This window comes from Lysinibacillus sp. SGAir0095 (assembly GCF_005491425.1).
In the GTDB taxonomy this organism is placed as follows: Bacteria; Bacillota; Bacilli; order Bacillales_A; family Planococcaceae; genus Ureibacillus.
The window spans coordinates 2,544,801-2,602,471 of sequence record NZ_CP028083.1; the positions used below are offsets into that span (position 1 = coordinate 2,544,801).

At 36.5% G+C, this 57,671-nt stretch carries 55 protein-coding genes, 1 other RNA gene and 1 other annotated feature (1 of these 57 only partly in view); of the genes, 7 read left to right on the forward strand and 49 right to left on the reverse strand.

Going from position 1 to position 57,671, the window contains the following annotated elements; genetic code table 11:
* Positions 1-19: 19 nt before the first annotated feature.
* The 9 genes from C1N55_RS12535 to C1N55_RS12575 all read right to left on the reverse strand — a co-directional run bounded on the left by C1N55_RS12535 (position 20) and on the right by C1N55_RS12575 (position 5,956).
* Positions 20-760 carry a class I SAM-dependent DNA methyltransferase gene (locus tag C1N55_RS12535; RefSeq protein WP_137729144.1) on the reverse strand — a complete coding sequence of 247 codons (741 nt, stop codon included), beginning with the start codon at positions 758-760 and terminating at the stop codon, positions 20-22.
* A complete protein-coding gene (gene rsfS, locus C1N55_RS12540; RefSeq protein WP_137729145.1) occupies positions 760-1,107 on the reverse strand; it encodes a ribosome silencing factor in 348 nt (115 codons plus the stop codon). Before rsfS ends, C1N55_RS12535 begins: the two co-directional genes overlap by 1 nt.
* A 27-nt stretch (positions 1,108-1,134) precedes the next feature.
* Entirely contained in the window at positions 1,135-1,698 is a 564-nt protein-coding gene (gene yqeK, locus C1N55_RS12545; protein ID WP_137729146.1) for a bis(5'-nucleosyl)-tetraphosphatase (symmetrical) YqeK, read from the reverse strand.
* Positions 1,685-2,257, reverse strand: a complete 573-nt coding sequence (locus C1N55_RS12550; RefSeq protein ID WP_137729147.1) for a nicotinate-nucleotide adenylyltransferase — start codon at positions 2,255-2,257, stop codon at positions 1,685-1,687. Before C1N55_RS12550 ends, yqeK begins: the two co-directional genes overlap by 14 nt.
* A 12-nt stretch (positions 2,258-2,269) precedes the next feature.
* On the reverse strand, positions 2,270-2,575 hold the full coding sequence (yhbY, locus tag C1N55_RS12555) for a ribosome assembly RNA-binding protein YhbY (RefSeq protein WP_137729148.1): 306 nt from the start codon (positions 2,573-2,575) through the stop codon (positions 2,270-2,272).
* A gap of 16 nt (positions 2,576-2,591) precedes the next feature.
* Complete coding sequence (gene aroE / locus C1N55_RS12560; protein ID WP_137729149.1) at positions 2,592-3,425, reverse strand: shikimate dehydrogenase; 834 nt, start codon at positions 3,423-3,425, stop codon at positions 2,592-2,594.
* Between the two features lie 38 nt (positions 3,426-3,463).
* The gene (gene yqeH / locus C1N55_RS12565) at positions 3,464-4,567 is read right to left on the reverse strand and encodes a ribosome biogenesis GTPase YqeH (protein WP_137729150.1); all 1,104 of its coding nucleotides are present in this window, start codon (positions 4,565-4,567) and stop codon (positions 3,464-3,466) included.
* The gene (locus tag C1N55_RS12570; RefSeq protein ID WP_137729151.1) at positions 4,564-5,085 is read right to left on the reverse strand and encodes a YqeG family HAD IIIA-type phosphatase; all 522 of its coding nucleotides are present in this window, start codon (positions 5,083-5,085) and stop codon (positions 4,564-4,566) included. The genes yqeH and C1N55_RS12570 overlap by 4 nt, the downstream gene beginning before the upstream one ends.
* An 88-nt stretch (positions 5,086-5,173) precedes the next feature.
* Complete coding sequence (locus C1N55_RS12575; RefSeq protein ID WP_137729152.1) at positions 5,174-5,956, reverse strand: phosphatidylserine decarboxylase; 783 nt, start codon at positions 5,954-5,956, stop codon at positions 5,174-5,176.
* Between the two features lie 117 nt (positions 5,957-6,073).
* Between C1N55_RS12575 and pssA the strand changes: the two genes are divergently transcribed.
* The gene (pssA, locus tag C1N55_RS12580) at positions 6,074-6,613 is read left to right on the forward strand and encodes a CDP-diacylglycerol--serine O-phosphatidyltransferase (RefSeq protein ID WP_137729153.1); all 540 of its coding nucleotides are present in this window, start codon (positions 6,074-6,076) and stop codon (positions 6,611-6,613) included.
* 171 nt (positions 6,614-6,784) lie between these two features.
* Positions 6,785-7,531: an RNA polymerase sporulation sigma factor SigK gene (gene sigK / locus C1N55_RS12585; RefSeq protein WP_137729154.1), complete on the forward strand. Its 747-nt coding sequence runs from the start codon at positions 6,785-6,787 to the stop codon at positions 7,529-7,531.
* Positions 7,532-7,750: 219 nt separating this feature from the next.
* Here sigK and mtnN read toward each other — a convergent pair whose 3' ends face one another.
* From mtnN to C1N55_RS12655, 14 genes are all read right to left on the reverse strand, one after another.
* Complete coding sequence (gene mtnN, locus C1N55_RS12590; RefSeq protein ID WP_137729155.1) at positions 7,751-8,443, reverse strand: 5'-methylthioadenosine/S-adenosylhomocysteine nucleosidase; 693 nt, start codon at positions 8,441-8,443, stop codon at positions 7,751-7,753.
* Between the two features lie 68 nt (positions 8,444-8,511).
* On the reverse strand, positions 8,512-9,189 hold the full coding sequence (locus C1N55_RS12595; protein WP_137729156.1) for a YrrS family protein: 678 nt from the start codon (positions 9,187-9,189) through the stop codon (positions 8,512-8,514).
* A 272-nt stretch (positions 9,190-9,461) separates the two neighbouring features.
* Positions 9,462-9,944 carry a transcription elongation factor GreA gene (gene greA, locus C1N55_RS12600; protein ID WP_137729157.1) on the reverse strand — a complete coding sequence of 161 codons (483 nt, stop codon included), beginning with the start codon at positions 9,942-9,944 and terminating at the stop codon, positions 9,462-9,464.
* A 239-nt stretch (positions 9,945-10,183) separates the two neighbouring features.
* Entirely contained in the window at positions 10,184-10,822 is a 639-nt protein-coding gene (udk, locus tag C1N55_RS12605; RefSeq protein WP_107934555.1) for a uridine kinase, read from the reverse strand.
* On the reverse strand, positions 10,823-12,100 hold the full coding sequence (locus C1N55_RS12610) for a peptidase U32 family protein (RefSeq protein ID WP_137729158.1): 1,278 nt from the start codon (positions 12,098-12,100) through the stop codon (positions 10,823-10,825). It abuts the gene before it with no gap.
* A gap of 17 nt (positions 12,101-12,117) precedes the next feature.
* The gene (locus C1N55_RS12615; protein WP_137729159.1) at positions 12,118-13,050 is read right to left on the reverse strand and encodes a peptidase U32 family protein; all 933 of its coding nucleotides are present in this window, start codon (positions 13,048-13,050) and stop codon (positions 12,118-12,120) included.
* Between the two features lie 6 nt (positions 13,051-13,056).
* The gene (locus C1N55_RS12620; protein ID WP_137729160.1) at positions 13,057-13,689 is read right to left on the reverse strand and encodes an O-methyltransferase; all 633 of its coding nucleotides are present in this window, start codon (positions 13,687-13,689) and stop codon (positions 13,057-13,059) included.
* Between the two features lie 222 nt (positions 13,690-13,911).
* Positions 13,912-15,006 carry an endolytic transglycosylase MltG gene (gene mltG / locus C1N55_RS12625; RefSeq protein ID WP_205758549.1) on the reverse strand — a complete coding sequence of 365 codons (1,095 nt, stop codon included), beginning with the start codon at positions 15,004-15,006 and terminating at the stop codon, positions 13,912-13,914.
* Between the two features lie 722 nt (positions 15,007-15,728).
* Entirely contained in the window at positions 15,729-16,250 is a 522-nt protein-coding gene (locus C1N55_RS12630) for a DUF1292 domain-containing protein (RefSeq protein WP_137729162.1), read from the reverse strand.
* A 103-nt stretch (positions 16,251-16,353) separates the two neighbouring features.
* Positions 16,354-16,665 carry a DUF1292 domain-containing protein gene (locus C1N55_RS12635; protein WP_137729163.1) on the reverse strand — a complete coding sequence of 104 codons (312 nt, stop codon included), beginning with the start codon at positions 16,663-16,665 and terminating at the stop codon, positions 16,354-16,356.
* A 259-nt stretch (positions 16,666-16,924) separates the two neighbouring features.
* Positions 16,925-17,341: a Holliday junction resolvase RuvX gene (ruvX, locus tag C1N55_RS12640; RefSeq protein WP_137729164.1), complete on the reverse strand. Its 417-nt coding sequence runs from the start codon at positions 17,339-17,341 to the stop codon at positions 16,925-16,927.
* Positions 17,342-17,349: 8 nt separating this feature from the next.
* Positions 17,350-17,613 carry an IreB family regulatory phosphoprotein gene (locus C1N55_RS12645; RefSeq protein ID WP_137729165.1) on the reverse strand — a complete coding sequence of 88 codons (264 nt, stop codon included), beginning with the start codon at positions 17,611-17,613 and terminating at the stop codon, positions 17,350-17,352.
* A 170-nt stretch (positions 17,614-17,783) separates the two neighbouring features.
* Positions 17,784-20,444 carry an alanine--tRNA ligase gene (alaS, locus tag C1N55_RS12650; protein WP_137729166.1) on the reverse strand — a complete coding sequence of 887 codons (2,661 nt, stop codon included), beginning with the start codon at positions 20,442-20,444 and terminating at the stop codon, positions 17,784-17,786.
* A 548-nt stretch (positions 20,445-20,992) separates the two neighbouring features.
* Positions 20,993-21,787, reverse strand: coding sequence for a GNAT family N-acetyltransferase (locus tag C1N55_RS12655; protein WP_137729167.1), 795 nt, complete (start codon positions 21,785-21,787; stop codon positions 20,993-20,995).
* Positions 21,788-21,951: 164 nt separating this feature from the next.
* Between C1N55_RS12655 and C1N55_RS12660 the strand changes: the two genes are divergently transcribed.
* Complete coding sequence (locus C1N55_RS12660; protein WP_137730642.1) at positions 21,952-22,635, forward strand: TerC family protein; 684 nt, start codon at positions 21,952-21,954, stop codon at positions 22,633-22,635.
* A gap of 98 nt (positions 22,636-22,733) precedes the next feature.
* Here C1N55_RS12660 and C1N55_RS12665 read toward each other — a convergent pair whose 3' ends face one another.
* From C1N55_RS12665 to C1N55_RS12685, 5 genes are all read right to left on the reverse strand, one after another.
* On the reverse strand, positions 22,734-23,897 hold the full coding sequence (locus C1N55_RS12665; protein ID WP_370452525.1) for an MFS transporter: 1,164 nt from the start codon (positions 23,895-23,897) through the stop codon (positions 22,734-22,736).
* A gap of 135 nt (positions 23,898-24,032) precedes the next feature.
* Positions 24,033-24,803, reverse strand: coding sequence for a sporulation protein (locus tag C1N55_RS12670; RefSeq protein ID WP_137729168.1), 771 nt, complete (start codon positions 24,801-24,803; stop codon positions 24,033-24,035).
* Between the two features lie 70 nt (positions 24,804-24,873).
* Complete coding sequence (locus C1N55_RS12675; protein ID WP_137729169.1) at positions 24,874-25,296, reverse strand: DUF1801 domain-containing protein; 423 nt, start codon at positions 25,294-25,296, stop codon at positions 24,874-24,876.
* 124 nt (positions 25,297-25,420) lie between these two features.
* A complete protein-coding gene (locus tag C1N55_RS12680; RefSeq protein WP_168193852.1) occupies positions 25,421-26,077 on the reverse strand; it encodes an SIMPL domain-containing protein in 657 nt (218 codons plus the stop codon).
* 124 nt (positions 26,078-26,201) lie between these two features.
* A complete protein-coding gene (locus C1N55_RS12685) occupies positions 26,202-28,691 on the reverse strand; it encodes an SF1B family DNA helicase RecD2 (RefSeq protein ID WP_137729171.1) in 2,490 nt (829 codons plus the stop codon).
* Positions 28,692-28,866: 175 nt separating this feature from the next.
* On the opposite strand from C1N55_RS12685, the gene hisA reads away from it, so the two are divergent.
* Positions 28,867-29,625, forward strand: coding sequence for a phosphoribosylformimino-5-aminoimidazole carboxamide ribotide isomerase (hisA, locus tag C1N55_RS12690; protein ID WP_137729172.1), 759 nt, complete (start codon positions 28,867-28,869; stop codon positions 29,623-29,625).
* A 205-nt stretch (positions 29,626-29,830) separates the two neighbouring features.
* Here hisA and C1N55_RS12695 read toward each other — a convergent pair whose 3' ends face one another.
* The 5 genes from C1N55_RS12695 to cymR all read right to left on the reverse strand — a co-directional run bounded on the left by C1N55_RS12695 (position 29,831) and on the right by cymR (position 34,860).
* Positions 29,831-31,045, reverse strand: coding sequence for a NupC/NupG family nucleoside CNT transporter (locus C1N55_RS12695; protein ID WP_137729173.1), 1,215 nt, complete (start codon positions 31,043-31,045; stop codon positions 29,831-29,833).
* A gap of 250 nt (positions 31,046-31,295) precedes the next feature.
* Complete coding sequence (locus C1N55_RS12700) at positions 31,296-31,955, reverse strand: tetratricopeptide repeat protein (protein ID WP_137729174.1); 660 nt, start codon at positions 31,953-31,955, stop codon at positions 31,296-31,298.
* A 119-nt stretch (positions 31,956-32,074) separates the two neighbouring features.
* Positions 32,075-33,196, reverse strand: coding sequence for a tRNA 2-thiouridine(34) synthase MnmA (mnmA, locus tag C1N55_RS12705; RefSeq protein ID WP_137729175.1), 1,122 nt, complete (start codon positions 33,194-33,196; stop codon positions 32,075-32,077).
* A gap of 21 nt (positions 33,197-33,217) precedes the next feature.
* On the reverse strand, positions 33,218-34,360 hold the full coding sequence (locus tag C1N55_RS12710; RefSeq protein WP_137729176.1) for a cysteine desulfurase family protein: 1,143 nt from the start codon (positions 34,358-34,360) through the stop codon (positions 33,218-33,220).
* An 80-nt stretch (positions 34,361-34,440) separates the two neighbouring features.
* Positions 34,441-34,860 carry a cysteine metabolism transcriptional regulator CymR gene (cymR, locus tag C1N55_RS12715; RefSeq protein ID WP_137729177.1) on the reverse strand — a complete coding sequence of 140 codons (420 nt, stop codon included), beginning with the start codon at positions 34,858-34,860 and terminating at the stop codon, positions 34,441-34,443.
* A 117-nt stretch (positions 34,861-34,977) separates the two neighbouring features.
* On the opposite strand from cymR, the gene C1N55_RS12720 reads away from it, so the two are divergent.
* Positions 34,978-36,264: a replication-associated recombination protein A gene (locus C1N55_RS12720; protein WP_137729178.1), complete on the forward strand. Its 1,287-nt coding sequence runs from the start codon at positions 34,978-34,980 to the stop codon at positions 36,262-36,264.
* A gap of 155 nt (positions 36,265-36,419) precedes the next feature.
* On the opposite strand, the gene C1N55_RS12725 is transcribed toward C1N55_RS12720, so the two are convergent.
* From C1N55_RS12725 to C1N55_RS12745, 5 genes are all read right to left on the reverse strand, one after another.
* A complete protein-coding gene (locus tag C1N55_RS12725; protein ID WP_137729179.1) occupies positions 36,420-36,632 on the reverse strand; it encodes a hypothetical protein in 213 nt (70 codons plus the stop codon).
* Positions 36,619-36,786, reverse strand: a complete 168-nt coding sequence (locus tag C1N55_RS12730; RefSeq protein WP_137729180.1) for a YvrJ family protein — start codon at positions 36,784-36,786, stop codon at positions 36,619-36,621. Before C1N55_RS12730 ends, C1N55_RS12725 begins: the two co-directional genes overlap by 14 nt.
* Positions 36,779-37,339 (reverse strand): sigma-70 family RNA polymerase sigma factor, encoded by a 561-nt coding sequence (locus tag C1N55_RS12735; RefSeq protein ID WP_168193853.1) that lies wholly within the window; start codon positions 37,337-37,339, stop codon positions 36,779-36,781. Before C1N55_RS12735 ends, C1N55_RS12730 begins: the two co-directional genes overlap by 8 nt.
* Positions 37,340-37,691: 352 nt before the next feature.
* Complete coding sequence (locus C1N55_RS12740) at positions 37,692-38,210, reverse strand: hypothetical protein (protein WP_137729182.1); 519 nt, start codon at positions 38,208-38,210, stop codon at positions 37,692-37,694.
* Between the two features lie 206 nt (positions 38,211-38,416).
* Positions 38,417-38,818 carry a hypothetical protein gene (locus C1N55_RS12745; RefSeq protein ID WP_137729183.1) on the reverse strand — a complete coding sequence of 134 codons (402 nt, stop codon included), beginning with the start codon at positions 38,816-38,818 and terminating at the stop codon, positions 38,417-38,419.
* Between the two features lie 161 nt (positions 38,819-38,979).
* On the opposite strand from C1N55_RS12745, the gene C1N55_RS12750 reads away from it, so the two are divergent.
* The gene (locus tag C1N55_RS12750) at positions 38,980-40,440 is read left to right on the forward strand and encodes a methyl-accepting chemotaxis protein (protein ID WP_168193854.1); all 1,461 of its coding nucleotides are present in this window, start codon (positions 38,980-38,982) and stop codon (positions 40,438-40,440) included.
* A gap of 41 nt (positions 40,441-40,481) precedes the next feature.
* Here C1N55_RS12750 and C1N55_RS12755 read toward each other — a convergent pair whose 3' ends face one another.
* The 5 genes from C1N55_RS12755 to hisS all read right to left on the reverse strand — a co-directional run bounded on the left by C1N55_RS12755 (position 40,482) and on the right by hisS (position 47,419).
* Positions 40,482-41,243, reverse strand: coding sequence for a tRNA threonylcarbamoyladenosine dehydratase (locus tag C1N55_RS12755; RefSeq protein WP_137729185.1), 762 nt, complete (start codon positions 41,241-41,243; stop codon positions 40,482-40,484).
* A gap of 145 nt (positions 41,244-41,388) precedes the next feature.
* A non-coding RNA gene (gene ssrS, locus C1N55_RS12760) (6S RNA) lies at positions 41,389-41,583 on the reverse strand.
* 1,137 nt (positions 41,584-42,720) lie between these two features.
* Positions 42,721-43,887, reverse strand: a complete 1,167-nt coding sequence (locus C1N55_RS12765) for an IS256 family transposase (protein ID WP_137729186.1) — start codon at positions 43,885-43,887, stop codon at positions 42,721-42,723.
* Positions 43,888-44,348: 461 nt separating this feature from the next.
* On the reverse strand, positions 44,349-46,121 hold the full coding sequence (aspS, locus tag C1N55_RS12770) for an aspartate--tRNA ligase (protein ID WP_137729187.1): 1,773 nt from the start codon (positions 46,119-46,121) through the stop codon (positions 44,349-44,351).
* 29 nt (positions 46,122-46,150) lie between these two features.
* Positions 46,151-47,419, reverse strand: coding sequence for a histidine--tRNA ligase (gene hisS, locus C1N55_RS12775; protein ID WP_137729188.1), 1,269 nt, complete (start codon positions 47,417-47,419; stop codon positions 46,151-46,153).
* A 77-nt stretch (positions 47,420-47,496) separates the two neighbouring features.
* Positions 47,497-47,738 (reverse strand) — a binding site (T-box leader).
* A 159-nt stretch (positions 47,739-47,897) separates the two neighbouring features.
* Here hisS and C1N55_RS12780 point away from each other — a divergent pair.
* Positions 47,898-49,544, forward strand: coding sequence for an N-acetylmuramoyl-L-alanine amidase family protein (locus C1N55_RS12780; RefSeq protein WP_137729189.1), 1,647 nt, complete (start codon positions 47,898-47,900; stop codon positions 49,542-49,544).
* Between the two features lie 113 nt (positions 49,545-49,657).
* On the opposite strand, the gene dtd is transcribed toward C1N55_RS12780, so the two are convergent.
* The 6 genes from dtd to secDF form a co-directional block, all read right to left on the reverse strand.
* A complete protein-coding gene (gene dtd / locus C1N55_RS12785; RefSeq protein WP_137729190.1) occupies positions 49,658-50,110 on the reverse strand; it encodes a D-aminoacyl-tRNA deacylase in 453 nt (150 codons plus the stop codon).
* 19 nt (positions 50,111-50,129) lie between these two features.
* Positions 50,130-52,328: a RelA/SpoT family protein gene (locus C1N55_RS12790; RefSeq protein ID WP_137729191.1), complete on the reverse strand. Its 2,199-nt coding sequence runs from the start codon at positions 52,326-52,328 to the stop codon at positions 50,130-50,132.
* 242 nt (positions 52,329-52,570) lie between these two features.
* Positions 52,571-53,725 carry a glycosyltransferase family 2 protein gene (locus C1N55_RS12795; protein WP_240758290.1) on the reverse strand — a complete coding sequence of 385 codons (1,155 nt, stop codon included), beginning with the start codon at positions 53,723-53,725 and terminating at the stop codon, positions 52,571-52,573.
* Between the two features lie 330 nt (positions 53,726-54,055).
* Entirely contained in the window at positions 54,056-54,568 is a 513-nt protein-coding gene (locus tag C1N55_RS12800; protein WP_137729192.1) for an adenine phosphoribosyltransferase, read from the reverse strand.
* A 16-nt stretch (positions 54,569-54,584) separates the two neighbouring features.
* The gene (recJ, locus tag C1N55_RS12805; protein ID WP_137729193.1) at positions 54,585-56,918 is read right to left on the reverse strand and encodes a single-stranded-DNA-specific exonuclease RecJ; all 2,334 of its coding nucleotides are present in this window, start codon (positions 56,916-56,918) and stop codon (positions 54,585-54,587) included.
* 207 nt (positions 56,919-57,125) lie between these two features.
* A protein-coding gene (gene secDF / locus C1N55_RS12810; protein WP_137729194.1) for a protein translocase subunit SecDF crosses the window boundary here: on the reverse strand, positions 57,126-57,671 show its 3' end. It continues 1,722 nt past the right edge of the window; only the last 546 of its 2,268 coding nucleotides appear in the window; its start codon lies off the right edge, out of view; the stop codon is at positions 57,126-57,128.

A 57,671-nucleotide genomic window follows, 5' to 3' on the forward strand; every position in this document is an offset into this window, starting at 1 on the left:
GAAAAGTGTCTAAATTGTATTATTTTATGGCACGGAAAAAAATTCGCTCACTTTCTTCTGCTGGACTGTCTTCTGACCAATCTGCTGTAACTTCAACATGTGTAAAACCGATTTCTTTTAACCAATTTACGTACATGTCAACAGCAAATGTTCTTTGATAGTGCTCTTCATCAAATCGTTCGAAAAGACCACTCTCTTCTTTTAAAAAGAAAGTCATTTGGTGATAAATCGAGTGTTCGAATTCACCAGGCTCTGTATACCATAGGTAAGTAATCTCACCATCATCATAAGTAAAAGGACTTTCCATAAATATATGGTCCATTTTAAACAGAGAGTGCACATCAAAAAATAATTGACCGCCCTGACGTAAGGAACTATATATTCTTTTTAGAGTTTCAATCACCGCATCCTGGTTTACAACGTAATTAATAGAATCGATTGGAATGGTAACCACATCTAAATTGGAGAAACCTTCTAATTCGTCCATTGACATAGTAAACAAAGGGATTGTTGCACCCTGTGTTTGTAATCGCTCATAGGCAACGGCTAACATATCTTCTGATAAGTCAATTCCACTTACCTCATAGCCCTCTTGATGAAAGAAAAGAGAAAGAGTACCAGTACCACAACCAATATCCAACAATCTAGGGTACTGTTCATTTGGAGCATTTGTTTTCACCCAGTTTACATATTGGTCATATGGAATATCCTGCATTAATTGATCGTACACAATTGCAAATCTTTCATAGCTTGAATTCATCATTCTACTGTTGGTAAATCAAGCTGAGGAGCATCTCCCCAAAGACGTTCTAAGTTATAAAATGCACGTTCATCTTTATGGAAGATGTGTACGACTACATCTCCAAGGTCAACTAAAATCCAGCGTGCAGAGTCAAACCCCTCAATCCGTTTAACTTCATAGCCGTTTTCTTGTGCCTTTTCTTGAACTTCTCTTGCAATTGCTTGAGCTTGACGATCGGAATTACCGTTACAAATTAGAAAATAATCTGCTAGTAAAGAGATATTCTCCATATTTAATACAACGATATCTTCTGCTCTTTTATCATCCAATGCTTTATAAACAATTTCTAGTAAGGTTTGCGTCATTCTTCACTTTTCCTCTCTGTTTAACGCCTAAGCGTTTTTTGAAATAACATCATTAAAACATTCAATCGATACAGGATAAATTTGTTGTTCTGTTTGAACTAAATATCCAATTGAATGGCTAATACATGCTTTCATTGCAAGATCCAAATCCTGATCTGCTACTTTTCGTAGTTTTTCAACCCCGTCAAATTTCCGATTTGGTTCAATCATATCTGCTATATAAATAATTTTCTCTAATTTTGTCATTCCCGCTCTACCGGTTGTATGAAAACGAATAGCATTTAAAATTTCTTCGTTTGTTATATTAAATTCAGTTTCTGCGATCCAAGCACCTACCGGACCATGTAAAATTTCAGAACCCCAATGAACAAGTCTCATGTCAAGGCCGTTTTCTTTTACAATTTGACACATCCACTCTTCATCAGCATACTTTGCAATATCATGTAGGATTGCTGCAGTTTCAGCAGACTCAGTTTCTTCACCATACTTCCTTGCCAATCGAAGTGCCGTTTCCATTACACCAATAGTATGAATATATCTTTTTTCAGGCATACGTGGTTTTATTGCGGCTAAATACTTATCGCGTTCCATATAGACCTTCCTTTCGAATATAACTTTCCACACCGACGGGCAACAAAAACTCTAAAGTGCTCCCTGTTTTCAGCCTACTTCTGATTAGAGTTGAAGATAAATCAATTTCAGGAGCTTCCACCATTTTCACATCATATGTAGTAGCCGAGTTAGTTCCAGGTCTTTTAAGTCCAACGAACTGAACCAATTTGATTAATTCGTCTATCTTATACCATGAATGAAGGGAATCAATCATATCGCCTCCGATGATAAAATAAAATTGTACGCCCGGTTCACGCTTTAATAGTTCAACTATCGTATTATACGTGTAAGATACCCCACCAAGCGCTAATTCGATCGATTCAATTGTGAAGTGCTCATATGGTTGGGTAGCGATTTCTACCATACGGAGACGATTTTCCATGGATGCATCATCGACCAATTGTTTATGTGGAGCAATTGCATTTGGCATAAACCGGACTTCATCAAGGGAAAGCGCATCAAATGCTTCATTTGCCATTATTAAATGTCCGATATGAGGAGGATTAAACGTCCCACCTAAAATGCCAACTTTTTTCATTGCCAACACACCTTATTTCTTGTCTACTTTTGGTAAAACGATCTTTTTGTTATTTCTTGATTCTTTATATAAAACAACTGTTAAGCCAATTAGTTGTACAAGTTCTGCACCTGTTCCTTTTGCAAGAGCGCTTGCAACTACGTCTTTATCTTCTTCACAATTGTCTAAAATCCGTACTTTAATTAACTCGCGAGCTTCTAGTACATCACGTAATTGACTTATCATTTGGTCATTTACGCCACCCTTACCTACCTGAAAAATTGGTGTTAAATGATGTGCTTCAGCACGTAAAAATCTTTTTTGTTTGCCAGTAAGCATAAACCTTAATTTCCTCCTAAATTAACTGATTTAATTCCGCAGTTAATCTTTTTATCATATTATTTGTGTTTGGATACTGTCCTAACCAATAGTTAAAAGAAATTGCTCCTTGGTGGACGAACATTCCTAGACCATTTACTATTTGTGCATTTTTCTTTTGTGCCTCTAATAAAAATGGTGTCATTAAAGGATTATACACAATATCGGCAGCAATTGCTCCTTCTTGTAACTTATCAAGAGCTAGAGGCAATTTAAAATCACTATTAGCAAGTCCTGCAGATGTGGATTGGATAATAATACCGAATTTGTCCAGGGACTGTTCAGCCTCGTCGATAGAAAGTGCCTGTCCCTCACCTAACTCACGTATAATTTCCTCCGCCTTTTCAACAGTACGATTCGTTATTGCAAGATTGTGATATCCGTACTCTTGTAATGCAAATGCAATACCGCGAGCAGCACCACCTGCACCTATCAACAATATATCTTGCTCTTTTTTATGTTTTCCAATTGCTTCTTCAAGAGAGTGAACAAAGCCTGCACCATCTGTGTTATAGCCCTTTAGTCGTCCATCTGGCAGACTTACGACTGTATTGACAGCCCCCATTTTTTCAGCAAGGGAATCGAGTTCATCTAAAAAAGGCATGATGGTTTGTTTATGTGGAATCGTGACGTTCCATCCACTTGCCCCTAATGTTCTTAGCGATGCAACAGCACTTTCCAAACTTTCATTTGTTACATGCAATGGAATATATGCTGCATCAATATTCAATTCTTCAAACCAAGCACTATGCATATTAGGGGATTTTGAATGGGCTATCGGATCCCCAATTACAGCAAACCATTTTTTCATCTCAAAAACCTCTTCTTCCTAAACTTAACTCTAACAGATTAAATTAAAGACGGGCGAATAAATACCTCTACCCCTTTTGGAGCATGAGCTGCTACGACAACATTGGGATGCTGAACAGTAATCCAGCCTAAACCTGAAATTACTACGTCTGTTTTACCCTCTTTAATGGCAAATTCATGGCGTACTAGTTCCGGAAGAAGATGTATATGCTCTTTTGTTGGTGGTGCCAGAAGTTCCCCTTTGTGTTCTGCATACAAGGTATCCGCTTTTTCAAGCTTCGTACGGTGAATCGGCAAGTCATTTGCAGCATAAATTGTAAAAGCAGAACGTTCACCCTTTATGAAATCGAAACGAGCAAGAGCGCCAATAAATAAAGTTTGTCCTTCATTTTGCTGATATACCTTAGGCTTAATTTCTTTTTTAGGCGTAATATATTTTAACTCACTTGAATCAATATGATGGGCCATCTGATGATGATTAATAATTCCTGGTGTATCATAAATAGCAGCACCATCATCAAGAGGGATTTCAATCATGTCCAAAGTTGTACCTGGGAAGTGCGAAGTTGTAATAACATTTCCTTCACCAGTTGCCTGTTTAATAATTCGGTTGATAAAAGTAGATTTCCCTACATTAGTACACCCTACAACAAAAACATCCTTGCCTTCACGGTGTATTTCAATGGCATCTACTACTTCTCCCATACCCAATCCCTTATGGGCACTAACAAGTATCACATCGATTGGTTGTAAACCTAAACTACGAGCTTCTCGTTTAATCCAGTTAATCACCTTTTTCGGCTTCACTGACTTCGGTAATAAATCCGCTTTATTGGCAACTAATAGAACCGGATTTTTTCCAACAAAACGGTGAAGACCAGGTAACCAGCTTCCATTAAAATCGAAAATATCAACAATTTTAACGATCAAACCCTGTTGCTCTCCAAGACCATTCAATATACGCAAAAAGTCATCATCCGTTAAACTTACCGGTTGTATTTCATTATAATTTTTCAAACGAAAACATCTTTGACAGATGACGGTCTCTTTTTCTAATGAGGATGACGGTGCAAATCCTAGTTCATTTGGGTTTTCTATTTGTATAGTTGCTCCACAGCCAATACAGCTCGGCATTTCACTCATTGCTGTTCCTCCCAAGTCTTTATTCCTTTTCGTTTTAACGATTTAAAGACACGTCGCTCTATAAAACGATTAAAAAGCGTAACAAAACCATCCGACTCTGCAACAGGTCGGACTAAAAATGTATATAATTTCAAACGGTTGGCCCCCATAATATCCGTTAATAATTGATCGCCAACCATTGCTACTTCATTACTTTTTAAGCGAATTTCTTTCATGGCCGCATAATAGGCTGCCCCTAAAGGTTTTTTTGCTCGAAAAATAAACGGAATTCCGAGTGGTTCTGCAAATCGCTTTACGCGTTCTTGGTTATTGTTAGATGCTATGATGACACGAATCCCTGCATCTTCCATTAGCTTCATCCAAGCAGCAATTTCTTCTGTTGCATCTGGTCTGTCCCATTCAATTAGGGTATTATCTAAATCTGTAATAACCCCTTTAATCCCTAAGGAAGCTAATTTTTCTGGTGTAATTTCAAATACAGTAGTTACAAACTCTCTCGGCAATAAAAAATTATACAAAGCCTTGACTCCTTCAAAATGTTATATGATACCTTTTTAATTCTTTTGGAGGATGGTTCCTCTGTTAGTAAAGATTCTCATTATACAATTATAACATAATTGCTATAGGTTCTCCCATCTTCACATTATGCCCTTTTTTAATATTTTCAGTAAAGGTAATAAAGTCTTTCTCGAATAACATGACAACCGTAGAACCAAAGCCAAAAAACCCTATCTCTTCACCCTTTTTCCAAGATGTCGACATATTTGTTAGTGTAATGGAGTTGACGAACATCGCCCCAACTTTAACAAGAGTCACATGATTATTCTTTTGTAGCTGTATTTCGCTGACCATTCGATAGTTTTTACTAATAGGCTTTTTACCGTAAGTTAAACCTAACTGATTCACCGGGTATGATTTGTTTCCAAGAAAATATTGACGAATCACCGTCCCATCAATCGGACTATGAATACGATGATAATTAGCGGGACTTAAATAAAATACAACAAACTGGCCATTTTTATATTTGTCTATTACCTGCTCGTTCCCTAACAAATCCATTAGTGTATACGGCTTTCCTTTGACTGTGAACACAGCATCTTCATTTATACGGCCAAAAGATTCAACTTTTGCATCTACAGGACTAACAAACAAATCCTTAGCCTGATTCACAGGCCTTGCTTCTTCTTTTAACTGCCTTGTGAAGAAATCTTGTAAACTTGTAAAACTGTTCAAATTACGTGAAACCTCGGATACATCTATTCCGTATACTTTACTATAACGTTCTATGAGGTTTTTACTGAATGGAGATGTCACAAGTTTTTTAAGCATGAAGGAACTGTATTTTCCATTCGTAAGTTCAATAAGTGATTGATATATTTTTTCTTTCATAAATACCCCCTACAAGTCTGAATTTTTAGTGGATTCAAGGTTTTTTTATTGACTTACAATTTATACTGTTTCGAAGTATAATATATAAATATATTTAGCGCAAAGGAGTGTTTCCCCATGTTTATCATCCATATGGTGGATTCCACGATTAAAAAGATTAAATCGCACGCTGCTAATCTAATTACACTTTGTAATTTGTCTTTCGGTGGTGCCTCGATTATGGCAACAATAAATGAAGCATATAGTTACAGTGTTTTATTTATTTTTATTGCTGCTTTCCTAGATCGATATGATGGCAAGGTAGCAAGAAAATTTAACCAAGAGTCGGAGCTTGGTAAGCAATTAGACTCTATGGGTGATATTATATCATTTGGTGTAGCTCCTGCTCTATTAATGTACGAATGTATTCTTCATGAGTTCGGAATGATTGGAATAATCTTCACAATTCTTTACATGGCCTGTGGCGCATTCCGATTAGCTCGTTTTAATGTCTCAGAAGCTACCGGCTATTTTATCGGGTTACCAATTACCGCAGCAGGTACCTTTTTAACTTTTTCATATTTCCTTATTCCAGTAGTCGGACAACAATTTTATTTATTCCTATTTCCGTTGCTATCCATCTTGATGGTATGTACATTAACATTAAAAAAGGTCTAAACCTCTCGATGCATCATTTTGATTGCATCGTTTTTTTATGCAACAGAAAGAAGGAGCAACAAAATATTAATTCCTTGTTTAGCCAAGTTTTCTAATTTTATTTGTCCCTAGTTTTCATTTTCTCGGGAAGTTTATCATATAATGTCGAAAAAAGCAGAAAGGATGACGTGATTGAGCGGAATTTTTGCATCACTAATGCAGCTTTGGTTAGACATTCCGTCATTACTTGGGTATTTAAAGGGGCAGGCTTTTCATCGACCTTTTACCAAAGAAGAAGAAGCAAAAGCAATTGAACGCTTTATGGCCGGCGATGAACAAGCACGTCTCGACTTGATTGAAAGAAATATGAGGCTTGTTGCACATGTCGTCAAGAAATTCCATCCACAGCACGAGCAGCTAGACGATTATATATCAATTGGTACGATCGGGTTGATGAAAGCGGTTAGTAGCTATACACCTGATAAAAAAACTCGTTTAGCCACTTATGCTGCCCGCTGTATTGAAAACGAAATTTTAATGCATTTACGCGCACAAAAAAAGGTACAAAAAGATGTCTCATTATTTGAACCGATTGGAGTGGATAAAGAAGGACAATCTTTACAAATTCGAGATTTACTGCAGCTAGAAGAACAACCAGCCATAGATAAAATCGAGCAAAAGGAAAGCTTTGAGCAGCTGTACGCCTATTTAAATACATTAGATCCAAGAGAATTAGAGATTATTGTGTACCGGTATGGACTAAACGATAATGATCCATTAACTCAAAAGGAAATAGCAAAAAAACTGAAAATATCAAGAAGCTATGTATCACGTATAGAAAAGCGTGCACTTGTGAAGCTATATCAACAATTTAAGCACAATCAAGCCGAGAAAGAAAATCGAAAAGCAGATATCGAATCATCTCATCTTAGTAATTAAAAAGAGCTCATTAAGGTTTCAAAAACCTTAATGAGCTTTCTTCTTAATGATACGTATTTTCTTTTGCTCCAGAATAAATAAGAATTCCTAAAATTGCTGTGATAGCTACAGATCCTGCCATTAGCATTAACATAGCGTTACCCCCCTATTACATTCATATTTCTATATTACTTTGATTTTTACACTTCATCAAGTTAGTTTGTGAACAATAGGTGACGATTATAACTTTTCAATTGTCTTAAGGACAATTTCAGTCGAATGCTTTGCAGCCACTGGTAAAAACTCTTCAAAGCTTATGTTTGATTCCTTTCCAGCAATATCAGATAGAGCGCGAATCACAACAAAAGGTGTTTTAAATTGATAGCATACTTGTGCAACTGCTGCAGCTTCCATCTCAACCGCTTTCATCTTTGGGAAGTATTCTCTCACCTTTGCTACACGCTCAGGATCATTCATAAAGGAATCTCCCGAACATATTAACCCAACTCCAAATTGGTGCTCACCGATCTCTGAAACAGCTTCTTCTGCCAATTTCATTAAACGTTCATCTGATTTGAAAGCTGGTGGTAATTGAGGCACTTGACCCATTTCATAATTAAAGATAGTAACATCAACATCATGGTGACGTACTTCATCTGAAATTACGATAGCACCTACATCCAATGATGGATCGTATCCGCCTGCAGATCCCGTATTAATTACTACGTCCGGTTTAAATCCGTATAGTAAGGCTGTAGTAGACATTGCAGCATTTACTTTACCAATTCCACTTTTCAGTAAAATAACTTCTTTATCTTGATATTTTCCGGTTGTATATTCACTGTTTGCGATTGTAGTTACTTGTGTATCAGCAAGTGAATTTCTTAATAATTCTACTTCTTCTTCCATTGCTCCGATTACTGCAATTTTCATTTTTATGATTCCTCCAATTCTTGACACACATATATTAAAGAATATATGCTTTAACGTCAATAGATTGGCTATCGAGACCCAACAGCCTGATTTAGTTTTTCAACTTTTACAGGTTTCCAGCCTTCATTTTGCAACCATTCAATGTAAATACGATAATTTTCAGTTTTGTCCATGTTTGATACAACTGCTACTGAACTATCGGTACTTCCATTATTTTTAACCGACCAAAAGATAATATTTTCTTCCTCTAGCTGAACAGCTTGACGATACGTTTCTAATTTTTCCTCGTAATCAGGATGACCCTTTTCGTAAGCTGAAACATGCTCACCCACTTGTTTGGTTGGCGTTACTTTCCATTGTGGGTTCACAATTACTTCTTCAACCGTTGGATCATTTGATGCTTGAACAATAATCTCTGTATCCGTTATCTCTTCCGAATTTGCATCATCTTGTGATTCCGACTGACCGTGTTCAATTTCCTCTGCTGAAGCTACATTTTTTTCTGAATCGCTATCTGTATTTTTAGTATCTTCTGACTCCGCATTTTTGTTTGCATTTTGTTTTTCAACTACTTCTTTTGCCTGTTCTTTATCATCATCATTAAAGATTGTCATGACATTTAAAATAATTAAAATTGAAACAATGGCAATTAAAATATTTAAGATTTTGTCTACTTTGTTTTTTTTACTTCTTTGCTCACTTCGTTTGTGTTCAGTGCGTGTTAAAGATTCTTGTCCTTTAGACATAATTGAATCCTCCTTTACTTCATTACTTTTATTGTATCAAGATTCCAGTTGAATACCATTAATAACTCTATTTTTAATAATCTTGTTAAAAAATTAAAGTAAATGAAAAAGTCGACAAAATCTTTATATGATTTTGCCGACTTTGATATTCAACTATTATATAAATTTAACTTAAAACAATTAAACAACTTTGTTTCCTTATAAAAGGAATTTATATTCCTACTCGAAAGGCTATGTATTAAGCCAAATGTTAAGGATACTAGAAATAAAAATTAATTAGCTGTTTTAATTGCGACAATACGTACTTCCATATCTCCACCTGGAGTTATTAATTTTACGATATCATCCACTTTACGACCTAATAGTGCTCTTGCAATTGGAGAATCATTCGAAATACGTCCCTCAAATGGATCCGCTTCTGCAGAACCTACAATAGTATATTCTTCTTCATCACCATCTGGAAGCTCGATGAATGACACTGTTTTACCTAAAGATACAACGTCACTCGCTCCAGATTCTTCTATGATTAATGCATTACGAAGCATTGATTCGATTGTTGTGATACGACCCTCAACAAATCCTTGTTCTTCTTTAGCTGAATCATATTCTGAATTCTCAGATAAATCACCAAAGCTGCGAGCAATTTTAATACGCTCTACTACTTCTTTACGCTTAACAGTTTTTAAATGCTCTAATTCTTCTTCTAATTTTTGTTTCCCAGCTATGGTCATTGGGTATTGTTTTTCATTTGCCAAAATAGCTCACTCCTTAAATCATCACGAAATTTTACTTGAAACAATACTATACACACCTTAATAAGGAAAATGCAATCGTTTTCTATTATAAGATGTAATAATAAAACCCGGTTAGTAGTTAAGCATATGAGGTTTGGGGAATGATTAGAAGTCCCTATACCCACTTAACTAATAACCGAATTTGACTTGTAAAAGTAATATTTTTTTATACTAATTAATTCCAATACTCACTCATCATATTACACAATTGTTGTAGTTTCAAGAATTGTTTTAATTTTTGTTACCATTAAATCAATTGCAACTTCATTTTCTCCGCCTTCTGGAATAATAACATCTGCATATCGTTTTGTTGGTTCAATGAATAAGTTATGCATTGGGCGAACAGCTGTCAGATATTGATCAATAACAGAATCGATTGTTCTACCTCGTTCCTTAATATCTCGCTCAATACGACGAATTATACGTAAATCTGAATCTGTATCGACAAATAATTTAATATCCATCAAATCTCGTAATCGTTTATCTTCTAAAACAAGGATTCCTTCTAAGATAATTACATCTTTTGGATCCACATGTATTACCTCATCTGCACGTGTATGATTTACGTAGTCATAGACAGGTTTATCGATAGCTTGTCTTTGTAATAAGCTATTAACATGCTCCAATAATAAATCGTTATCAAAGGCTAGTGGGTGATCATAGTTTGTTTTCAAACGTTCTTCAAAAGTTAAATGACTTTGGTTTTTATAATAGTAATCTTGTTCAATTACAACAACGGAGTGCTCACGAAAGACATCATAGATGGCATGAGTCACGCTCGTTTTCCCGGAACATGAACCGCCTGCAATCCCTATTACTAAAGGGCGCTTTTTCGACATTTAATTATTCTCCTTTCGCATCATGTTGTAGCTGAACAACGGACGCTCACACTTAAATTTAACAATTTGTAACGGATGGTTTGCAACTTCTAGTTCGTTCCCTTTTTCATCCCAAATTTGCCCTACCTCAAATTTGAAGGATTCAATATCAGGACCAAAGAACTCAACTGTATCGCCAGGCTTAAAGTAATTACGTTGCTGCAATGTAACCATCTGAGTATTTTGATCATAATCGAGGACTAGTCCCGCAAAATCCCATTTCATTTTAGAGGCATGAATACCGAACATTTGCTGTTCATATCCAGGCTCCCCTTCAAAGAAACTGGAGGCAGTTGCACGGTTTGCACAACGATCCAATTCTTCCAGCCACTCTTTTTTTATTTTAAAATTCTCTGGGTCTGCGCAATAGGCATCAATTACTTTACGATAAACAGAAATTACTGTTGCAACATAGTGAATTGATTTCATGCGACCTTCAACTTTCAATGAGTCAATTCCAAGCTCAATCATATGCGGAATCGATTCGATCAGTTTCAAGTCTTTTGGGCTCATGGCAAAAGGTGCATCATCTTCGTTAAATAATGCTTTTTCTTCCCCATCAACCTCTTCATACAAATCATAATCCCAGCGACACGATTGACAGCAACCACCACGGTTTGAATCACGGGCTGTCATATGATTTGATAAAACACATCGTCCTGAATAGGCAATACACATTGCTCCATGAACGAAGGCTTCAATTTCAATATCTACTTCTTCTTTCATTTTGAGCATTTCTTCCGCACCAACTTCTCGAGCTAAAACGACACGATGAAGTCCTTCTTGCTTCCAATACTTCACAGCTTTCCAATTTGATAATGACTGCTGTGTGGATAAATGGATTTCCAATTTTGGGGCTACGCGTCGACATGTTTCAATAATTAAAGGGTCTGCAACTATTATGCCTTTTACACCAACACCTTCAATTGCTTGCAGATATTCTTCTAAACCGGCCATATTTTCATTATGTGCAAAAATATTAGTGGTTACATAAATGACAGCACCATAATTCTTAGCAAATTCGACACCTTCGCGCATCTCTTCAATGGAAAAATTACCTGCATTTGAACGTAAGCCAAATTCTTGACCACCAATAAATACAGCATCAGCACCATAATGAACAGCCACTTTTAACTTTTCTAAGCTTCCAGCAGGTGCTAGCAGCTCGGGTTTTTTCGTAATAACACGTTTTCCATTTACTGTTTCGCTAATTTTTTCATTTTCTATTAGTTGTAACAAGGCAATGTCGCTCCTTTCTAATATACTGTTTCCTTAAAGATAAATCCTGTATCTAACGGACGTAATGCTGGTTGAATTTCTTCGATTCTCACCAATAGCTCGTCCTTCATCTCTTCATATGCGTCTACGCCATTATCGAAATAAGCATCAATAGCTTGGCGATAACAATTTGTTACCGTATTAATGTATTCTTCCGTATGAAGTACACCATCAAATTTTAATGAATCAATCCCAGCTTCAAACAGCTCAGTTAATTCATCGATCAGACACATATCGTTAGGAGAAAAGATGTGTGTTCCATTTATATCTTCATAGATCGGGTATTTATTTTTACGTTCTTTGTCGTGCAAGAACATATTTTTATTTGATTTACGATTTTCAACTTCCATTACTTCCTCACGGTACAGGAAATAGTTCCCTAATAGTGAGCGTTTTGATTGGAACATACAAGTCATACCATGGATTTGAACTTCAATCTCTGGTGCAGCATTCTCTTTAATTTCTAATACTTCGTCCAGTGAGAGCTCACGGGCAAGAACTGCTCGCTTTGCTCCACGTTCGTTCCAGTAATTCGCTTGAAACCAATTTGTTGCAATTGTTTCGGGATTCCAGTGAAGCGGTATCGTGATTTCTAACTCACGAACTGCTACGACCACTGCCGGGTCACCAAAAATTAAAGCATCAACACCTATACGTTGCATTTCTTTTAAATAGCCCTCTAAAGCATCTAGACGATCATTATGGAATATTGCATTAACTGCTACAAATACTTTTTTCCCTGCCTCGTGAATTAGCTTCGTTGCCTCTTCCACTTCACTCACAGAAAACTCTCCTGCCAGACGTAAACCAAATTGTTGTTCACCAATTACAAAAGCATCTGCTCCTGCGTCGACCAATGTCTTAATATGGTCTACTGACTTTGGTGTCACTAATAATTCAGGTTTTTTCATTATTTGTCACCTCTTCAAACAAATTAACAAGCCATCGCCAACTGGGAAAAATGTACTATCATAATCCGGATGTGACATGATCCAGTCAGCAAATGTCTTTAAATTACGAATCATTGTTCTTTTACGCCTTGGAACTTCCTTGATATCCAAATCTGATAAACCATGCATGTACATATTATCGATATATAAAATACCACCTGGAGGAACTAATGGTGAGTATTTTTCAAAAAAACGCATATATTGGCCTTTGGCAGCATCAATAAAAACAGCATCAAAAGTAGATTGAATACTTTCCACATCCACTTCTAACGCATCACCTTCGATCACTGTAATTCGGTTAGCTACTTCTGAACGTGCAATAAATTGCTTTGCAAGATTTACTCGTTGCGAATCCCTCTCAACGGTTACAATCGTACAATTAGGTAAAGCATTGGCCATACGAAGTGCAGAATAACCAATCGCTGTTCCTATTTCTAATATACTAGATGGATTCTGAATACGTAGCAGCTGATTTAACACATCGATTGCAGACAATTGCATGATTGGAACATGATGCTCTTCTGCATACGCTTCCATCTCCATCAATAACTCATTACGTGGCTGAATAAAGGATTCTATATAAGTATTAGAAATTTCCATTATGTGAACCCCTTTTAATTGAAGAAATATATTTTTATACATTAGAACTAGAGTAGATCATCATCTAAAATCTACTTCGGTACTCAAAAAAATCACAACCTATAATATCATGAAAAGAGAAGGAAAGCGAATAAATCTTTATCATTCACGCGTTGAAAAGCTATGATTGTAAACTTTTCGTGAATTAATAAATATACTCGTTTCCTTCTGCATTTTGAACCTTTATTGATTTAAATATTGGTTGATATTTTGCAAATGTTCATCATATGTTTTCGCAAAATGATTATTTCCTTCTGTGTCAGCTAAGAAATATAAGTAATCCGTGTCTGTAGGATTTAATGCCGCTTCGATAGAAACCTTTCCGGCATTTGCTATCGGTCCTGGTGGCAATCCTTGAATAACATAGGTGTTATAAGGATTATCTACCTCTAAATCTTCATATAATACACGGTCTTTATGAGCGCCTAAAGCATATAAAACAGTTGGATCGGTTTGTAATGGCATCTCAATCTCTAATCGATTGTAGAAAACACTGGCAATCGTTTCACGGTCTGTCTGTGCAGTAGCTTCTTCCTCGAGTAAGGAAGCAAAAGTTAAAAGTTGATGAGGTGTCATCTGTTTCTCTTCAAGCAGACTAGCATATTGCATGACCACGTCATTCGTTAATGAAAGCATCGTTTCAACTATTTCCTGTAATGACGGATTTTCCTCATAGAAAGAATACGTTGAAGGGAATAAATAACCTTCTAATGTATAACGAATACTGCCGTTTAAAACTTCCTCTGAGACTAAATCTGGATAAGTAGCCATCATATTTTGAATAAATTCCGTACTTGTAACTAATTGCATAAACTCATCAGCAGTGTATTTCGTATTTTTTTCAACAGTTTTTGAAATCTGTTCCAAAGTTAATCCCTCGGGTATTGTAACCGTAAATACTGGCTCACGATACACCTTTCCAGTTTTTAAGCTTTCGATAATTTCATCAAGTGTCATAGACTGAGTCATTATGTAATCGCCAGCTTGGAAATTCGATTCATTTTTAAATTTTGTATAGTATTTAAAAATACGTGCATTTTTAATAATGCCACTCTCTTCTAGGATCGAGGAAATTGTTGAAATTCCAGAACCCATAGGAATTTCTACTGGTATTTCAGTCGATGCCTCTGGATTTACCGGTTCAAGCGCAGACTTCACATAAAAATAACCACTCACGCCAACAATCCCAACAACTAATAAAATAACCAACGTTACAATAGCTACAATGCGACGTACAACTCGTCCCTCTTTTTTTCGGATCTTCATCTTTTCAATCATCTCTTGTTTTTTAGATTCATTATTATCCACCAACGTACCCCCTTACATCTCCCTAATATGATACAAGAAAATACAAATGGTGACAACAAAACCCGCCACATCCGGGTTATGTGGCGGGTTTTGTCTGCGCCGAAAGCTTGCGACAGGCGCAATATCATAACTTAATATAACCTCCTATGCAGGAGCAACTTTTTTAAGCGCCACATCCGGGTTATGTGGCGGGTTTTGTCTGCGCCGAAAGCTTGCGACAGGCGCAATATCATAACTTAGAATAACCTTCTATGCAGGAACAACTTTAAGCGCCATATCCGGGTTATGTGGCGGGTTTTGTCTGCGCCGAAAGCTTGCGACAGGCGCAATATCATAACTTAATATAACCTCCTATGCAGGAGCAACTTTTTTAAGCGCCACATCCGGGTTATGTGACAGGTTTTGTCTGCGCCGAAAGCTTGCGACAGGCGCAATATCATAACTTAGAATATCCTCCTATGCAGGAATAACTTTTATAAGCGCCACATCCGGGTTATGTGACAGGTTTTGTCTGCGCCGAAAGCTTGCGACAGGCGCAGTAACTTTGTCCCTCAACTAGCGCAGCTCAGGAACGCCTTGGTTTCCTTTGGGAAATTAAATCAACCAAACTAATTTAAATACAGGATCAAAAAATTAACCCAAAAAGTGTTTATTTAACACCTTTTGGGTCATTTTCTATATGAATCAGGCAATTATTTTTTGTTTAACGACTCAAGTTCTTGTTCTACTTTGTCCCATTCTTCATCAGTTTCGATCTGCAGTAAGTCTTGTACTTCGCCTTTTTCACCAGCAATATATGCAGCTGCGAAAATTTCGCCAATTTCCTCTTGATCTGCAAAAGTATAAAGGATATAGGACTTATTGAATTCATCTAATTCAAATCGATGAACTACCTCACATACAACCTCTTCACCATTCTCATCCGAAATAGTAAAGAAGTCTTCTTCACCGTCTCCGAATTCAGCAATAAGTGTATTAAGAACCTCATCGACCATCTCCCACTCTTCTTCAGTCTCTAAAGAGGTGAAATCTGTCATTTCACCATTCTCATCAAGCTCAAATCGAAGAGCAGATACTTCCTCACTGTCATTTCCATTTTCATCAACCATTGAATATAACACATAAGAATGTTCATCACTATCAAATGTAATAATAGCTCTACATGGTTGCTCCGTACCATCCTCTAATTGAATTTTAAAAAATTGTTCATCCATAATAGGCACCTCCATAAAAATTGACTATTACAAAATTAATGTAATTCGCTCTAATTAGTATAAAAAAGGTAGGCATATTAACGCCTACCTTTCCATTTAGTTATTATTCTTCTTCGTCATCCAATTGATCTTCTAATTGATTTAAAACCTCTTCGATTAAATCCCATTCTGCTTCAGTTTCGATTGGTTCTAATTCACCGTCTTCACCATTTTCAGATGGAGTGAATGCAGAAGCGAAAATTTCAATTTGACCTTCATCGTCTTCTTCAGCACCTACCAAAGAATATAGAACGTATGATTTACCAAACTCTTCAGAATCGAAAGTATGGATTACTTCGCATAATTGTTCGTTTCCATTTTCGTCAACAATCGTAATGTGACGGTGTTCATGATCGTGTTCGTGTTCTTGTACCATTATTGGTCACCTCTTCATAAATTTTCAACTTTGCTTAATCTTTTGTGGCAAAGTTCGATTGCCTGTTGCAAATACAATGCAGTGACTATCTTACCTGTTATATGCTTCCAGGGCAAGTTATAGCCCTTGTGATGGTGACACCAAAATGTCACCTATACCATCATGGAGAACTTTATGACTTATCCGTTAAGCCTTTAAATAAGTTCGATCAGCCGAAAACTTGCAAGGCTTTAGCATTAACATTCACTGTAAGATAATGTTAGTTCTTACTATCTAAGTATCCTTGCAGGATCATTACAGCCGCCATTTTATCAATCACTTGTTTGCGTTTTTTTCGGCTGACATCAGCTTCAATAAGCATTCGCTCTGCGGCCATTGTTGTTAAACGTTCGTCCCAAAGCTTGACAGGTAATTGGAAGGTTTCTTCTAATAATTTTTTATAATTATTAGAAGCTTCACCACGAGGACCCACTGTATTATTCATGTTTTTAGGAAAGCCTACAACAAATTCGGTAACAGCATATTCCTTAACAAGCTCTTTTATACGTTCAATTCCAAAATCGCCTGTTTCCTCATTGATTTTTACAGTCTCAATTCCTTGTGCTGTCCAGCCAAGTGCATCACTAATCGCAACGCCGACTGTTTTTGAACCTACGTCTAAACCCATAATTCTCATATTTACTATTATGCCTCGTTATTCTTAATATAAAATTTTACAAGCTCTTCAAGAATTTCATCACGTTCTAGCTTACGAATTAGATTTCTTGCATCCTGATGGCGAGGGATGTATGCCGGATCACCAGATAAAAGATATCCTACGATTTGATTTGTAGGATTATACCCCTTCTCCTCTAGTGAAGAGTACACCTTCAGCATCACTTGCTTTACTTCTTGTTCCATTGATTCTTCTGGGAAACTAAATTTCATTGTTTTATCAAACGAACTCAAGACCAGCACCTCGCTTTCAGAAATTAGGGAATGTAAAAACGTACTACATCCCCATTTTCTTTATTATAACTTATTATTGGCTTCAATCAAATATTGGAATGGCATTCGAACCATTTTTTACATAAAATTTTTTAATATGGAAATTTTACTCTTCCAGTGATTATTTGAAATTAAAATGATTTAACGTAATCATACACAGAAACTAATGCTTCTTCAAGTTTTGAAGCATCCTTTGCTCCAGCCATCGCCATGTCAGGACGACCGCCACCTTTACCTCCACATGCTTCTGCAACAGTTTTCACGATATTACCAGCGTGATAGTTTCCTCCAACTAGCTCCTTCGATACACCGGCACATAACATTACTTTGTCTCCATCAACCGCACCAAGTACAATGACCGCTTTTTCTAATTTACCTTTTAAGTCATCCATCATTTGACGTAATTGATTGTTATCTTTTGCTTCTACTTTTGTCGACAATACCGTAACATCGCCAATTTTTTGAGCTGCATCCAAAACTGCACTCGCTTGTGAATTAGCGATTTTTTGGGATAATGCATCGTTTTCACGTTGTTGCTCTTTTAATTCCTGTTGAAGATTTTCAACACGTGCAACTAAATCTTTCGGATTAGCTTTTAATAGGTGAGCCGACTCTTCTAGAATACGTTGTTCTTCTTTCACAGCCTCATATGCAGCTTTTCCAGTAACTGCTTCGATACGACGAGTACCTGCTCCTATTCCAGCTTCAGAAACAATTTTGAACAAACCAATTTCTGATGAACGTTTTACATGAATACCGCCACATAGCTCAACAGAGTAATCACTTAGTTGAACTACACGTACAAGATCGCCATATTTTTCGCCAAATAGTGCCATAGCCCCCATTGCTTTTGCTTCTGCAATTGGCATTTCTTCAATGACTACTTCAATATCATCCCAAATTTTTTCATTTACAATACGTTCGATTTTTTCAATTTCTTCTTTTGTAGCTGGTCCAAAGTGAGAGAAGTCAAAACGTAAACGGTCTGGACCAACATATGAACCTGCTTGGTTGACATGGTCACCTAGCACATCTTTTAATGCACTTTGCATAATATGTGTAGCTGTATGATTTTTCACAACTAGGTTACGTTCAACACGGTCTACAGTTGCTACTACACTGTCATTTAACTGCATTTCACCAGATTCAACTAGAACTGTATGAAGTGACTGACCATTCGGAGCTTTTTGTACATCTTTTACAAATGCCTTGAATGTATCATTCTCAATTGTTCCATGGTCTGCAACCTGACCACCCATTTCAGCGTAGAATGGCGTTTCAGCCAAAATTACCAGAACTTCATCACCTTCTGAAGCAACTTCAGCGATTTGGCCATTTGCCACCATAGCAACGATTTTTGTTTCAGTTAGTAAAGTATCATAACCAACAAAATTTGACTCTTGCTTAAGGTTCGCTAAAACTTCAGACTGAACTTGCATTGAATCGACATCGGCACGAGCTGCTCGAGCACGTTCACGTTGTTCTTCCATTGCTGCTTCAAAGCCTTCGTGGTCAACTGTCATACCAGCTTCCTGTGCATATTCCTCTGTTAATTCTACTGGGAATCCATAAGTATCATATAAACGGAATGCGTCGCGACCAGGTATTATATTTAATCCCTGTGCCTTCTCCTTTTTAATAACTTCTGAAAGGATTGCTAATCCACCATCAAGTGTTTCATGGAAACGATTTTCTTCGTTTTTGATGACACGTTGAATAAATTCTGTTTTTTCTTTTACCTCTGGGTAGAAATCCTGCATGATTTCACCAACAGTTGGTACTAGTTCAAACATAAACGGCTTCTCAATACCAATTTGTTTAGCATAGCGTACTGCACGGCGCAATAAACGACGCAATACATAACCGCGTCCTTCATTTGATGGAAGAGCACCATCACCAATTGCAAAAGCCACGGTACGAATATGGTCAGCAATTACTTTAAATGGTGTATTAATATCTTCTTCACTACCAAAAATTTCTTTTAAATCAATTTCACCTGGACGTTTGTACGTACGGTTTGCGAATTGTTCAATTTTCTCGATAATCGGCATAAATAAATCTGTGTCAAAGTTTGTAGGTACATTTTGCACAACTGAAGCCATACGTTCAAGCCCCATACCAGTATCAATATTTTGCTTAGGAAGTGGTGTGTAAGTACCATCCGGATTATGATTGAATTGTGAGAATACTAAATTCCAAATTTCAAGATAACGTTCGTTTTCTCCACCAGGATATAATTCTGGATCATTTTCATCGTTCCCATACTCAGGACCACGATCATAGAAAATTTCGGAGTTTGGACCAGACGGACCTTCACCGATATCCCAGAAGTTCCCCTCAATACGAATTAGGCGCTCTGTCGGAATACCGATTTCATTTTTCCAAATATCATATGCTTCTTGGTCCTCTGGATGAATCGTAATAGATAAAAGTTCTGGGTTGAATCCCATCCATTTTGGATCTGTCAAGAATTCCCAAGCAAAGTGAATAGCTTCTTTCTTAAAGTAATCACCAATTGAAAAGTTCCCTAGCATTTCAAAAAAGGTATGGTGACGCGCTGTTTTCCCTACGTTTTCGATATCGTTTGTACGAATTGATTTTTGCGCATTTGTAATACGAGGATTATCAGGAATAACACGGCCGTCAAAATATTTCTTTAACGTTGCCACTCCTGAATTGATCCAAAGTAATGAAGCGTCATTAATGGGCACTAATGGTGCAGATGGTTCTTGAGCATGTCCTTTTTCAATAAAAAAGTCTAAATATTTGCGACGAATATCTGTTGCTTTCATCTTAAAATACCTCCAAAATTTTAGTGATTTTTTTTACATGATGGTGTTAATTTAATCATATAGGATAGTTTCCACCAGGTTGGTATAGATAACCAATTGGTTTTATGAAAATATACGCCTAATTTCAAAGTTTTGCGCCAAAAATGCTAACCAAATCCGCCAATCCTATGTTTGAATAAAATAAAAAGCCTTCATCCCTGGAAAGGGACGAAGACTGTAAGTTCGCGGTACCACCCTAATTTATAAGTCGGTTAAAGTTCACCAAACTTATATCTCAAGCACTGTAACGTAAGTGAACGGCAGGGATTGGCTGCACTCAGGAGTAGCTTTTCCATTTATGGTTTACGTAAGATTCTTTCAGCCTGAGGAATCTCTTTCTGTCCGAAACACAAAAACGTACTTTTTCCATCATAGTTTTAAAATTATTCTATATTACTGATTAAGAAGAATTGGTATACGAAAATTCTCTAAAGGATAAATTCGTATTTTCTAATAAATTATATGAAATGGATTAGATTGTGTCAATTATAACTATTTTACTTGCCATTCTAAATATAGCGATACATATTCCAAAAACCGATGTCCTCAAATCCAAGACGTTTATAAATTTTTCCAGCCTCCGGATTATCATAAAATAAACAAAGCTCTTTGCCTTCAGCTAAAAGGTCTTTGCATAGGTTAATCATACAAACTGTTGCAAGTCCCTGGCGTTTAAATTCTTCCTTCGTTGCGACAGCAATAATCATTGCCGAAGCACTATTTTCAGCTGTAGTAGAAGCCGTTGTTGCCATTTCACCATCGACTCGAATAAAGTATGTCCGCCCTGTATTATTTTCAATCATCCTTTTCTTGGATTCCACAGTAATATTACTTGTCTTGAATTCTGGAACTCCCTTTAGCAACTCAACATTTTCTTCAAGTTCATTTAGGGTTAACTTTTCAACCCGACTTAGCTCTTCCTGTGTCTTTGATTCTAATAATCTCTGACATTTAGCATAGTAAAAGGAGTTATCACTTCTTTTCTTCTTTGGAATAAGAGGCTCAAGTTTTTCTACCACTTCTTTAAGCCCCGAGAGTTCTCGCATATTTGGATCACTATTAATAATTTGGGCAAAGCCTTCAATATCATAAGGACCTTGTGCATAGGGAATATAGTTACTTTCATATCTTAACAGAACCGCAACGAGCTCTCCTTCTTCATTAAATTGACCCCAAAGTGTTTGAAACTCATTATTGAATCCGAATGCTTCTACATCTCCAATAATGAATAGATTTTCTGCAGGTTTCTTACAGACAAACTCCATAAGCTGTAGTCTATTCTCTTCTGTAAGTTTCTTGATCATCTTAATCCCCTCCTTAAACGATAAAATTATAAAGAAATTACCATAAATTTCAATTTATTTCAATAGCGGAAAAATGGATTTCCCCTTCTGAAAAGACCTCTAGATTCATATATTGATTGTTAAGTGGACGAACCTTGTTTAGAAAAGACGGGAGAGAATATGTGATGGAAATATTGTCCGGAGAATTTTTAACTGCGTTAGTCACAATTATTTTGATTGATTTAGTACTTGCTGGGGATAATGCCTTATTGATTGGTCTTGTTGCAAAAAACTTACCTAAAAGCCAACAAAAGAAAGTGATATTTTGGGGAACCTTCTGTGCTATTTTTGTTCGTATTTTACTAACATTAGTTGCTGTCAAACTCCTTCAATATGATGGTCTCTTATTAGTGGGTGGCATCTTACTTTTATACATTTCATATAAACTTTTACTAACAGAAGAAGACATGGATGTGAAGCCAAGTAAAAAGAATTTTTGGGGAGCTATAGGCACGATATTACTGGCAGACGTATTAATGGGAGTCGATAATATTATTGCGGTAGCTGGTGCTGCACAAGGAAGCATCTTACTTGTAATTATTGGACTAATCGTTTCAATTCCTATTGTGGTTTGGGGTAGTGCGTTTGTAACTAAATTAATGGAGAAATTCCCGATTATTATTGTTTTCGGCTCCGCTCTTTTAACATGGACTGCTGCGAAGATGATTGTAAAAGACAGTTATGTTTCACCTTTTTTCACAACTCAAGAAGCTATTTATACATTTGAAATAATTGTCGTTGGTGTTGTAATGATTATTGGTTTATCGGTAAAATACTTGTTAAAATGCAGAGAAGTCGTCACAAATTAGTGACGACTTTCTTACGCTGATATGTATGTTTAAGTTTTTTAAGGAAATCCCCATAAGAAAAAACACCAACTCATCCTATACTGGTCGAGTTGGTTTTTCTAATATTGATAGATCTTTTTGGTAAATAAAATGATGAAAATGGCAGGCACAGTAAAAACAATCATCCCTAAAAAGGCTAGACCAGGTGTTATCTCATATAAGAACCCTCCAAATAGGGTTAATACTGCGGCACTTAAGCTCATTGCTAACGCTGAATACATTCCTTGTGCGTTAGATAATTGTTGCTTAGGTAAATTCCTTGTTATGTACTGTACAAATGCATAGTGGGCCATTGCAAATGCAAGGGCATGCAAGACTTGCGATAAACTAAACACCCATACATTAGGAAATAAGTAAATCATTACCCACCTTAAAGTTGAGCCTGTTGCTGCAAGAAGAAATAATGAAGAGGTTTTCCACTTTGAAAATAGATGATCCACCTTCAAGAAGAATAAAATCTCAAAAATTACTGCTACATTTAAAATAATTCCAATATAAAAGGTATTCACCTCTAGGTATCGCTGTAAATAGATATAGCTGTAATTATAGTAGGATGCAAGGGACCCCTGCAGCAAAATGGCGAGTACCATCACAACTGGAAATCCCTTGATTTTCCATAGACTCCTCATGGAATATTTTTGATGACGGTCTTCTACTGTCGGCTTTACACTTAACACTTCCGGCGCAGGCATGGCTTGTAATACTAACATAATGACTAAATAACCGATCATACACCATAAAATTGCATTCTCGCCAATATAACCAATTATAATGCTAAGTATGAAGACAGAAATAACAAAGCTGATTGATCCAAAGGAGCGACTTTTCCCATAATGGACTTTTCCTTGTTGCACCAGTGTAGATGCACTACTCTCGATTGCGGGTAATAATGATGGGTAAAATAAACTAAAGATCATCGTAACAATAAATAATGCAACGAAATTGTTAAAAGGAATATATAAAATTGTGGCAATTAGTGCACTGATCACTAAAAATTGTGTTAATTTTTTAGCGCTTAAATATTTTGAAGCAAATGGGAAAACAAACATGGTGGACAATGCACGAGCTACCAAACCAAAGCCCATTATGAGACTCACTTGGGATACTGATAACCCTTTTGCTTCACTTAACCAGCCAGACCAATACTGTAAATACACGCCCCATGTAAAGAAGAAGATAAAGAAATTTTGGGACAACCAACGCTGATCATTCATAAGTGTCATTCAACCTCCAATATAGTTGAATCATAGCATATTTAATTAAAAAATTATTAAAAATGTAAAAAGTCACTAAAAGCTATTACTTTTAGCGACTTCTTACTATCTCGTTCTATCTAATTTCAAAAACCTATTAGACTATTAAGAATATCTACTGATTACTTGCTTTAATTGTTCACCGAACGTATTTAAATCGTGTTGCGTGATTGACATCCTCACATGGGTCTCGTCTGCATCTAATGCTTCAGCTAAGAACCCTCCGAATCCTCTTGCTTTTCTGTCTACTTGTATTAGTATTTCTACTTGGTTTTGTGATTGTGAAAGGAAGACGATTTCCAGTTCATCTAGTCGCCCCCTAAAAGCACCACTCGTCGGTACAAATTCAAACTCCTGAATAAATGGATAGTTTCCACGATATTTATAGGAAGCTTGTTCGCATTCTACTTTTCTTAAGTTAAATCCTAACTGCTGTACTTCATCTAAAACTCTTGAGGCAATCTCCGATGGTTGAATATCAATGTAATCCTTATCCCCAGAATCGACACCACTTCTAATATCTAATTCTGTAGCAACCCACACTTTGGTTTTTCCTAACGTGATTGGAACATCTAACGGAATAATGAATGAAAATGGGATTATCTTTGTTTCGTTGGCATTAATAATAAATGGATCACTAACTTTATACTTTTGAATCGGTGCGTTAGCAGTATACTTATTATCATCTACTTCTTTAATGTAAGTAGTATATAAAGTTAAATAGATAGCGTTAATTTGCTGTTCTACATTACCACCATAGATTTCAACTTCACCTTTAATTTGATCACCGGCATTATAAGCGGTTTTTTCTATTTTCGTATCAACCTTTGCAGAGCCAATCCCAATACTTGCTGCCATTTTTTTGAAAAACGCCATTTTAAGCACTCCTATCAATATTAATTAGTATCTATTCTAATTACGCTTGAAGGTCGTAAAAGTTTCATGCTTAAGGATACATTTCTCGCAAAAATTTAATCGATTGCATGATTAATTCCTTTAATACCTCCTCATCAACGTCAGCGAATTTATTAATATATACACAAGCTTTTCCGGTAGTATGCTTTCCGAACCGTTCTAATATTTCTTGTCTCTGACTATCACCCGTAGCAAAATATAAGCTAATTTTAGCTTTTCTTGGCGAGAACCCTACAAGTGGTGCATCCCCTTCATGACCAGACTCATATTTATAATGGTATGAACCGAACCCAATAATACTTGGTCCCCACATTTTCGCCTCAAAACCAGAAGTTTCTTCAAAAATTTTCAATAGTTTATAAGCATCTTCTCTTTTTTTCGGACTTTCTACAGCTTCTATAAATTCTATAACACTTTGATCTGTTTCTTTTGTTTTTTGTTCGTATTTGGTCATAGCACTCTAACACTCCTCTTTTCTTTTTTCTTCAATTTTTCGTGTAGATCTTGATAAATTCGGCATTTAGTTCTGTTTTTCCTTTCACAAAAAAAGAGAACCTACAATATAAGTTCTCCACACATTAATATTGATATTTTACCTTTAGCGTTGCTTCAACTGTTATCAACCCTTGTTCTATAGGGGTATCAAAAGAGCTTTGCACCCCTGCGACTGCAACTGATTTCAATAATATCGGCCCGCCAGAAGTCTCTTCTGTAATTTCAATTGGAACAGGCATGTAAGAAAGCTTTAGTGCAGAGGCGATAGCATTCGCTTTCTCTTGGGCATTTTTAAGAGCTAATTGTAATGCCTTTTGATAATACACTGATTCGTTTTCCAGTTTAAATTCCAGCCGAGAAATGCGGTTTGCACCATTTTTTATTGCTGTATCTATGATAATTCCAATCTTATTTAAATCATGGACCTCGACATTAATCGCGTTCGTTACCTCATAACCTCTAAATACTTGCCTTCCATCAATATAATCATAGCCAGGAAATACATTAAAAAAAGCAGTTTGTATGTTATTTCTATCTATACTCATTGCCAATAGCGATTGAATTAATTGATTCATTTTCAGCGAATTTTCTCTTTGTGCTTCGCTTAAATCTTTTGATTGAGTAACAACTTCAATTTGTATTGTTGCGTAATCCGGTTTCACTTCAAACTTACTACTGCCTTCCACAGTAATAATACGTGCTTGATGAGAATGGTGTTGATGAACATTTATATAATCCACGGATTTCACCTTCCTTTTTATAGAATTACTATATGCTCAAAAAAGGAGATTATTTGTATTCATTTTTAGCTGATACTTGAAGTTTGATCAGACGAGTAACACCTTTGAAAACGGGGCAAATTTTTTATTTAATGCTCTCCTTTTCATCTAAAAAGTCATATGGTGATAAACCATTCATTCCAACTAGGGGATGGATATATGGAGCTGTATCCGTATTTAGTACTGGTTCCAATATTTCCCCATTCACATTGATTGCTTTCTGTTGCTCTTCTATATCAGGCGGTTCATTAGTCGCTTTAGAAACTTCCACCTGTTCATTTCCAGCTTTTTTTGTCACTTCTTCGATTTCCATTGGGTTTAATCTAGCTTTTAAGCTTGTCAATCGAAGTAAATCATCCGTTTTGGATAATCCAGCTGTAAAGACATCTGGTTCACCACAAAGAATTAAGAAGTTCTTAGCCCTAGTAATCCCCGTATATAGGAGATTACGGCGAAGCATCTTTGAATAGCCTCGAACAATTGGCATAATAACAGTTGGAAATTCACTTCCCTGTGATTTGTGAATCGAACAGCAATATGCCAAGGTAATTTGATTTAAATCTCCACGCTGGTATGTAACCTCATTTCCATCGTAGGAGACAACGAGTAAATCTTGCTTCTCGATATTTTCCTTTGCTCGAATTATGGCAATAACCTCGCCCATGTCGCCATTAAAAATATTACTTTCCGGTTGATTGACAAGCTGCAATACTTTATCTCCGATTCGATAAGTAACGTCCCCAAAGACAAGCTCTTTTCTTTTCCCATCATCATTTGGGTTAACTAGTTCCTGAATCCTCTTGTTTAGCATATCAATACCGGCTGGCCCCTTGTACATTGGGGCCAGCACCTGAATATCCCTTATTGATTGCCCCTTAGCAACCGCACTTTTGACAACCTGTGTAACTACACTTGCAATTTGGTCAGCTGAGGCTTTAATAAATGAACGGTCACTTGTTTTATTTTCTACTGTGCTTGGAATATTCCCTTTTTTAATTTGATGTGCTAACTCAATAATCGTAGAGCCTTCTGCCTGACGGTAAACATCCGTTAATTCAACAGTAGGGATTTTTTTTGATGCCAATAAATCCTTTAATACCTGTCCAGGTCCTACTGGAGGCAGCTGGTCTTGATCCCCTACGAAAACAACCTGTACACCTTCACTTATACTTTTAAGAAGTTGGTGTGCTAACCAAGTATCAACCATCGACATTTCATCAATAATGATAAGTCGTCCTTCGATTTCTCGTTCTGTCTCTTCTTCTTTTTCTTGACCATTAAAACCTAGTAATCGATGGATTGTCATTGCCGGAAGCTCGGTAGATTCAGCTAATCTTTTTGCCGCTCTACCGGTTGGTGCAGCCAGAACAATCGGGAACGGCTCTTCTTTCTGTGCATATTCCTTAGGATTTAATGACAACCCGTGAAGCTCTGCATAAACCTCAACGAATCCGCGAATGACAGTCGTTTTCCCTGTCCCTGGACCGCCAGTTAAGATCATAAGAGAAGAATTAAGGGCACATTCAATGGCCATTGCTTGCGTTTCAGCGTATGATACCTCTAACCGATCTTCAACTTCTCCTATTGCCTTACGAATTTCATCCTTGGTAAATCGCTGTTTTCCGTTTTGATTTAAAAGCTCTAGTATTTTGGAGGCGATACCAACCTCACTAAAATATAAGGAGGGCAAATAAAGACGAGTTTCCTCTCCGCAAATTTTGCTTTCCTCCCGCATTTCAATAATCGCTTTTGAAATCGTTTCATAAGGTATTTCATGTGGCTGACGTTGTTCTAGCATAGATTTCACTTCAGGTAAAACATGCTCTGCGTCTAAATATACATGTCCGTCAGAAAGGGATGCGTTTGTTAAAATATGTAACACCGCAGCTTTGATGCGATCTGGGTGTGCCCCTGTGATTCCTAGTTTACTGCCCAGCTCATCTGCCCGTCCAAATCCAACACCCTCTACATCCTCGATTAGCCGAAACGGATTTTCCGTAAGAAGTGAGATTGTTTCTTCACGATATGTTTGATAGATTTTCATCCCTAATTGTGGACCAAAACCCCATTCGTTTAGCTTGATCATGACCTTTTCGAGGCCAAGATTTTGTTCTAGTGTCTCGCGAATTTTCGCTTTCTTTTCTTCATTTAACCTTGGAACGCTATCTAATGCATAGGGATCCTCCATAATGATACGAATCGCATCTACTCCCAATTTTTCTACTATTATTTCAGCAGTTTTTCGACCTATACCTGAAAATAAATCACTCGATAAATAATGAATGATACCTTGTTCTGTCGCTGGAACCTCTTTAACGAAGGTTTCCACTTGAAACTGCTGACCATATTTAGGATGAGTTTTTAGAACCCCCGTAAATCGATATAGTTCTTCTTCGTTTAATTTTGGAAAATAGCCTACAACGATAATTTCCTTGTCATCATACTGTAAATTTGTTTCTTGTATTTTTACTCGAACAATTGAATACATATTTGTCGCATTATGAAAAATGGACACAATTGGACGGCCAAGAATAAACAATTTATTCACTTCAAATAAATTAAGATTTTCTGCCATCCCTACTACCCCTTCTCTTGCCATAATACTTATAATTTTACCATATGAATGTTTAACTGTCTTTTAATGAAAAAGATAAGCTGCCTCGAATTTTCCAACTCGAAATGCTATGATAATTATGAGGATAATCGTATTTAAATACACAGTTGAGATAAGAAGGGATTTGTGAAGAATAGTGGAATTCAGACCTTGTATTGATTTGCATGATGGGAAAGTGAAACAAATCGTCGGAAGTACATTAGGCTATCAAGATAAAAGCGTAGTTGAGAACTTTATTTCAGATTACGATGCAGCTTATTATGCAGAAATGTTTAAAAAAGATGGTTTAACAGGTGGACATGTAATTATGCTCGGAACGGGAAACGAGGAAGCAGCTTTTCTTGCATTAAAAACATACCCAAACGGTTTACAAATAGGTGGCGGAATAACCGATGAAAATGCCAAAAAATATATTGATGCAGGTGCAACGCACATTATAGTTACTTCTTTTATTTTCCATGACGGAAAATTAGATATGGAAAGATTAGAAAAACTCGTACAAAAAGTAGGAAAAGAACATATCGTCATCGATTTAAGCTGCAGAAAACGAGATGGTAAGTGGTTTGTCGTAACAGATAAATGGACAAAATTTAGTGACTTTGAGGTAAATGAAGCATCTATTTCTGAAATCGAACAATATTGTGATGAGTTACTGATTCATGCAGTAGATGTCGAAGGAAAGCGCAGTGGTATGCAAGAAGAGCTGGTGCAGGATTTAGCGCTTTGGACATCCATTCCAACTACATATGCAGGTGGTGTAAGATCCCTAGAGGACTTACAAAAATTCAATAACCTATCTAAAGGCAGACTTCATGTCACAATTGGTAGTGCACTAGACATTTTCGGTGGCGATTTAAGCTATCGCAAGGTTGTGTCATTTTGTGAAACAAAATAATTGAGTCAATCGTAAATACACAAGAAGCTCTAACCACCTTAAAACCTAAAATTACCTACTCACGAAATTTTTCAATATGAGTTCGCAGCTTACATAGTAGGATGCGAACTCTAAATTTGTCACTGTGCCTCATTTTACTACATTTAGTAATCGATACCTAAACACAAAAAAGCATACAAATCAAATTAGATCTGTACGCTTTTTTCTATAAGAACATTCCAGCTATGGCTGCGTTTATTAGTGAAGCAAGTGTACCGGCTATTACAGCTCTTACTGCAAGTTTTGCAATGATTGGTCTTCTGCTCGGAGCCATTGATCCTAGACCGCCAATTAGGATGGCCATTGAGCTTAGGTTGGCAAATCCACACAATGCAAAGCTAATAATCATAACCGTTTTTTCGGAAAGCTCCGGGATGACCGGTCCAAAATTTGAATAGGCAACAAACTCATTTAATACAAGCTTTTGCCCTATAAAAGAACCTGCTTCTACTGCCTCACTCCACGGAACTCCGATTGCAAAAGCTAATGGAGAGAATACATAGCCTAAAATTCCTTCAAGGGTTAGACCACTAAAACCAAATAGACCTCCAATTCCACCTAATATTCCATTTATTAAGGCAATTAATGCAATAAAAGCAAGTAACATCGCACCTACATTCACTGCAAGTTTCAAACCGTCTCCAGCACCGCGAGCAGCTGCATCGATGACATTGACAGATTCAGAATCTTTGTCTAATTTAAAATTTGATTCATCCACCTCTTCTGTTTCCGGCAGCATTAGCTTTGCCATTACTAATCCGGCAGGGGCGGCCATAAAGCTTGCTGCAATTAAATATTCCAATGGAACACCCAGCAATGAATAGCCCACAAGTACCGATCCAGACACCGATGCCAATCCACCAGTCATCACTGCAAATAGCTCTGATTTTGTCATCTTCCCTAAAAAAGGGCGTATCACTAAGGGTGCTTCTGTTTGACCAACAAATATATTGGCAGCAGCATTAACTGACTCGGCTTTGGAAGTACCTAGCATTTTTGATAGTCCCCCACCTAGGATTTTAATGACAAGCTGCATAATTCCCAGATAATATAAAACAGAAATTAACGAAGAGAAGAAGATAATGATTGTTAAAACACTAAGTGCGAAAACCATTCCACCTGTGAAATTAGTATCAGCTAATGGACCAAATAAAAAGGATATTCCTTCATTTGCATAACTAATTAAGTTTTGAACAGCATTTGACAAATCAAGCAAGATTTTTCTGCCAAATTCCCATTTTAAAACAATAAAAGCGAAAATCAATTGAATTGCTAGCCCTCCCGCAATCGTTCTCCAATTAATGGATTTTCGATTACTTGAAAAGGCAAATGCTATTAATAAGACAACAAAAATTCCTAAGATACCCCATAAGATATTCATCTAGACACCTGCTTTACAAATTTAGAAAATGGATTTCACTAAAATCACAAGACACGGAAAAATAAAAGGAGCAGTTATTAAATCTTATTCCCGTATCAAAACGAAAGAAACAATATTTCTTCTCTTAGTATCTTGCTTATTCGTGAAATCATTCAAAATAAATTTTCAAAGCAAAAAGGAGTTGTCCAAAATTTTTTGAGACAACTCCTTTTTCTATGTGTCAAAGCTTGTTCTATTACTGCAATATGCTTTAATTAATTCTTTGGCTAATCATATCGTAAATATATTTTGCTTGATCAAAGTTGGAATCAATCGTATATGCTTCTTTTAAATGCTCCATTGCTAGTTCTGTCTCTTCGGAAGAAACTGCGTAGAGGACCCCTAAATTATAATGAGCATCCGCATTTTTCGGCTCATTCTCCAGAACAAATTCAAGTTCACCCTTTGCAACTTCAAACATTTCTAATGTACAAAGTAAAATCCCATACGATAAACGAATTTGCAAATCATTTGGTGCGAGTTCAGCTGCTCTTTGCATATATGGTAAGGCAAGCTTTACTTTTTCATCACGTTCAAAGGATTTAGCCAGCATATAGTATGCATCTGCTCCTTGAATTCCATGCTCTATTGCTTTTTGATATAGCTTCGCCGCTTCGATATAACGTTCCGCATTGTAATATAAATTTGCTAATCCATAATAAGCAGTTGCAGTTGTTTCATCTACTGTAATTGCTTTTTGAAAAAATCGCTCCGCACGTTCAACGTCGTTCATAGAAGCGAGTAAGTTCCCGAAATTAACATATCCAATTGCTTCACCCGGATTGTTCTCAATTGCTTCAGTAAATGCTTTCGCTGCATCCTCATATCGTTTCTCTTGAAATGCAAGTATTCCTATTTCGTTATAATCCATTCTCTTTCACCTCTAAACACGGAACTTATCATAAAATGAATAAATAATAAGCCTTCGTTACACTTATGTAGACAGGGATTGTTACCTACCTTAAAAGACAGCTATTTTGGCATTATCTCTTACCCTACATACGTTAATTTCTCACTATCTTTGAATACTTCATCAATTGTACCGCCACCAAGACAATCTTCACCATTATATAATACAACAGCCTGACCTGGTGTAATTGCACGAACTGGCTCTTCAAAGGTAATAAGTGCTGTTCCATCTTCTAAAAGCTCCACTTCTACTGGAGAATCCTCCTGACGGTAACGGAACTTAGCAGTACAGCTAAATTTAGTTGCTTTTTCCTTGCCTGATGTAAAACTCATTTTAACCGCTTTTAATGAAGTTGAGTAAAGGGCATCATGGTGGAAGCCTTGCTCAACATACAATACGTTGCGTTCCAGGTCTTTTCCAATTACAAACCATGGATCGCCATCTCCACCAATTCCTAAACCGTGTCGTTGGCCTATTGTATAGTACATTAAACCATCATGTGTACCCATAACCCGTCCATCAAACGTTTCCATTTTACCTGGCTGTGCAGGTAGATATTGACTTAGAAATTCTTTGAAGTTTCGTTCACCAATAAAGCAAATTCCTGTAGAGTCTTTTTTCTTTGCAGTTGCAAGACCTGCTTCTTCTGCAATTTTACGAACCTCAGGTTTTGCGATATCCCCAATCGGGAACATTACATGCTTTAATTGCTCTTGTGATAATTGATTTAGGAAATAGGTTTGGTCTTTATTATTATCAATTCCGCGGAGCATTGCGACCTCACCATCACGTTCTTCTACACGTGCATAGTGGCCTGTTGCTAAATAGTCGGCTCCCAATTTCATCGCATGGTCAAGAAAAGCTTTAAATTTGATTTCTTTGTTGCACATAACATCAGGGTTTGGTGTGCGACCTGCTTTATATTCTTCAAGGAAATAAGTAAATACTTTATCCCAATATTGTTTTTCAAAGTTAACTGCATAATAAGGGATGCCAATTTGATTACATACTTTGATTACATCATCATAATCCTCTGTTGCTGTACATACACCAAATTCGTCTGTATCATCCCAGTTTTTCATAAATATTCCGATGACGTCATAGCCTTGTTTTTTTAGTAAGTAGGCTGCAACTGACGAATCGACCCCACCAGACATACCAACAACTACGCGGATTTGTGATGGGTCTCTTGTTTCTACCATTGTCGTTTCACCTTTTCTATATTAATTCGCAAGCCTTTTCACAATTTTCGCTGTGCGCAAGGCCGCTTCTTTTATCATTTCCTCTGTAATTCCTAATCCAAAACTAAAACGAATTGAATTACGAAGCTCCTCACGTTCTGTCCCAAACATCGCTACAAGAACATGTGACGGATCGATTGAACCGGCTGTACATGCAGAACCACTGGATGCATATACACCTGACATATCTAAGTTTACTAAAAATGATTCAACGTCCATTCCTTTGAAGCTTATATTCAAGACATGTGATAATGAATGCTCGGTACTGCCATTTACTTTATAGTCGATTTCTTCACGATCAAGTATATTTAAGAAAATATCTCGAAACTGCAGGTACTGTGCACGTTTCTTTTCCATCTCATTTTGGGCAATCTCAACGGCCTTTGCAAAGCCCACTGCAGCTGGTACATTTTCGGTACCCGCTCTTCTTTTTTTCTCTTGAGAACCACCTATAAATGTGGCATTTAAATTGGTACCTGTTCTTTGATATAAAAATCCAATTCCCTTTGGACCATTTAACTTATGGCTAGAAACGCTTAGTAAATCGACTTGAAGCTCATCCACATTTAACTTTTCTAAACCAAATGCCTGTACTGCATCTGTATGGAAAACGGCTTGATGCTCCTTCAAAAGCTCTCCAATTTCTGCGATTGGTTGAACAGTACCTACTTCATTATTCCCATACATGATTGTTACAAGAATAGTGTCCTCTCGTAAAACTTTTTTGAAGGATTCTACAGAGATGCGTCCACTCTCATCTACAGGTAAATAAGTGACCTCATAACCTTCTTTTTCAAGTTTTTCACATGTATTTAAAACGGCATGGTGTTCGATTTGTGTTGTGATAATATGCTTCCCTTTGGATTTCAGCGCATTTGTCACGCCAAAAATCGCTGTATTATCCGCTTCAGTTCCACCACTCGTGATGATAATTTCCGTATCTTTCGCACCAATTGCACGGGCTAAACTAGTGCGGGCATCATCTAAAACCTTTCGCGCATTTCTACCTGCCGTATGAATACTCGAAGGATTCCCGTAAGTTTGGAAAAAAGCTTTGGTCACCACTTCAATAACCTCTGGATGCATGGGTGATGTCGCGGCATGGTCTAGATATATTGTTTCCATTTTAAGTCAAATGCTCCTTTAAAAACTGTGTGAACAGTTAATAGTATAAATAGAAAGTTTAAGTTTCATGATTTTCTACATTAAATATAGAACATGTAACCATCTACATCGGTTTCGTCATTATAATTTGCTAGGTCTTCAATTGATGTTGTATCGAGTACATTCTTCACAGCATCACGAATTCTCATCCATAATTGCTGCTGTGGCACTTCCTCGTTTTCAATTCCTTCGACTGGTTGAATTGGTCCTTCTAATACTTTAATCACATCTGCTGCCGAGATTTTGTTAGGAGGTAATGCCAATAAATAACCACCATATGCTCCACGGACACTTTTAACTAAGCCAGCAATTCGAAGTGGAGAAACAAGTTGCTCTAAATAAGCTTCAGATAAATCCTTTTCTGCTGCAATTTGACGCAAAGGTATTGGTCCATCTCCATAATGTTTTGCTAATTCAATCATAATTGTTAATCCGTATCTACCCTTTGTAGAAATTTTCATTATAACACCTCTATTTTTCTTGTCCATTCTTTAGCTCAAGTATATCATAAATCCTTTTATTCCACTTGGAAAAGCACTAATATAGAAAGTAGAAAAAGTCATAGGGAGGATGAGGACATGCACAACGAACCTTTAGCATACCGAATGCGCCCACGAAACTTAAATGAAGTTATTGGGCAACAGCACATAATAGGAAAAGATACAGCACTATACAAAATGATCCATAATGGACATGTTCCCTCAATGCTTTTATACGGGGAGCCTGGAATCGGTAAAACCTCGATAGCCTATGCTATTGCCGGCAGCTCAAAGCTTCCTTTTTTTGCTCTGAATGCAACAAATGCAGGAAAGAAAGATGTTGAACAAATCGTTTCCGAAGCAAGGATTGCAGGAAAAGTACTATTATTCCTAGATGAAATTCATCGTTTTAATAAATTACAGCAGGATACCCTATTACCCCATGTAGAAAATGGGTCAATAATTTTGATAGGAGCAACAACAGAAAATCCGTTCCATGATGTTAATCCAGCCATTCGCTCAAGATGCGGAGAGATCCTTCAGCTTAAACGCCATAACCAAGAAGATATTGTTCAACTAATAAAGTCAACCCTGACCGACACGGAGAGAGGTCTTGGTAAAGAGGATATCGTCATTACAGAAGAACAAGTCAACAAAATCGCTCTTGCTTCAAATGGGGATGCACGAAAAGCTTTAACACTATTAGAATCTATCTTTTATGCTTCGGATGAAGTTGGTGGGAAAGCTATCGTTGAGGATCATATAATTGATCACTTATCAAAAAGAATTGGTGTCTATGGAGATAAGGGTGGTACACACTTTTATAATCTTTTGTCTGCACTACAAAAATCAGTACGCGGCAGTGACACAAATGCGGCGGTTTATTATTTGGCACACCTTCTCGAAAATGGAGATTTAATTGCTGTATGTAGAAGATTGCTCGTAATGGCATACGAGGATGTCGGCCTAGCTAATCCAGCTGTGGGTGCTCATGTGTATGCTGCTACGGAATCTGCAAAAACTTTAGGACTTCCTGAAGCACGTATTCCATTAGCTAGTGCAGTCATTGAAATGTGTTTATCTCCTAAATCAAATTCTGCCTACTCTGCTTTAGATGCGGCAACTGTGGCAATTCATGAAGGAAAAACCGGCGACATCCCACTCCATCTTCGAGATAGTCATTATGCAGGGGCAAAAGTTTTAGGGCATGTAGGCTACCAATACCCCCATGACCATCCAATCGGTACTTTTGGTGGATGGGTAAATCAAGAATACTTGCCTGAAAACCTTAAGGATATAGAATTTTACAAACCAATTTTAGCAGGTGAAGAAAAGCGTTCAGCTGCAATTTATGAGCGGTTAAAAACCTTTAAAAAAGAGAAATAAAAATAAGGAGTTGTCCCCTTCCTTCAGGAGAACTCCTTATTTATTCAGGTTTCATAAATTCAAAATAATATTTTTTATAAAAGGTTGTTATTTGCCATAACCAAACCCCTTTTAATAAATGTGTATCTCATCTGATTAATTATTTATTGAAAGGATTATCCCTGTTGTTGTTCCTTTTCTAGTAATTCAAAAAACGTTGGCATTCTTTGAAACTTTTTTGTCTTTAATCCTTCTAAAATTTTTAGTATGATTTCATGTTCTAAATCATCACGGTTTTTTGGATCTGTTTGATTTAATTCCTTTTTAATTTTCGGTTTAAGAAGTTCTATCAACTCTATAGGTGAAATATACTCTTTAATCGGAATCACTCCTTCTCTTCAAAGAATCTACATCAAATCGTAAAGCTTGAATCGTTTGTTCAAGACAATCAATCTTTTTTTCGAACCTCAACAATAGGTAAATCGAGATGATAATTGGAAAACCATTGTTACTAATTAAGTTAATTAATTGTTCATCAAGCATTTATCAATCGCCTCACTTTCGCTAAAGCGTTATTTTTGGATTTTGATATTGCTTGTTGCGTCACATTTAACTTTTTACTGATTTCGGTATCAGAAATGTTAATAACATAGGCCAGATATAAAATTTGTTGTTGCCTTTCATTCAATGACTGTATAGCTCGATAAAGAATGGGGTGCTGGATATACTGATCTAATTCATGACTCAACCTTTCTTGAAAATGAATCGATGCTGATTCGTCCACAATCATTTCTTTTAAAGTATTTGCCCCTTCATTTTTACTTCCATAATCATCACAACTAGAGCTATCCAGAGTTAATACATATCGTTTTTCGTATTTTCTTCTTTCCTTGTCAAAATGCCTAGCAGTAAAATAAATTATTTTAGAAAAATATGCGATGGCACGAATTCGAATATAAAATTGTACAAAACGTTCATCAATTAATTTCTTTAACCATTCATTTGGTGAATTACAATATTGCTTATAAAGCTCTAAATGTTCCAGTTCGGCTAGAAAAGCTTGTAATAACGGGTTCTTAAATTGAGTATCCTCCATCTTCATACCCCCCTTAAAAGAACATTTGTTTCATTATAGTGAAAACCATAAATCCTTAAAAGAGTAAATATACCAAATTATTGAAGATTTTTTTAATAAAATATCCTATTCTTTCGACTAATTTTGAGTCAGCAATTACTCGTATTTGACTGTAGAACTTAGGACTTTTGGAAATATATTTGTGTAATGAAGGATTCTAATCAAGTTAGCATTTATGTATTTTATAAAGGACAATCTTTCCACAAAATAACAACCTTTTTATAACTTTAAACGGTAAAATGAGGAAATTGAATTATGTTTTCATGAAAAAAAAGGTAATGTCGTAAAAATACGACTTACCCTTTTAAACAGTTTATTTTAAAAACAAGCCCGACGCTTTTGAATAGGAATTAAAGCAATCAATGATTCTATTGTTTTGCTCTATGATTGAATTTTTAAATTCCACTTGTTTTCCTTGTATCTGGGAAATTTCTTCATAGCTTTTCGCAATCTCATCTAAATATTCCGCGTGAGTTTCATTACGTGCATCAGGTATGCAGTTAGCAGCAAGCAATAATAACTCCAAAGCTTGATTTTTGACCGCTTCCTTATTCGTTTCATTTGAGTGATAATAAGAAATGGTATGGAAATAGATTAACTTGTATGAAACATTTAGAAAAAGAATAGCCGTCGTATTCTCTTTTGGCTTATCCCCATAAGCCTCTTTAAAGCCATTATAATACATTGTAGCATTTTCTAGTAGCGAATCTAACTTTGAATAGGCTACTCCCCATTTTCGAGATGTATCTATATCATTGAATACAATCTCATCCAATTGCTCTTTAAGCTGAAGTAAATACACCGCATTCTTCAAAGGCACTTTTGTCGACATTTATATCCCCCTCCCCTTAAATCCCCTTAACATAAGGTAAGAATACTATAACAATATAGCCTGCATAATATTGGAGAAGTTAAAAATTCACACAAAAAATGTGATATAAATGTAAAAAAGTTTCTTTTTTGAAGATTATTTCACTTCTATATTCAGAATCTTCTCTCGCAAAAAATGTCGAAAATTATTATTTAAGGAAAATAACATTACTTTAATATCCTTAAAACGTATTTGGTATGTAAACAGTCTCTAGGGATTTGATTTTCAATGGTAGGTTTGTCTTTTGAGATTTCTATAATATTTTCCTCTACATACATGATGATGGATTTTCTAGATCCATAAAAAATCCAAGTAATTTGGTTAATCCAATGTTCAACGGTATCGCTTTGTGTGTTAAAAAATTTCTTATCGTATAATACTTTCGACATTTTCAAAAATCCATCGCTCATTTGAAATTGTTTTGTAGAAAAGTTATATTCTGGTTCAACAACTTGATTTGTATCATATATATGAATAATTTTATTAAGCTCATCGATAGCTATTTCTACGGTACTAATTTCATCAAATATATTTAAACCTCGATACTCAAGCTCAAAAATTTCACTCATCGTTTTTGCCCCGTTTCCATCTATTTATATTCTCTTGCAATACAAAACAAGTTTACTTCTTTTTCTATTAATATAGTGACAAAAGGAAGAAATTCATGTATAAATTAATAAAATATACTTATTTTTCCACCAAAAAACATAGTACTAAAGGGGGTTACGTCATGAATATGGATCAATTAAAAAAGGAAGACCTATTTGAAAAAAATTCAATTTTGATGTTAGTTTACGGAATTGCCAGTTTACTAGGAGGAGTTGCTCAATTTGTCATTGGACGCCCTATCGGCATCGCCTTATCTGTTTTGTTACCTGTAATCATTGTATTTATCTATTATCTACTCCAAAGAAAATTGGAAATACTCTGTTCCGCATTTCCATATCTAGTATTAATCGCTGTTGTCTTTACAGTTTACGGAGCCATCATTACGAATAAGGTTACTTTAGCAACAATTGTATTAAGTTTCTTTGCCTTAATTATTGGTAGCATTCACAACCAATATAAAGTATTTGCACTTGGTTACATCGGTTCGCTAATTTGTTTAATCTTAAACTTTACGTTAGATACAGAAGGTTTTGCAATTGACCCTGCAAACGTTTTCGTTGTTCATACATTAATGGCTTTAGGAGTTATTCTTCAAGTTCGTCAAAATAAAAAAATGCTTCATAATATTGAAGGCTTGATAGTTGAGGCAAATGAAAAAGCAATCCATGAACAAAATTTACACAGTCATCTGGACTTGGCTGTACAAAATATTACATCAAAATTAGAAACGATTACAAAAAGCATGTCCAATGCCTCACATGCACAAAACGATATGATTACTTCCATACAAGAAGTGAGTGCGGGCTCTCAGCGTCAATCTGACCATGTATTTGAAATCGTTCATAGTACAGAGGCGACAACTACAGAAATCTCAAAAATACAAGTACAATTGAATACGATTGTTGAGAACGCGGAAATTGCCAGTAAAAGTGCAATTTCAGGTGCAAATTCAATGAATGAATTATCAAATGAAATCGACTCATTTAAAACATTCTTCACTCAATTGAATGACACATTCCATATTCTTTCGAAAAAGATTACTGAAACAAATCAATTTGCCCTAGCAATTCAAGGTATTACGAACCAAACAAATTTACTTGCTCTTAACGCCTCAATAGAAGCAGCCCGTGCTGGTGAACATGGAAAAGGATTCGCAGTTGTTGCAGATGAAATTCGCAAATTAGCAGGTACTACTGATGAAACCCTAATTAAAATAGACCAAAACTTATCTGAAGTAAATGCTTATAATCAAGACGCTTTATTAAAACTAGAGAACGGCTTGCAGCATGTGACAAACCAAATCGAAACTGCTGAACGTTCAAATAAAACATTTACAGAGTTATTTGAATCAATGAATTCTCTAAAATATGACCTAATTCAATTTGTTGAAGCTGTAAATATGATTGAAAAGAATAGTAAAGCTATTCAAGAAAGTACAACCGACTTTGCTGCAATCATAGAAGAATCAACAGCTGCTGTAGATCAATTAAATATTATTTTGAAAACAGTAAATAACGAACAACTACAGGTTTCAAAGCATATTGAAGAAACCTATCATCAAACATTAAGTATTCGCCAATAAAGAAAGGAGGTGTCTCGTAATTATAGACACCCCCTTTTATATTAATGATTTACTCTTGTGATTTTCACATCTTTTAATATCTGATTGATTACCCAGCTAGCTGCAATCAACCCGGCAACAGAAGGTACAAATGCATTTGAAGAAGGTGGCATTTTAGCTTTTCGAATTTGAGCATTCGGATTTCCGACTTCTTCCACAACATCTGGACGTGCAACGATTGGGGATTCATCTGAAAAGACTACCATAACCCCTTTCTTTATACCTTCTTTACGAAGCTTTGTACGAATTACTTTCGCTAATGGATCTGTGTGCGTCTTAGAAATATCAGCAATTTGGAATCTGGTTGGATCCATCTTGTTGGCAGCACCCATACTAGAAATAATTGGAATACCTCTTTTTAGACATTCTTTCATCAAGTGGATTTTATACATCACCGTATCAGAAGCATCAATAACAAAATCGATATTTTGCTCGAAGAAATTTTCGTAAGTCTCTTCAGTATAAAACATATGCATATCGATTACTTCACACTCAGGATTTATATCTGCAATACGTTCTTTCATAACAGCCGATTTTGATTTTCCAACTGTCGAAAGATACGCCACTAATTGTCGATTGACATTGGTAATATCCACGTTGTCCTTATCCACTAAAATAATACGCCCAACACCACTACGAGCACACGCTTCTGCTGCGAAGGAGCCTACTCCACCGATTCCTAAGATAGCTACAGTCGTATTTTTTAATACCTCAAGTCCTTCTTTTCCGATCGCTAGTTCATTTCTTGAAAACTGATGTAACATAATTGTATGCCTCTCAATCTGTATTTTACTACTCGGAATTATAACATATTAAAGTCCTTAAAGTAAATTTGAATCCAAAACCGAAAAAAAGTATACATTGGAAAAAATAAAAACTCTCCTAGACTTATAGGAGAGTTTTGGCATGACGAATCCCAAATATGCCGTTAGCAAGGAAAGCATCGTTTTGAACCCGCTTATTCACAGGTGGGTACTCTCTTTACTTCTTTAAACTTCCCTCGTCCATTTGTAGGGCTTGTTCGCCAAAGCAAAATATGAATTCCCAACGATTTGTTGTTCGGTCAAAACAGTAATAAAAGCTTCACAAACACTTTAGGATTCGTGTTAAATATATAATAACAATAATTATCTGAATTTTCAATATGTACAGGCGAAAATATTAATTTTTTTTCTTTATGAATCAATTTGAATAGTGAATAGTAGATTTGTCTTATTTTAATTATAATACATTTGTTATGAGTGCTAGCTAAAGTTCAATCTTCATTTTATTAGTAAAATTATATTAAGTAATATTTCATTGAAGATGATAGAAATCTGTATCAGATGGGGCAATGGTTTACTTCTATAGTCCACGATACTGCTTCTCGTGGACTATTAACATCTGGTTTTCTTTTCTATTGTCCACGATGCTTCTTCTCGCGGACTATTAACATCTGGTTTTCTTTTCTATTGTCCACGATACTGGTTCTCACGGACTATTAACATCTGGTTTTCGCTTCTATTGTCCACGACACTGCTTCTCGCGGACTATTAACATCTGGTTTTCTCTTCTATTGTCCACGATACTGCTTCTCGCGGACTATTAACATCTGGTTTTTGCTTCTATAGTCCACGATACTGCTTCTCGCGGACTATTAACGGCTGGTTTTTACTTCTATTGTCCACGATACTGCTTCTCGCGGACTATTAACATCTGGTTTTCTCTTCTATTGTCCACGACGTTGCTTCTCGCGGACTATTAACGGCTGGTTCTTACTTCTATTGTCCACGATGCTGCTTCTCGCGGACAATTAACATCTGATTTTCGCTTTTATTGTCCACGACGTTGCTTCTTTTCGCGGACTATTAACATCTGGTTTTTACTTATATAGTCCACGATACTGCTTCTCGCGGACTATTAACGGCTGGTTTTTACTTCTATTGTCCACGATGCTTCTTCTCGCGGACTATTAACAGCTGATTTTCTTTTCTATTGTCCACGATACTGCTTCTCGCAGTTCTCGCAGTCAAGTCCAAGTTATTGTGTAAAATTCAATACGAATGTTTTCAACTAAATTTTAATTGTAAAAATTGGGGGTAATAAATTATCCACCCACTACATTTTTCTCCCTTAACTCCCATGGGTTAATCACTCATATTCCGTAAAGGCTGTCAAAGGCTCTTTTCACTTTGATAGCCTTTACGGAATGTGAGATACTCCCTGGGCGGGAGTTAAGGTTGACAAGATAAATCAGAAATACTATCTAGAAAGTCCTGTTCTTTTTGAATAATCGTTTTCTTGATAGTGCATTAACACAGCACCAACTAATCTAAAGGCAGATTGGGTATTAGGGAAGATACGGATTACGTTCTCTCTTCTACGTACTTCTTGATTTAGTCGTTCCAGAGAATTCGTACTTCGAATATTGACACGTATACCTTTCGGAAAATTCATATATTGAATGGTATCTTCGAAACCTTCATCTAGTACTGTAAGTGCTTTTTCATATCTGCGTTCTTCTGCATACTGATTCATTAATTCATCTTTAAATTTGCGCATATCATCAAGGGTAACTGCATCAAAGATACGTCTAATCATGAGACGGAAATCTCCTGAATCCTTTTTCGGCAGCTTTTCAATAATATTACGTTTAAAATGTACGTTGCATCTTTGCCATGTAGTTCCGATGAATTCGCGTTGGATGGCTTTTCGTAAACCTTGGTGAGCATCAGATATAACTAACTTGGGTGATTGAGTTCCTCGGGATTTTAAGTGTTGAAGAAAACGACTCCAGCTATCATAGCTCTCCACATGGTCTACACTTAAACCCAAAATTTCACGTTTATTCTCTTCTGTAATAGCCGTTGCAATATAGACAGCCTTCGATACAACTTGGTGATGTTCACGCACTTTAATATACATTGCGTCCAGAAAAATATAAGGATAGTAAGTCGTGTTTAAAGGTCTGTTTGCCCAAGTGTTAATAATGGGATCTAGTTTTTGAGTCAGTGAAGACACGAGTGATTTTGATACAGTTTCACCACAAAGCTGTTCCACAATTTGAGTTACCTTTCTTGTGGAGACACCATTTACAACCATTTCTATCATCGATAGAATCAACGCTTGATCATGTCTAGCATATTTTTCAAACACACTAGTAGAAAATTCACCGTTGCGAGTTCTAGGAACTTTTAAAGTTAGTTTTCCAACACTCATAACGATTTCACGCTCGTAGTAGCCATTTCGGTAATCGATTCGATCATTCGAACGCTCATAAGCCGCTGCATTTAAATATTCGTCTCTTTCTTTTTCCATAAACTCATTTAAAACTAATACTAAAGCAGATTTAACCACTGTATTTAAGTCAGAATTTAGTACAGAATCTTTTAAAAAGTCCATATCTAAGTTAAACTGTAATTGAGTCATTATTATTCCCTCTTTCATGTTTATCGTCGCTGAAAACATTGTATCCAAGAGAGAATAAAATGACTCTTTTTCTTTTTACACAATTATATGGACTTAATCCTTCTCGCGGACTATTAACGGCTGGTTTTTACTTCTATTGTCCACGATGCTTCTTCTCGCGGACAATTAACATCTGATTTTCGCTTCTATTGTCCACGATGCTGCTTCTCGTGGACTATAAACATCTGATTTTCGCTTCTATTGTCCACGATGCTGCTTCTCGTGGACTATAAACATCTGATTTTCGCTTCTATTGTCCTCGACGTTGCTTCTCGCGGACTATTAGCATATCTGATTTCGTTTTAATTATCCGCAAGTTCCTTCCCCATCGTCCTCTTCACCCACTCACCATTAAAACCAAAAAAAATAACGCAAACAGCTGGATTCGATCAGCCGATTGCGTTACCTATTTTTATTAGTGGTTAGTCTTCTTTTTTCTTTGTCACTGCTAAGCTTAATTCTTGTAATTGTGCGTCAGATACTTCGCTTGGAGCTGAAGTTAATAGACAGCTTGCTGTAGCAGTTTTCGGGAATGCGATAGTGTCGCGTAAGTTTGTACGGCCAGCAAGAAGCATTACAAAGCGGTCTAGTCCAAATGCAAGCCCTCCATGTGGCGGTACTCCGTAATCAAATGCTTCTAATAAGAATCCGAATTGTTCTTTAGCTTCTTCTTCTGTGAAGCCTAATAATTTGAACATTTTTTCTTGTAGGTCACGTTCGTAAATACGCAATGACCCCCCACCTAATTCGTAACCATTTAACACGATATCGTAGGCTTGTGCGCGAACTTCTGCTGGATTTGTTTCCATTTTATCAATATCCTCTGCAAACGGACGAGTGAATGGATGGTGAGCAGCTGTGTAACGACCTGCTTCTTCATCATATTCAAGTAGCGGCCAATCTGTAACCCATAGGAAAGCATAAACAGATTCATCAATTAGTTCTAGTTCTTTCCCTAATTTGTTTCGTAAAGCACCTAAGCTCGCTGCAACAACCGGCGATGAATCAGCTACGAATAATAGTAAGTCTCCGCTTTCTGCATTTGTTGCATCCATTAGGCTCTCGGCAATTTCACCCTCAAAGAATTTAGCGATAGGACCGTTTAATCCTTCTTCCGTTACTTTTAACCAAGCCAAGCCTTTTGCTCCGTAGATTTTAACAAACTCAGTTAAAGCGTCAATATCTTTACGTGAATATTTGTCCGCGTTACCTTTTACATTGATCGCTTTTACTTCGCCACCTGACTCAACAGCTTGAGCAAATACTTTAAACGAAGAATCACGAACAATCTCAGAAAGCTGTACAAGTTCAAGTCCAAAGCGAACATCAGGTTTATCTGAACCAAAACGATCCATTGCTTCTTTATAAGACATACGTTGGAATGGAAGTTGTACATCAACGCCTTTAGCTTCCTTCATTACCGTTTGTATCAAACGCTCGTTCATGCCAATAATTTCATCCATTGACATAAATGATGTTTCAATATCAACTTGTGTAAATTCTGGCTGACGATCTGCACGTAAGTCTTCGTCACGGAAGCAACGAGCAATTTGGAAGTACTTTTCAAATCCTGAAACCATTAATAATTGTTTAAATAACTGAGGTGATTGTGGTAACGCATAAAATTCACCTTCATGTACACGTGATGGTACTAAATAGTCACGTGCACCTTCTGGAGTAGATTTAGTTAGGATTGGTGTCTCTACTTCCAAGAAGCCTTCGTTTTGTAAGAAATTACGAATTGAACGTGTAATATCCGAACGCAATTTAAAAGTGTTGTACATTACTGGACGACGTAAGTCTAAATAGCGATATTTCAAACGTAAATCTTCAGAAACTTCAACTTTATTATCAATTGCAAAAGGAGGCGTTTTTGCTTCGTTTATAATGATAATAGAAGAAGCAATCACTTCAATTTTACCTGATTTAATGTTCGGGTTGACTTGACTTTCATCGCGAAGAACAACTGTTCCTTCGATTTCAACCACGTATTCGTTACGAATCTTTTCTGCTACCGCTAGTGCATCTTTAGCTTCATCCCCAAATACAACTTGAACGATTCCACTACGGTCACGTAAATCTACAAAGATTAACCCACCTAAGTCACGGCGTTTTTGTACCCATCCTTTTAATACTACTTTTTCATTTTGCTGTTGTTCGTTTAAATCAGCACATGCATGTGTTCTCTGAGCCATATTCTTTCCTCCATTTGACTTACAAATAATTATTTATGTTCTAACACGTAAGTTACTAATTCCGAGAATGGAACTTTCTCCTGATTCCCAGTTTCCATTTCTTTGACATTGACGCACATTTCTTCAAGCTCTGATTCCCCAATTACAAGGACATATTTTGCACCAAGTCGGTCAGCTGACTTCATTTGTGCTTTCATTTTTCGATCGACATAATCCATATCAGCTGATATTCCTTTGGCACGGAAAGAACTAATCAGTTCAGCAGATTTTAATTTTGCCTCATCACCCATTGCTACAAGATAGATATCCAAGCTGTCTTCAACATCCAATTCAACACCTTCAGCTTCAAGTGCTAAAAGTAAACGTTCAATCGACATTGCAAAACCTATGCCTGGTACATCCGGACCGCCAATATCTTCAACAAGTCCGTTGTAACGACCACCGCCACAAAGAGTTGTAATAGCACCAAACCCTTCTGCAGTACTCATAATTTCAAATGCAGTATGGTTATAGTAATCCAACCCTCGAACTAAGTTTGGATCAACTACATAAGTAATACCTAATACATCCAAATATTTTTTCACTTGGTCAAAATATTTTGCAGAAGATTCTGTTAGGTAATCTGTTAAAGCCGGAGCTGTTTTCATTAATGGGTGATCATGATCCTTTTTACAATCCAAAATGCGTAAAGGATTTTTCGCTAAACGATTTTGACAATCAGAGCAATATTCCCCAATACTCCCTTCAAAGTGTTGGATTAGGGCCGTTCTGTGCGCTTCTCTTGTCTCTTTGTCTCCAAGAGAATTTAGGACCAATTTTAAATCCTTTAAACCAACTGTTTGGTAAATATCCATTGCAAGTGATATGACTTCCGCATCAATGGCAGGGTCACTACTACCAATGGCTTCTACACCGAATTGTACGAATTGGCGGTAACGACCTGCTTGTTGGCGTTCATAACGGAACATTGGACCCATATAGGAAAGCTTTACAGGCTGGTCTGAATAACCAAACATTTTATGTTCTACATAAGCACGTACACTGGATGCTGTCCCCTCAGGACGCAGTGTTAATGAACGTCCGCCGCGATCCTCGAAAGTATACATTTCTTTTTGAACGATATCCGTTGTATCACCGACTCCGCGCTGGAATAGTTCCGTTTGTTCAAAAATAGGTGTGCGAATTTCTTTATAACGATAAACATGTGTTAAATCTCTTAGGATTGATTCAACTTTTTGCCATCTAGTTGTTTGTTCTGGCAAAATATCCTGTGTTCCTCTTGGTACTTTAAAAGACATTTAAAATACTCCTCTCTCATCAATTGCTTCTACAGACTTATTTGGAAAAAATAAAAAGCCTTCGTCCCTTGCAAATTGCAAGGGACGAAAGCTTGAAGTTACTTCCGCGGTTCCACCCTAGTTGATGTACAAAAAAATACATCCTCTCTTAAACGGATAACGGCCGTTTTCCGTCTTTCCCTACTAAACAGTTTTGTTTTTCGAAAAAGAGCCTCTCAAGTGTTGTTCGGCACTACTTGTAGCAGGAAAGATTTCAGCCTAAGTCTTCCCCTCTCTTGTCTACAGAGGTAATTTCTACTTGCTTGGTCGATGGCGTTCATTGCTTTATATAATATATCCTATCTTAATTGTGTCATGGCAGATTTGTCAACTATTTTCAAAAAAGTGTAGATTTTATTGCATATTTAAATTTAAAATGATAAGAGTATATATCGGGTTAACTTCCCTTGATTGGAATCCAACAGAGAGGAGATAAAGGATGCATCATAAACCGTTAAAATATTTTATCAGTCTCATTTTACTGTTTTCATTACTGTCTCCATATACATACGAAACAAAAACAGCCTTTGCAACGAACGAGGAGTCAGATTTAGTCGTATCAGCAGATATCCTGTATTTACGAGAAGGAGCAGGGTTATCCTATCCAATCCTGACAACCTTAAAAAAGGGAGAAGGGCTTACATTTATCGAGAAAAAAGATGATTGGTATCATGTAAAAGTAAAGGACATGGAAGGATGGGTAGCTTCATGGCTTACCTCCTCTTCTAAGTCTAGTGAATCTTCAAAGAGCAGCTCCGATGAGTCAAGTTCTATTATTTCACAAGTGGATCATTTGAATGTACGTGCTGAGCCATCTGTCTCGTCGTCTGTTTTAAGTCAGCTGAACACTGGTGATGAAGCTAAGGTGCTTTCTAGTGAAACAAACTGGGTCCAAATTTCGTTTAATGGCAGTATTGGATGGGTTTCTACAGACTATGTAACTATTACTAAACTGGAAGAGGAAAAACAAAGCAATTCTTCCGAGGAAGAAAAAGAAAGTTACGTTAATTCAGAAGAATCTAACATTAAAATTGACCCAAAATTATTTACTATTGCTGTAGATGCATTAAATATTCGAAAAAAACCGGATTTATCATCCAGAAAGATTGGAACAGCCAAAAAAGGTGAACAATACGAGGTTCTAGAAAGAAATAATAATTGGGTAAAAATACAATTTGGTAAAAAGGTTGGCTGGGTTTATAGTTTTTACGGAACATTTCAAGTGAATGAAAAGATAACTGCTTCAGCAGATCCAGACGAAACAGAGAATAAAGACATATACGTAACAGTTATATATAATGGGACAAACCTTCGAGAAAATCCTTCCACATCTTCAAATGTCGTGGTCCACGCAAATGCGGGTGAACGATATAAGATTCTTGCAACAGAGGGTGACTGGTACAAGGTAGAAGTTGATAAAAACACAATTGCCTATGTAGCTAATTGGGTAGTTTCGGAGAATCTAGACAATGACTCAGTAATGAACGGGGTCCAAAAAGAGGAAGAACCTAAGAAAGAAGTACGGAAAAAAGGCACTTTAAAAGGGGTAACCCTTGTTATTGACCCAGGGCATGGAGGAAATGATAAAGGAACTACCGGAGCTCGTGGCACAAATGAAAAAGATATTAACTTAAAAACAGTGGAATTATTAAAATCTAAACTACGTTCTGCTGGTGCTGAAGTTATCATGACACGTGAATCTGATGTTTATGTTGACCTTCGTAAGAGGGTATCCATTTCACATCAATATGAGTCGGATGCCTTTATCAGTATTCATTATGATGCAACCGATGATAGTTCCATATCCGGTTTCACCACATACTACACAAATAGCTATCAACAGGAGTTAGCGAAATATGTCCATGAAGGTCTTTCAAAGAAAGTGACAATTCGAGATCGCGGTGTTCAACCCGGAAACTATTTGGTTACTCGTGAAAATAAACAGGCGGCGATTTTAATTGAACTAGGTTATTTAAGTAATCCTAGTGAGGAGAGTATCGTGACAACCGATTTTTATCGTGAACAAGCAACATTAGGTATCTATCAAGGAATTTTGAATTACTTTGACGCACAACTGAAAAAATAATACAGAGGCTAACCCAAAACTTGTTATTGGGTTAGCTTCTTTCGGTTTGTAACTAAAAAAAGAGGTTTGACAAAAGAGCCGATTCACGAACTCTTTAGTCAACCTCTTCACAATTATTCTTTAGGCTTTGATTCAACGATTATTGTTACTGGTCCATCATTTACTAAAGACACATCCATCATTGCTCCAAAGACCCCTGTTTCTACTTGTAAACCATGTGAAGATCTTAACTCTTCATTAAACGCTTCCCACAAAGGAAGAGCTGTTTCTGGTCTTGCAGCTTCAATAAAACTTGGTCTTCTTCCCTTTCTTGTATCGGCATAGAGTGTGAATTGCGATACAGATAGAATAGCCCCACCATGTTCTACAAGGGAATGATTCATCTTGCCTTCTTCATCTTCCCAAAGTCTAAGTTCAGAAACCTTTTTTGCAACATATCGAACATCTTCTAGTGTGTCTTCATGAGTCAAACCAACTAATAAGACGTAACCAGACTCGATTGCTCCTGTTACTTGTCCATCAACTGTAACGGATGCTTCCTTACTTCTTTGAATAACTACTCGCATAAATTTACCTCTGACTCATTTAATTTATTACACGTTGAACTGAATAAATATCTGGCAGCTGTTTAATTCTCTCTACTACTTTGTGCAATCCTGATATATTGGAAATTGAAATCGTTAAGTGAATTGTGGCAATCTTATCATGATCGGCACGTCCTGTTACGGCAAGAATATTCGTTTTCGCTTCACTAACAGCGTGCATCACGTCATTTAGAATCCCTGGACGATCAAATGCGGAAACTTCAATATCAACCGGGTATTCTTTACGAATTTGTGTTTCACTATGCTCCCATTCGACTTCGATTAGACGATCAGCATTTTCGCCTTCTTGGATGTTCGGACAATCAGCTCGATGAACCGATACACCGCGCCCTTTCGTAATAAATCCGACAATTTCATCTCCTGGAACCGGCGTACAGCAACGTGATAATCGGATCAGTAGATTATCAATTCCTTTTACAATTACCCCTGATTCAGTTCGACGTTTTTTCGCCTGATTGTTTTGCATTTCTTTAACTATTTTTTCTAGCGCTTCCTCTTGTTCCCGTTCTTTTCGTTTCTTCTCAGCTAATCGATTGACAATTTGTTGTGCTGTTATGCCACCTACACCAACTGCAGCATATAGATCTTCTTCATTTGTATAATTTAATTTATCTAATACACGTTTAATATTTTCTGAGGATAATACTTCTTTTGCATCAAAATCTTGAGACTTAATTTCCTTCTCTATTAAATCCTTGCCTTTTAGAATATTATCTTCACGTAAATGTTTCTTAAAGAATTGTTTTATTTTATTTTTCGCTTGAGAGCTTTGTGCTAATTTCAACCAATCTCGACTTGGCCCAAAGGATTGTTTGGATGTTAAAATTTCAATTATATCACCAGTTTTTAAAGGTGTATCTAAGGGAACCATCTTTCCATTTACTTTCGCACCGATTGTTCGGTTTCCTACTTCTGAATGGACACGATAGGCAAAATCAATCGGAACCGAGCCCGATGGCAGCTCAATAACATCCCCTTTTGGTGTAAACACATAAACCATATCGGAGAATAAATCGAATTTTAAAGATTCCATAAACTCTTCAGCATTAGAGGATTCATTTTGGAACTCTAAAATTTCACGGAACCATGTTAATTTTTGATCTATTGTTTCTTTATCCCCGTTAACAGATTTACCCTCTTTATATGCCCAGTGTGCAGCAATCCCGTACTCGGCAATTTGATGCATATCTCGCGTACGAATCTGTACTTCCAAAGGGTCCCCATATGGTCCGATGACTGTCGTGTGAAGTGATTGATATAGATTTTGTTTTGGCATAGCTATATAATCCTTGAAGCGACCAGGCATTGGCTTCCATAATGTATGTACAATTCCAAGTACAGCGTAACAATCTTTAATGCTATCCACTAGCACACGTACGGCTAATAGGTCATAAATTTCGTTGAACTGTTTATTTTGTAATACCATTTTCCGATAAATGCTATAGATATGTTTTGGACGACCGGAAATATCTGCATCAATCTCCACATCTCCTAATTGAGACTTCACTTCGTTCATAACATTATCTAAATAAGCTTCACGTTCAACACGTTTTCTTTTCATTAAACTCACAATACGGTAATATTGTTGAGGATTTAAATAACGTAAGGCAGTATCTTCTAACTCCCATTTTACTTTTGAAATTCCAAGGCGATGAGCAAGTGGTGCGAAAATTTCTAAAGTTTCATTGGATATGCGTCGCTGTTTTTCGGCAGATAAATGTTTTAAAGTACGCATATTATGAAGTCGGTCAGCAAGTTTGATTAAAATTACACGGATATCCTGTGCCATGGCAACAAACATTTTTCGATGGTTTTCGGCTTGTTGTTCTTTCTTGGATAAATATTTAATTTTCCCTAGTTTTGTTACCCCGTCAACTAACATTGCGACTTCTTCACTAAATTCATTTACTAAATCCTCACGTGTTACAGTCGTATCTTCTACTACATCATGAAGAAAACCAGCTGAAACAGTTTCCGGATCCATTTGTAGCTCTGCTAATATGCCAGCAACTTGTATTGGATGAATGATATATGGTTCTCCAGAACTGCGTGATTGTTCTTTATGTGCTTCATTTGCTACTTCGTATGCTTTCTTTACAAAGGCAACATGTTCATCGTTCATATATGCTTTGACTAGCGCGAATACGTCTTCGGGCGTCAATATTTGCTCTTTCGCCATTTGTTGTCCACCTTGCTAAAAATTTTTCGATTAGAATATATAGTTTTAATTGTATAAAATATTGGTACACGATGTAAAGGCACGTCAGTAATAACTTTATAAAAAAAGACGAATTTTAATATTTTTTGTAGAAAAATTGTGAAATAATTAATATTCATGTACAAAAAAGAAGTTGTCTCACTTTTTTGAGACAACTCGATTTTTTGCACGAAGCTTCTGCTACGCAAATATCATAAAATGTTTTACTGAACATCATCTATCGATTTTACTACTGTGTGTGGAATTTGTTTCCACTCTACTTCTTTAAATAAGGCAACGATTGAAATGGGAATATAGGTCAGCATGAAGAATGGAAACGTAAAAGAGTAGGCAACCTTCTTCCATCCTGCACAATGAATTCTCTTCCATTCTGTCATTACAGTCATAATAGCCATACACAGCATGACAAGATAGTACAATCCAAATGATCTAAGCATGAGGATGGCAGTGTCTTTTATGCTTTCTCCTTCAAATATACCCATCGCTACAGCTAAAAAAAATAAACCATTGATTAGTATAGAGATATTAGTAAGAATGATTGCAGGCATGACGGTCATCGTCATATCAAAGCAGGAAAAGCTGTTTTGCTTACGTCTAAACATACTTCGCATTAAATCTTTCCCGTACCTGGTTAGTACTTGATAGAAACCTTTCGCCCACCGTAATCTTTGATGCCAGGATTGTCTAAAGGTGATCGGTTGTTCATCATAAAAAATCGCATTAGGACAATAGCCAATCTTTACTCCCTCTAGAATTTGAGAAATTGAGAATTCGATATCTTCCGTTAGGAGATGATAAATCCAGCCACCATTCTTTTTTATTAAATCCGAATGCACAAGAAAGCCTGTTCCAGAAATGGCGCAGCTTGCATTTAATTTCATTCTTGGGAGATTTAAATATTCTGCTTCATGCAAAAACCAAATAGCATATCCAGAGGTAATCCAATTTTGATCGAAGTTTTTGGAATTTCGATAGCTTGTTACTACTCGATAGCCTTGATTGAATGTTCGATTCATCTCCATAATATAATTCTCATCAAGTAAATTATCCGCATCAAATATAAAATAGCCATTGTATTTTTTCGATGCAAATTCACTATTAATAATTTGAAACATAAAATCTAGGGCATAGCCTTTACCAATTTTATTTTTGTTAAAACGTTCACGAACAATTGCTCCAGCTTCTCTCGCTACTTTAGCTGTTTGATCGGTACAATTATCCGCTATAACAAAAATATCAATATAATCTTGAGAGTAGTTTTGTTTTCGAATACTTTTTATCAACTCTCCTATAACTAGTTCTTCATTTCTTGCTGCGATTATTACTGCGTATTTGTTTAACCGATCATCTTTCGTCACAGCTTGTTTAACCCTTTTACTCTTGAGCGCTACTAACATGTAGATAAATTGATAAGAGTAAAACAATAAAAAGATAAAAAAAGTGACAATGTTAAAATGATGAAGAAACGAAGATATAAAAGAGTCCAAGGTGAAACCTCCATGACATCGAAATTTAGATTATTTCTATTCTTCCCCTATAATTTGTAATTATATACCACTTTTTCTAATTCAAGATAAAGCCATGATTAAGCTTAGGATAAGATTTTGTAATTATCGTAAGTTCGGTTGTACATAAAAATAAAAGCCGTTTAAAAAGTGTTTAAACTTTTAAACGGCTAGTACTTTGAATTAGTATTGGATTAATGTTTTTACTGGATAGTTTCCAATTTTTTCGCGCCCATCTAAGTCTTTTAATTCAATGATAAATGCACAACCTGCAACTACACCACCTAATTTTTCAATTAACTGGATTGTAGCATCGACTGTACCCCCAGTTGCTAATAGGTCGTCTACGATTAATACTTTTTGTCCTGGTTTGATCGCATCCTTATGCATTGTTAGTACATCATGTCCATATTCTAAGCCATATTCTACACGTACAACCTCACGAGGTAGTTTCCCCTCTTTACGAACCGGTGCAAAACCTATTTCAAGTGCATAGGCTACTGGACATCCAATGATGAAACCGCGTGCTTCAGGACCAACAATCACTTCAGCCCCTACTTCTTTTGCGAACTCGACAATTTTGTCTGCTGCATATTTAAAAGCAGGCCCATTATCCATAATCGTTGTAATATCCTTGAAGCTAATGCCTTCTTTTGGCCAGTTTTCTACAGTTGTTACATATTGTGTTAAATCCATTACTAATTTGTCCTCCTTAGGAATAATTAAATTCCCTCATTCGTTCATTAAACCATTGTTTTAGTTCTAAATATGGTGCATACAAAAGCTGTTGTTCCAAGTCGATTTCTTCTATTCTTTGTTTATAAACTTTAGCTTCAGAAAGTAATCGCTTTGGTACATTACTATTTACTGTTGTCAGACCATTTTCTATTGTAACAAAACCTAGCTCAAAAAACACGTTTGTCATAAATTTAATTACTTCAACATTTAAGCCAATATGTTGCGCCAATTTTTCTAGATGCAATTGAAGGTTGAAATTAGGACGTTTTTTTAAGAAGCTATAATACCAACCGAAATGCTCCCTTGTCGGCATACCATTGAAATATTTAGATTCCGGTGTGTAGAATACTGCATAAATACGATTTGGTCTCTCTTGCTGAATTAATTTCTCTAAAGTTTGTGCACTTTTAGGCAAATCTAATAGTACAAGATTAGGTGAAAGATTTTTCATTTCATCCTCTTTCGTTATAAGGCGAATAGGGTTTGTAAATTGTCCATCAAAGGCTTGTACAGTTGAGTGCCGGAATGCGATAAAATCTGATTCTTCTTTAGGCAATGTGTGTATCCATTTATGGACTTGGTTTTTTCCTCTGTAATCATAAAGCTGCCATTCATTTGTCTGAACATCTGTAATCATCAATTGAGGCTTTTTCTTCCCCTGCCATTCGTTAATCTGCAAATCTCCAACAAAAGAAAGCTTAACTCCATAGGTAATTTCATCATACAAATTCCCTTTACCAAATCCGATTGCATCAATGAATCCATGTGAGTCCTCTAATTCTAGTTTTAAATGATTTTCACCAGCGCCAATTTTTCGCATCGAGCGTACCTGAACATTTTGTAGTGCATATACAGGTTTTGCAAAACCAGTTCCAAATGGGCCCAGCTGTTTTATTTCCTCGATTGCTTCCACTGTTACTTCACTTACATCTACTGGTACATCAATCGAAAGCTTTGGTGTTAGCATTTCATCCGTTAGGCATTCTAATGCTTGGTGATGTAGACGGCTTCTTATTTCATCAACATGCTCCATACCAAAGGTCATTCCTGCCGCCATCGGGTGCCCCCCAAAATGAGGTAGAAGCTCCCTGTTTTTTGCTAGCTCCTGATAGAGGTGGAAGCCTTCAATACTACGTCCCGACCCCTTTGCTGTTCCTTTTTCCGGGTCCAGCGAAAGCACAATTGCAGGGCGATAATATTTTTCTACTAAACGTGAAGCCACAATCCCAATAACTCCCGGATTCCATCCTTCTTTCGCTATTACTAAAACGAGTGAATTTGAAATGGTTGGATCATTTTCAATCATTTCTATAGCCTGTTCCGTAATAGTATTGACAATTTCTTTTCGTTCAACATTCTTTTGGTTTAATCGTTTTGCGCCGTTTGCCGCATCCAAATCACTTTCACTCATTAAAAAAGCAACTCCAGGACCTGCATCTCCTAATCTACCAATTGCATTTAATCGAGGTGCAAAATAGAATCCAATCGCATCCTCATCAATTTCATGCTGTTTCACACTTGTTATTTCACATAGGGCCCGTACCCATGGATTATTGGATGTTTTTAATTGCTTAATGCCTTGCTGTACAATATAACGATTTTCTCCTTCTAAGGGCACTAAATCTGCCACGGTCCCAATAGCAGCAAACTCATACAAATGCTCAGGGACTTCCCCATATAATGCATGGGCTAATTTAAATGCGACTCCTACCCCTGCGAGTTCGCCAAATGGATAGTGTCCTTCAGGTACTCTCGGATGGATAATAACATCAGCTGGTGGCAATACGTCACCAGCTTCATGATGATCCGTTACAATAACATCCATTCCAAGGTCTTTTGCAACTCGGATAGGTTCAATCCCACTAATTCCGTTGTCAACAGTGATAATTAATTGGACGCCATCCTTATGTGCTTTGCGAAATAATTCCTCATGGGGGCCGTAACCATGAGTAAATCGATTCGGAGTGCAAAAATTAACATCTGCCCCTAAATCCAGCAATACATTCATCATTACGGTAGTACTAGTAATTCCATCAGCGTCATAATCTCCGTAGATTAGGATTTTCTCGCCATTATTTAGAGCCTTTTCAATACGTTCTACAGCTTCTGTCATGCCGCTTAATAAATAGGGGTCATGCAGGTTAGATTCATCCATTTTGATGATTCTTTTAGCTTTTTCAGCAGATGAATAGCCTCTGGCAATTAATATTTTAGCTGCTAGAGTTGATATATTTAATTCACTTTGTAGTTGTTTGATTGCGTCTTCATTAGGTTGCTCAACAACCCATTTTTTAGTTGATTGTATCATTTACTCACTTCCTCAAGTTTTCATTATACCGAAAAAACATGCGAACTTCTAACCTATAAAAATAGATTAATTGATAAAAATAGGAACAAAAATGTTGAAACTTTATTCTTCTCATTATACCAATAATAGAGTCTCAAACTCCCGAAAAGCAAAAAAGACAAAGTGCAGATAATCACACTTTGTCTTCTTTTAAAATCAAGCTGTTTATTAAACAACTGGCTCGTCTGAACCCCATTGTTTCTTTTCTTTGCTCTCAACAGCAGTCCCTTTTTTGCTCATTTCCCGACTTTTTAAAGTATACCAAATCTGAGCTGCGATACAAATTGATGAATACATTCCTGTTATTAAACCAATTAGTAGTGCAATTGAGAAGTTTTGAATTGCTGGTGCACCAAATAGTAATAGGGCAACTACTACGATAATAACCGTTAAGACGGTATTGACAGAGCGTCCCATTGTTTGGCGAAGTGATTTATTCACGATTTCAGCCAGCTCTTCTTTTGTTGTAATTTTTCCTTTTCGATCCACATTTTCACGAATACGGTCAAATGTAACGATTGTATCGTTAATGGAATAACCAACAATTGTTAATATTGCCGCGATAAATGTAATATCTACTTCCAAACGCAGGAAGCTAAAAATTGCTACCATGAAGAATACATCATGGATTAGTGAAACAATAGCACCCACACCCATGCGCCATTCGAATCTTAAAGCCACGTAAATAATGATGCCTAGCGCAGCGATTACTAA

Bases quoted from the DNA above. Each gene is read 5' to 3' on its own strand.
- C1N55_RS12535 (WP_137729144.1), bottom strand. From the start codon at position 760: ATGAATTCAAGCTATGAAAGATTTGCAATTGTGTACGATCAATTAATG.
- rsfS (WP_137729145.1), bottom strand. From the start codon at position 1,107: ATGACGCAAACCTTACTAGAAATTGTTTATAAAGCATTGGATGATAAA.
- yqeK (WP_137729146.1), bottom strand. From the start codon at position 1,698: ATGGAACGCGATAAGTATTTAGCCGCAATAAAACCACGTATGCCTGAA.
- C1N55_RS12550 (WP_137729147.1), bottom strand. From the start codon at position 2,257: ATGAAAAAAGTTGGCATTTTAGGTGGGACGTTTAATCCTCCTCATATC.
- yhbY (WP_137729148.1), bottom strand. From the start codon at position 2,575: ATGCTTACTGGCAAACAAAAAAGATTTTTACGTGCTGAAGCACATCAT.
- aroE (WP_137729149.1), bottom strand. From the start codon at position 3,425: ATGAAAAAATGGTTTGCTGTAATTGGGGATCCGATAGCCCATTCAAAA.
- yqeH (WP_137729150.1), bottom strand. From the start codon at position 4,567: ATGAGTGAAATGCCGAGCTGTATTGGCTGTGGAGCAACTATACAAATA.
- C1N55_RS12575 (WP_137729152.1), bottom strand. From the start codon at position 5,956: ATGAAAGAAAAAATATATCAATCACTTATTGAACTTACGAATGGAAAA.
- pssA (WP_137729153.1), top strand. From the start codon at position 6,074: ATGTTTATCATCCATATGGTGGATTCCACGATTAAAAAGATTAAATCG.
- mtnN (WP_137729155.1), bottom strand. From the start codon at position 8,443: ATGAAAATTGCAGTAATCGGAGCAATGGAAGAAGAAGTAGAATTATTA.
- C1N55_RS12595 (WP_137729156.1), bottom strand. From the start codon at position 9,189: ATGTCTAAAGGACAAGAATCTTTAACACGCACTGAACACAAACGAAGT.
- udk (WP_107934555.1), bottom strand. From the start codon at position 10,822: ATGTCGAAAAAGCGCCCTTTAGTAATAGGGATTGCAGGCGGTTCATGT.
- C1N55_RS12615 (WP_137729159.1), bottom strand. From the start codon at position 13,050: ATGAAAAAACCTGAATTATTAGTGACACCAAAGTCAGTAGACCATATT.
- C1N55_RS12620 (WP_137729160.1), bottom strand. From the start codon at position 13,689: ATGGAAATTTCTAATACTTATATAGAATCCTTTATTCAGCCACGTAAT.
- mltG (WP_205758549.1), bottom strand. From the start codon at position 15,006: ATGATTGAAAAGATGAAGATCCGAAAAAAAGAGGGACGAGTTGTACGT.
- C1N55_RS12630 (WP_137729162.1), bottom strand. From the start codon at position 16,250: ATGGATGAACAATTTTTTAAAATTCAATTAGAGGATGGTACGGAGCAA.
- C1N55_RS12635 (WP_137729163.1), bottom strand. From the start codon at position 16,665: ATGGTACAAGAACACGAACACGATCATGAACACCGTCACATTACGATT.
- ruvX (WP_137729164.1), bottom strand. From the start codon at position 17,341: ATGAGAATTATGGGTTTAGACGTAGGTTCAAAAACAGTCGGCGTTGCG.
- alaS (WP_137729166.1), bottom strand. From the start codon at position 20,444: ATGAAAGCAACAGATATTCGTCGCAAATATTTAGACTTTTTTATTGAA.
- C1N55_RS12655 (WP_137729167.1), bottom strand. From the start codon at position 21,787: ATGATCAAGAAACTTACAGAAGAGAATAGACTACAGCTTATGGAGTTT.
- C1N55_RS12660 (WP_137730642.1), top strand. From the start codon at position 21,952: ATGGAAATATTGTCCGGAGAATTTTTAACTGCGTTAGTCACAATTATT.
- C1N55_RS12665 (WP_370452525.1), bottom strand. From the start codon at position 23,897: ATGACACTTATGAATGATCAGCGTTGGTTGTCCCAAAATTTCTTTATC.
- C1N55_RS12670 (WP_137729168.1), bottom strand. From the start codon at position 24,803: ATGGCGTTTTTCAAAAAAATGGCAGCAAGTATTGGGATTGGCTCTGCA.
- C1N55_RS12675 (WP_137729169.1), bottom strand. From the start codon at position 25,296: ATGACCAAATACGAACAAAAAACAAAAGAAACAGATCAAAGTGTTATA.
- C1N55_RS12685 (WP_137729171.1), bottom strand. From the start codon at position 28,691: ATGGCAGAAAATCTTAATTTATTTGAAGTGAATAAATTGTTTATTCTT.
- C1N55_RS12695 (WP_137729173.1), bottom strand. From the start codon at position 31,045: ATGAATATCTTATGGGGTATCTTAGGAATTTTTGTTGTCTTATTAATA.
- C1N55_RS12700 (WP_137729174.1), bottom strand. From the start codon at position 31,955: ATGGATTATAACGAAATAGGAATACTTGCATTTCAAGAGAAACGATAT.
- mnmA (WP_137729175.1), bottom strand. From the start codon at position 33,196: ATGGTAGAAACAAGAGACCCATCACAAATCCGCGTAGTTGTTGGTATG.
- C1N55_RS12710 (WP_137729176.1), bottom strand. From the start codon at position 34,360: ATGGAAACAATATATCTAGACCATGCCGCGACATCACCCATGCATCCA.
- cymR (WP_137729177.1), bottom strand. From the start codon at position 34,860: ATGAAAATTTCTACAAAGGGTAGATACGGATTAACAATTATGATTGAA.
- C1N55_RS12720 (WP_137729178.1), top strand. From the start codon at position 34,978: ATGCACAACGAACCTTTAGCATACCGAATGCGCCCACGAAACTTAAAT.
- C1N55_RS12730 (WP_137729180.1), bottom strand. From the start codon at position 36,786: ATGCTTGATGAACAATTAATTAACTTAATTAGTAACAATGGTTTTCCA.
- C1N55_RS12735 (WP_168193853.1), bottom strand. From the start codon at position 37,339: ATGGAGGATACTCAATTTAAGAACCCGTTATTACAAGCTTTTCTAGCC.
- C1N55_RS12740 (WP_137729182.1), bottom strand. From the start codon at position 38,210: ATGTCGACAAAAGTGCCTTTGAAGAATGCGGTGTATTTACTTCAGCTT.
- C1N55_RS12745 (WP_137729183.1), bottom strand. From the start codon at position 38,818: ATGAGTGAAATTTTTGAGCTTGAGTATCGAGGTTTAAATATATTTGAT.
- C1N55_RS12750 (WP_168193854.1), top strand. From the start codon at position 38,980: ATGAATATGGATCAATTAAAAAAGGAAGACCTATTTGAAAAAAATTCA.
- C1N55_RS12755 (WP_137729185.1), bottom strand. From the start codon at position 41,243: ATGTTACATCAGTTTTCAAGAAATGAACTAGCGATCGGAAAAGAAGGA.
- C1N55_RS12765 (WP_137729186.1), bottom strand. From the start codon at position 43,887: ATGACTCAATTACAGTTTAACTTAGATATGGACTTTTTAAAAGATTCT.
- aspS (WP_137729187.1), bottom strand. From the start codon at position 46,121: ATGGCTCAGAGAACACATGCATGTGCTGATTTAAACGAACAACAGCAA.
- hisS (WP_137729188.1), bottom strand. From the start codon at position 47,419: ATGTCTTTTAAAGTACCAAGAGGAACACAGGATATTTTGCCAGAACAA.
- C1N55_RS12780 (WP_137729189.1), top strand. From the start codon at position 47,898: ATGCATCATAAACCGTTAAAATATTTTATCAGTCTCATTTTACTGTTT.
- dtd (WP_137729190.1), bottom strand. From the start codon at position 50,110: ATGCGAGTAGTTATTCAAAGAAGTAAGGAAGCATCCGTTACAGTTGAT.
- C1N55_RS12790 (WP_137729191.1), bottom strand. From the start codon at position 52,328: ATGGCGAAAGAGCAAATATTGACGCCCGAAGACGTATTCGCGCTAGTC.
- C1N55_RS12800 (WP_137729192.1), bottom strand. From the start codon at position 54,568: ATGGATTTAACACAATATGTAACAACTGTAGAAAACTGGCCAAAAGAA.
- recJ (WP_137729193.1), bottom strand. From the start codon at position 56,918: ATGATACAATCAACTAAAAAATGGGTTGTTGAGCAACCTAATGAAGAC.